Source organism: Sphingomonas sp. P3_C5 (assembly GCF_056402635.1).
Map to the genome: position 1 here is coordinate 55,998 of NZ_JBFUHA010000010.1, position 55,230 is coordinate 111,227.

At 64.6% G+C, this 55,230-nt stretch carries 56 protein-coding genes (1 of these 56 cut by a window edge); 25 read left to right on the forward strand and 31 right to left on the reverse strand.

Annotated features, from left to right (window positions below; genetic code table 11):
- Positions 1-23 precede the first annotated feature (23 nt).
- From ntrX to dusB, 5 genes are all read right to left on the reverse strand, one after another.
- Complete coding sequence (gene ntrX / locus AC1DVS_RS21490; RefSeq protein WP_478026224.1) at positions 24-1,397, reverse strand: nitrogen assimilation response regulator NtrX; 1,374 nt, start codon at positions 1,395-1,397, stop codon at positions 24-26.
- Positions 1,398-1,400: 3 nt separating this feature from the next.
- Complete coding sequence (locus AC1DVS_RS21495) at positions 1,401-3,602, reverse strand: sensor histidine kinase (protein ID WP_478026226.1); 2,202 nt, start codon at positions 3,600-3,602, stop codon at positions 1,401-1,403.
- Positions 3,603-3,675: 73 nt separating this feature from the next.
- A complete protein-coding gene (gene ntrC / locus AC1DVS_RS21500) occupies positions 3,676-5,130 on the reverse strand; it encodes a nitrogen regulation protein NR(I) (protein WP_478026227.1) in 1,455 nt (484 codons plus the stop codon).
- Positions 5,127-6,185, reverse strand: a complete 1,059-nt coding sequence (locus AC1DVS_RS21505; RefSeq protein ID WP_478026394.1) for a two-component system sensor histidine kinase NtrB — start codon at positions 6,183-6,185, stop codon at positions 5,127-5,129. Before AC1DVS_RS21505 ends, ntrC begins: the two co-directional genes overlap by 4 nt.
- Positions 6,186-6,189: 4 nt before the next feature.
- Positions 6,190-7,191 (reverse strand): tRNA dihydrouridine synthase DusB, encoded by a 1,002-nt coding sequence (gene dusB, locus AC1DVS_RS21510; protein ID WP_478026229.1) that lies wholly within the window; start codon positions 7,189-7,191, stop codon positions 6,190-6,192.
- Between the two features lie 86 nt (positions 7,192-7,277).
- On the opposite strand from dusB, the gene AC1DVS_RS21515 reads away from it, so the two are divergent.
- The 3 genes from AC1DVS_RS21515 to AC1DVS_RS21525 are packed head-to-tail and all read left to right on the forward strand — an operon-like array spanning position 7,278 to position 9,557.
- Positions 7,278-8,444: a bifunctional 2-C-methyl-D-erythritol 4-phosphate cytidylyltransferase/2-C-methyl-D-erythritol 2,4-cyclodiphosphate synthase gene (locus AC1DVS_RS21515; RefSeq protein WP_478026231.1), complete on the forward strand. Its 1,167-nt coding sequence runs from the start codon at positions 7,278-7,280 to the stop codon at positions 8,442-8,444.
- Positions 8,444-9,025: a hypothetical protein gene (locus tag AC1DVS_RS21520; protein ID WP_478026233.1), complete on the forward strand. Its 582-nt coding sequence runs from the start codon at positions 8,444-8,446 to the stop codon at positions 9,023-9,025. Before AC1DVS_RS21515 ends, AC1DVS_RS21520 begins: the two co-directional genes overlap by 1 nt.
- Positions 9,026-9,029: 4 nt before the next feature.
- Entirely contained in the window at positions 9,030-9,557 is a 528-nt protein-coding gene (locus tag AC1DVS_RS21525) for a CinA family protein (protein WP_478026235.1), read from the forward strand.
- On the opposite strand, the gene AC1DVS_RS21530 is transcribed toward AC1DVS_RS21525, so the two are convergent.
- Both AC1DVS_RS21530 and lipA read right to left on the reverse strand, forming a co-directional pair.
- Positions 9,491-9,976: a type II toxin-antitoxin system RatA family toxin gene (locus tag AC1DVS_RS21530; RefSeq protein WP_478026237.1), complete on the reverse strand. Its 486-nt coding sequence runs from the start codon at positions 9,974-9,976 to the stop codon at positions 9,491-9,493. The two genes, AC1DVS_RS21525 and AC1DVS_RS21530, sit on opposite strands and share 67 nt — an antisense overlap.
- Positions 9,976-10,908: a lipoyl synthase gene (gene lipA, locus AC1DVS_RS21535; RefSeq protein ID WP_478026239.1), complete on the reverse strand. Its 933-nt coding sequence runs from the start codon at positions 10,906-10,908 to the stop codon at positions 9,976-9,978. Before lipA ends, AC1DVS_RS21530 begins: the two co-directional genes overlap by 1 nt.
- A gap of 65 nt (positions 10,909-10,973) precedes the next feature.
- On the opposite strand from lipA, the gene AC1DVS_RS21540 reads away from it, so the two are divergent.
- Positions 10,974-11,603: a carbonic anhydrase gene (locus AC1DVS_RS21540; RefSeq protein ID WP_478026241.1), complete on the forward strand. Its 630-nt coding sequence runs from the start codon at positions 10,974-10,976 to the stop codon at positions 11,601-11,603.
- A 4-nt stretch (positions 11,604-11,607) separates the two neighbouring features.
- Here the strand turns inward: AC1DVS_RS21540 and AC1DVS_RS21545 are convergent, their stop codons facing one another.
- Together AC1DVS_RS21545 and aspS are read right to left on the reverse strand one after the other, a co-directional pair.
- Positions 11,608-12,384, reverse strand: a complete 777-nt coding sequence (locus AC1DVS_RS21545) for a polyphosphate kinase 2 family protein (protein ID WP_478026242.1) — start codon at positions 12,382-12,384, stop codon at positions 11,608-11,610.
- Between the two features lie 119 nt (positions 12,385-12,503).
- Complete coding sequence (gene aspS, locus AC1DVS_RS21550) at positions 12,504-14,327, reverse strand: aspartate--tRNA ligase (protein ID WP_478026244.1); 1,824 nt, start codon at positions 14,325-14,327, stop codon at positions 12,504-12,506.
- A 101-nt stretch (positions 14,328-14,428) separates the two neighbouring features.
- Here aspS and rnd point away from each other — a divergent pair, with 101 nt between their 5' ends.
- Complete coding sequence (rnd, locus tag AC1DVS_RS21555; RefSeq protein ID WP_478026245.1) at positions 14,429-15,604, forward strand: ribonuclease D; 1,176 nt, start codon at positions 14,429-14,431, stop codon at positions 15,602-15,604.
- Here rnd and AC1DVS_RS21560 read toward each other — a convergent pair whose 3' ends face one another.
- The 5 genes from AC1DVS_RS21560 to AC1DVS_RS21580 all read right to left on the reverse strand — a co-directional run bounded on the left by AC1DVS_RS21560 (position 15,605) and on the right by AC1DVS_RS21580 (position 22,338).
- Positions 15,605-16,687: a serine hydrolase domain-containing protein gene (locus tag AC1DVS_RS21560; protein WP_478026247.1), complete on the reverse strand. Its 1,083-nt coding sequence runs from the start codon at positions 16,685-16,687 to the stop codon at positions 15,605-15,607.
- 86 nt (positions 16,688-16,773) lie between these two features.
- Positions 16,774-18,270 carry a Ppx/GppA phosphatase family protein gene (locus AC1DVS_RS21565; protein WP_478026248.1) on the reverse strand — a complete coding sequence of 499 codons (1,497 nt, stop codon included), beginning with the start codon at positions 18,268-18,270 and terminating at the stop codon, positions 16,774-16,776.
- 5 nt (positions 18,271-18,275) lie between these two features.
- Complete coding sequence (locus tag AC1DVS_RS21570; protein WP_478026250.1) at positions 18,276-20,441, reverse strand: RNA degradosome polyphosphate kinase; 2,166 nt, start codon at positions 20,439-20,441, stop codon at positions 18,276-18,278.
- Positions 20,438-21,073, reverse strand: a complete 636-nt coding sequence (locus tag AC1DVS_RS21575) for an HdaA/DnaA family protein (RefSeq protein WP_478026252.1) — start codon at positions 21,071-21,073, stop codon at positions 20,438-20,440. The genes AC1DVS_RS21570 and AC1DVS_RS21575 overlap by 4 nt, the downstream gene beginning before the upstream one ends.
- Positions 21,070-22,338, reverse strand: a complete 1,269-nt coding sequence (locus AC1DVS_RS21580; protein ID WP_478026253.1) for a heavy-metal-associated domain-containing protein — start codon at positions 22,336-22,338, stop codon at positions 21,070-21,072. Before AC1DVS_RS21580 ends, AC1DVS_RS21575 begins: the two co-directional genes overlap by 4 nt.
- 62 nt (positions 22,339-22,400) lie before the next feature.
- Here AC1DVS_RS21580 and purM point away from each other — a divergent pair, with 62 nt between their 5' ends.
- From purM to AC1DVS_RS21600, 4 genes are all read left to right on the forward strand, one after another.
- A complete protein-coding gene (gene purM / locus AC1DVS_RS21585) occupies positions 22,401-23,507 on the forward strand; it encodes a phosphoribosylformylglycinamidine cyclo-ligase (protein ID WP_478026255.1) in 1,107 nt (368 codons plus the stop codon).
- Between the two features lie 225 nt (positions 23,508-23,732).
- Complete coding sequence (purN, locus tag AC1DVS_RS21590; RefSeq protein ID WP_478026257.1) at positions 23,733-24,254, forward strand: phosphoribosylglycinamide formyltransferase; 522 nt, start codon at positions 23,733-23,735, stop codon at positions 24,252-24,254.
- Entirely contained in the window at positions 24,251-24,628 is a 378-nt protein-coding gene (locus AC1DVS_RS21595) for an MmcQ/YjbR family DNA-binding protein (RefSeq protein ID WP_478026259.1), read from the forward strand. The genes purN and AC1DVS_RS21595 overlap by 4 nt, the downstream gene beginning before the upstream one ends.
- Positions 24,625-25,323: a hypothetical protein gene (locus tag AC1DVS_RS21600; protein WP_478026260.1), complete on the forward strand. Its 699-nt coding sequence runs from the start codon at positions 24,625-24,627 to the stop codon at positions 25,321-25,323. Before AC1DVS_RS21595 ends, AC1DVS_RS21600 begins: the two co-directional genes overlap by 4 nt.
- A 250-nt stretch (positions 25,324-25,573) precedes the next feature.
- On the opposite strand, the gene ndk is transcribed toward AC1DVS_RS21600, so the two are convergent.
- The 3 genes from ndk to AC1DVS_RS21615 form a co-directional block, all read right to left on the reverse strand.
- Entirely contained in the window at positions 25,574-25,996 is a 423-nt protein-coding gene (ndk, locus tag AC1DVS_RS21605) for a nucleoside-diphosphate kinase (RefSeq protein WP_478026262.1), read from the reverse strand.
- Positions 25,997-26,079: 83 nt separating this feature from the next.
- A complete protein-coding gene (locus AC1DVS_RS21610) occupies positions 26,080-26,517 on the reverse strand; it encodes a DNA polymerase III subunit chi (RefSeq protein ID WP_478026264.1) in 438 nt (145 codons plus the stop codon).
- A 167-nt stretch (positions 26,518-26,684) separates the two neighbouring features.
- Entirely contained in the window at positions 26,685-28,151 is a 1,467-nt protein-coding gene (locus AC1DVS_RS21615) for a leucyl aminopeptidase (protein ID WP_478026265.1), read from the reverse strand.
- 198 nt (positions 28,152-28,349) lie between these two features.
- Here AC1DVS_RS21615 and AC1DVS_RS21620 point away from each other — a divergent pair, with 198 nt between their 5' ends.
- From AC1DVS_RS21620 to rsmA, 4 genes are all read left to right on the forward strand, one after another.
- Positions 28,350-30,593: an LPS-assembly protein LptD gene (locus AC1DVS_RS21620; protein WP_478026267.1), complete on the forward strand. Its 2,244-nt coding sequence runs from the start codon at positions 28,350-28,352 to the stop codon at positions 30,591-30,593.
- Positions 30,594-30,791: 198 nt separating this feature from the next.
- Positions 30,792-32,093 carry a peptidylprolyl isomerase gene (locus AC1DVS_RS21625; RefSeq protein WP_478026269.1) on the forward strand — a complete coding sequence of 434 codons (1,302 nt, stop codon included), beginning with the start codon at positions 30,792-30,794 and terminating at the stop codon, positions 32,091-32,093.
- Between the two features lie 15 nt (positions 32,094-32,108).
- Positions 32,109-33,104, forward strand: coding sequence for a 4-hydroxythreonine-4-phosphate dehydrogenase PdxA (pdxA, locus tag AC1DVS_RS21630; RefSeq protein WP_478026270.1), 996 nt, complete (start codon positions 32,109-32,111; stop codon positions 33,102-33,104).
- The gene (gene rsmA / locus AC1DVS_RS21635) at positions 33,101-33,925 is read left to right on the forward strand and encodes a 16S rRNA (adenine(1518)-N(6)/adenine(1519)-N(6))-dimethyltransferase RsmA (protein WP_478026272.1); all 825 of its coding nucleotides are present in this window, start codon (positions 33,101-33,103) and stop codon (positions 33,923-33,925) included. Before pdxA ends, rsmA begins: the two co-directional genes overlap by 4 nt.
- 211 nt (positions 33,926-34,136) lie before the next feature.
- Here the strand turns inward: rsmA and AC1DVS_RS21640 are convergent, their stop codons facing one another.
- From AC1DVS_RS21640 to AC1DVS_RS21660, 5 genes are all read right to left on the reverse strand, one after another.
- The gene (locus AC1DVS_RS21640; RefSeq protein WP_478026273.1) at positions 34,137-34,646 is read right to left on the reverse strand and encodes a tetratricopeptide repeat protein; all 510 of its coding nucleotides are present in this window, start codon (positions 34,644-34,646) and stop codon (positions 34,137-34,139) included.
- Between the two features lie 32 nt (positions 34,647-34,678).
- Positions 34,679-35,854 carry an RsmB/NOP family class I SAM-dependent RNA methyltransferase gene (locus AC1DVS_RS21645; protein WP_478026275.1) on the reverse strand — a complete coding sequence of 392 codons (1,176 nt, stop codon included), beginning with the start codon at positions 35,852-35,854 and terminating at the stop codon, positions 34,679-34,681.
- Complete coding sequence (locus AC1DVS_RS21650) at positions 35,851-36,675, reverse strand: TIGR02452 family protein (RefSeq protein WP_478026277.1); 825 nt, start codon at positions 36,673-36,675, stop codon at positions 35,851-35,853. The genes AC1DVS_RS21645 and AC1DVS_RS21650 overlap by 4 nt, the downstream gene beginning before the upstream one ends.
- Positions 36,676-36,738: 63 nt before the next feature.
- On the reverse strand, positions 36,739-38,196 hold the full coding sequence (gene guaB / locus AC1DVS_RS21655; RefSeq protein ID WP_478026278.1) for an IMP dehydrogenase: 1,458 nt from the start codon (positions 38,194-38,196) through the stop codon (positions 36,739-36,741).
- A 109-nt stretch (positions 38,197-38,305) separates the two neighbouring features.
- Positions 38,306-38,839: a hypothetical protein gene (locus tag AC1DVS_RS21660; protein ID WP_478026279.1), complete on the reverse strand. Its 534-nt coding sequence runs from the start codon at positions 38,837-38,839 to the stop codon at positions 38,306-38,308.
- Between the two features lie 218 nt (positions 38,840-39,057).
- Here AC1DVS_RS21660 and AC1DVS_RS21665 point away from each other — a divergent pair, with 218 nt between their 5' ends.
- The gene (locus AC1DVS_RS21665; protein WP_478026281.1) at positions 39,058-40,029 is read left to right on the forward strand and encodes an SPFH domain-containing protein; all 972 of its coding nucleotides are present in this window, start codon (positions 39,058-39,060) and stop codon (positions 40,027-40,029) included.
- The gene (locus AC1DVS_RS21670; protein WP_478026283.1) at positions 40,026-40,472 is read left to right on the forward strand and encodes an NfeD family protein; all 447 of its coding nucleotides are present in this window, start codon (positions 40,026-40,028) and stop codon (positions 40,470-40,472) included. The genes AC1DVS_RS21665 and AC1DVS_RS21670 overlap by 4 nt, the downstream gene beginning before the upstream one ends.
- A 22-nt stretch (positions 40,473-40,494) precedes the next feature.
- Here AC1DVS_RS21670 and AC1DVS_RS21675 read toward each other — a convergent pair whose 3' ends face one another.
- The 4 genes from AC1DVS_RS21675 to AC1DVS_RS21690 all read right to left on the reverse strand — a co-directional run bounded on the left by AC1DVS_RS21675 (position 40,495) and on the right by AC1DVS_RS21690 (position 43,701).
- A complete protein-coding gene (locus AC1DVS_RS21675) occupies positions 40,495-41,139 on the reverse strand; it encodes a hypothetical protein (RefSeq protein ID WP_478026285.1) in 645 nt (214 codons plus the stop codon).
- A 99-nt stretch (positions 41,140-41,238) separates the two neighbouring features.
- Positions 41,239-41,559 (reverse strand): hypothetical protein, encoded by a 321-nt coding sequence (locus AC1DVS_RS21680; RefSeq protein WP_478026286.1) that lies wholly within the window; start codon positions 41,557-41,559, stop codon positions 41,239-41,241.
- A gap of 39 nt (positions 41,560-41,598) precedes the next feature.
- Positions 41,599-42,051, reverse strand: coding sequence for a hypothetical protein (locus AC1DVS_RS21685; protein WP_478026288.1), 453 nt, complete (start codon positions 42,049-42,051; stop codon positions 41,599-41,601).
- A gap of 42 nt (positions 42,052-42,093) precedes the next feature.
- On the reverse strand, positions 42,094-43,701 hold the full coding sequence (locus AC1DVS_RS21690) for a phosphoenolpyruvate carboxykinase (protein WP_478026290.1): 1,608 nt from the start codon (positions 43,699-43,701) through the stop codon (positions 42,094-42,096).
- A gap of 207 nt (positions 43,702-43,908) precedes the next feature.
- Between AC1DVS_RS21690 and AC1DVS_RS21695 the strand changes: the two genes are divergently transcribed.
- The 8 genes from AC1DVS_RS21695 to AC1DVS_RS21730 all read left to right on the forward strand — a co-directional run bounded on the left by AC1DVS_RS21695 (position 43,909) and on the right by AC1DVS_RS21730 (position 49,920).
- A complete protein-coding gene (locus AC1DVS_RS21695; protein ID WP_478026292.1) occupies positions 43,909-44,616 on the forward strand; it encodes a response regulator transcription factor in 708 nt (235 codons plus the stop codon).
- Positions 44,585-46,153, forward strand: a complete 1,569-nt coding sequence (locus AC1DVS_RS21700) for a sensor histidine kinase (protein WP_478026293.1) — start codon at positions 44,585-44,587, stop codon at positions 46,151-46,153. The genes AC1DVS_RS21695 and AC1DVS_RS21700 overlap by 32 nt, the downstream gene beginning before the upstream one ends.
- Positions 46,150-46,572, forward strand: a complete 423-nt coding sequence (locus tag AC1DVS_RS21705; protein WP_478026295.1) for an HPr kinase/phosphorylase — start codon at positions 46,150-46,152, stop codon at positions 46,570-46,572. The genes AC1DVS_RS21700 and AC1DVS_RS21705 overlap by 4 nt, the downstream gene beginning before the upstream one ends.
- Positions 46,569-47,525: an RNase adapter RapZ gene (gene rapZ / locus AC1DVS_RS21710; protein WP_478026297.1), complete on the forward strand. Its 957-nt coding sequence runs from the start codon at positions 46,569-46,571 to the stop codon at positions 47,523-47,525. Before AC1DVS_RS21705 ends, rapZ begins: the two co-directional genes overlap by 4 nt.
- On the forward strand, positions 47,522-47,929 hold the full coding sequence (locus AC1DVS_RS21715) for a PTS sugar transporter subunit IIA (protein ID WP_478026298.1): 408 nt from the start codon (positions 47,522-47,524) through the stop codon (positions 47,927-47,929). The genes rapZ and AC1DVS_RS21715 overlap by 4 nt, the downstream gene beginning before the upstream one ends.
- Positions 47,929-48,201: an HPr family phosphocarrier protein gene (locus AC1DVS_RS21720; RefSeq protein WP_478026300.1), complete on the forward strand. Its 273-nt coding sequence runs from the start codon at positions 47,929-47,931 to the stop codon at positions 48,199-48,201. Before AC1DVS_RS21715 ends, AC1DVS_RS21720 begins: the two co-directional genes overlap by 1 nt.
- A 135-nt stretch (positions 48,202-48,336) precedes the next feature.
- A complete protein-coding gene (locus AC1DVS_RS21725) occupies positions 48,337-49,143 on the forward strand; it encodes a TrmH family RNA methyltransferase (RefSeq protein ID WP_478026302.1) in 807 nt (268 codons plus the stop codon).
- Between the two features lie 60 nt (positions 49,144-49,203).
- Positions 49,204-49,920, forward strand: coding sequence for an META domain-containing protein (locus tag AC1DVS_RS21730; RefSeq protein WP_478026303.1), 717 nt, complete (start codon positions 49,204-49,206; stop codon positions 49,918-49,920).
- Positions 49,921-49,923: 3 nt separating this feature from the next.
- Here the strand turns inward: AC1DVS_RS21730 and AC1DVS_RS21735 are convergent, their stop codons facing one another.
- The 5 genes from AC1DVS_RS21735 to recR all read right to left on the reverse strand — a co-directional run bounded on the left by AC1DVS_RS21735 (position 49,924) and on the right by recR (position 54,207).
- On the reverse strand, positions 49,924-50,598 hold the full coding sequence (locus AC1DVS_RS21735; protein WP_478026305.1) for a ferritin-like domain-containing protein: 675 nt from the start codon (positions 50,596-50,598) through the stop codon (positions 49,924-49,926).
- Positions 50,599-50,722: 124 nt separating this feature from the next.
- Positions 50,723-51,421 carry a tetratricopeptide repeat protein gene (locus AC1DVS_RS21740; RefSeq protein WP_478026306.1) on the reverse strand — a complete coding sequence of 233 codons (699 nt, stop codon included), beginning with the start codon at positions 51,419-51,421 and terminating at the stop codon, positions 50,723-50,725.
- 31 nt (positions 51,422-51,452) lie between these two features.
- A complete protein-coding gene (locus AC1DVS_RS21745; protein ID WP_478026307.1) occupies positions 51,453-52,847 on the reverse strand; it encodes a DNA recombination protein RmuC in 1,395 nt (464 codons plus the stop codon).
- 176 nt (positions 52,848-53,023) lie between these two features.
- Positions 53,024-53,554, reverse strand: coding sequence for a peptide deformylase (gene def / locus AC1DVS_RS21750; RefSeq protein ID WP_478026309.1), 531 nt, complete (start codon positions 53,552-53,554; stop codon positions 53,024-53,026).
- Positions 53,555-53,610: 56 nt separating this feature from the next.
- Positions 53,611-54,207, reverse strand: a complete 597-nt coding sequence (recR, locus tag AC1DVS_RS21755; protein ID WP_478026310.1) for a recombination mediator RecR — start codon at positions 54,205-54,207, stop codon at positions 53,611-53,613.
- 53 nt (positions 54,208-54,260) lie between these two features.
- Here recR and fmt point away from each other — a divergent pair, with 53 nt between their 5' ends.
- Positions 54,261-55,175 carry a methionyl-tRNA formyltransferase gene (fmt, locus tag AC1DVS_RS21760; protein ID WP_478026312.1) on the forward strand — a complete coding sequence of 305 codons (915 nt, stop codon included), beginning with the start codon at positions 54,261-54,263 and terminating at the stop codon, positions 55,173-55,175.
- A protein-coding gene (gene truA / locus AC1DVS_RS21765) for a tRNA pseudouridine(38-40) synthase TruA (RefSeq protein WP_478026313.1) crosses the window boundary here: on the forward strand, positions 55,172-55,230 show its beginning. Its footprint extends 682 nt past the window's final position; 59 of the gene's 741 nt are visible here — the first part of the coding sequence; it begins with the start codon at positions 55,172-55,174; its stop codon lies beyond the right edge, outside the window. Before fmt ends, truA begins: the two co-directional genes overlap by 4 nt.

A 55,230-nucleotide genomic window follows, 5' to 3' on the forward strand; every position in this document is an offset into this window, starting at 1 on the left:
TAAGCTGGCCTTATCGACCATGCCTATTCGTCGCGCGTTTCGGTGATGCCGAGCAATTTTAGTTTCCGGTGCAACGCCGATCGCTCCATGCCGATAAAGCTCGCGGTGCGCGAGATATTGCCCGAGAAGCGGCGGATCTGGACCCGAAGATATTCGCGCTCGAAGGTCTCACGGGCTTCGCGCAGCGGCGACCCCATGATCGCATTGGTGCTGCCGCCCATTTCGCCCGGATCGCCTAGCACTTCGGCCGGCAGCAGATCGAGGTCGATCCGCCCGATCCGGTCGCCCGGCGCCATGATGATCGTCCGTTCGACGACATTGCGCAGCTGACGGACATTGCCCGGCCACTCATAGCTTTGCAGCGCGACCATTGCGTCAGGCGCGACCTCAGGCGTCGGCACGCGACGCTCCGAGGCGTAATGCGCCATGAAGTGCGCCACCAGCGCGGGAATGTCCTCACGGCGTTCGGCCAGGCCGGGGATAGTCACCGGCACCACGTTCAGCCGGTAATAGAGATCCTCGCGGAAACGGCCCTCGGCGATCTCCTCGGTCAGGTCGCGCGCCGTCGCCGAGACGACCCGCACATCGACCTTGACCACGCGCTGGCCACCAACCCGGGTGAAGCTCTGATCAGTCAGCACGCGCAGGATCCGCGCCTGGGTCGCGATCGGCATGTCCGCGATCTCGTCGAGGAACAGCGTCCCGCCATGCGCCTGCTCGAGCAGGCCGGAGCGGACGAGTTGCCCCTGCTCCTCCACCCCGAACAATTCCTCCTCGACTCGCTCGGGCGTCATCCGCGCCGCGCTCACCACCACGAACGGCGCGTTAGCGCGCTGGCTCCAGCCATGGAGCAGCCGCGCCGCAATCTCCTTGCCGACCCCGGCCGCGCCCATCACCAGCACACGGCTGCCGGTCGACGCTACCCGCTTGAGGGTAGCGCGCACGCCGTTGATCGCGGCCGAGTTGCCGGTGAGATCATTGTTGGTGCCCACCGAAGCGCGCAGCGACGCCACCTCGCGCCGCAACCGCTCGGTCTCCGTGGCGCGGGCGACCATCAGCAGCAGCCGCTCGGCCTCGAACGGCTTTTCGATAAAATCGGCCGCCCCGCGCCGGATCGCCGCGACCGCCGTATCGAGATTGCCGTGCCCCGAGATCACCAGCACTGGGATCGACGGGTCACGGCGCTTCAGCTCGTCGAGCAGCTCGAGCCCATCGAGCCGCGAGCCCTGAAGCCACACATCGAGCAGCACCAGAGAAGGCCGCCGGGCTGAGATCGCATCGAGGGCCGCATCGCTGTCGGCCGCGCCGCGGGTCTCATAGCCCTCGTCCTCGAGCACGCCCGCGACAAGTTCCCGGATATCGCGCTCGTCGTCGACGATGAGGATGTCGAGTGCCATGCTTCAGGTCCGATTCCGTGTGAGTTCAGGGGTGCGCTGGTCTTCCCCCTCTTCATTGCCGTGGTCGCTGCAACCGATCGTCGCCAGCGCGCTGGTGTCGAACGCCATCGTCACCCTCGTGCCGCCGCCTTCCCCATCGGCGAAGGTGATGGTGCCGCAATGTTCCTCGACGATCTTCTTGACGATCGCGAGGCCAAGCCCGGTGCCTCTTGCGCGGGTCGTGACATAGGGCTCGACCAGCCGGTCACGCTGCACCGGCAGGCCAACACCGTTGTCGACCACGCTGACGATCACCTTGCCGCCCTGTTCGGCGAGGGTCATCGTAACCGCGCCCTCAGCCGCCTCCCCCTTCGCGTCGATCGCCTCGACTGCGTTCTTGACGATATTGGTCAGCGCCTGCCCGATCTGGCGGCGATCGCACACCAGCATCGGGCCGGGATCGTCATGGATGAGGCCGAAGTGGATCGCGGGATGCGCCACCTCGTGCAGGAACACTGCCTGACGCGCGATATCGACCAGCGATTCCTCGCGGAACACCGGCTTGGGCATCCGCGCGAAGGACGAGAATTCGTCGACCATCCGCCGCAGATCGCCCACCTGCCGCACGATCGTCTCGGTCAGCCGGGTGAAAGTGCCATCGTCATTGGCGATCTGCTTGGCATAGCGGCGCTGGAGGCGCTCGGCGGCAAGCTGGATCGGGGTCAGCGGGTTCTTGATCTCATGCGCGATCCGCCGGGCGACGTCGGACCATGCGGCGCGGCGCTGGTCGAGCAGCTGGCCGGTGATGTCGTCAAAGGTCAGGATCGGCCCCTCGTCAGAGCGCGCAATCTTCACTGCGAGCGTCCTCGGGTCGCCCTCAACCTCGACTTCGACGATCGCCTCACGGGTATCACCGCCAATCAGCGCACCTAGTTCGGGCGAAATGTCGGCGAGTGGCTTGCCGACGAGATTTTCGTCCCCGGTGTGGAGCAGCATCGCCGCCGAGCGGTTGATCAGCCGGATCCGGCCATCGGCCGCGATCGAGATCACCCCCGCGCTCACCCCCGACATCACCGCCTCGATCAACGCGCGACGACTTTCGAGCGCGCCGGTCTGTTCCTGCAGCCGCCCGGTCATCTGGTTAAAGGCGTTGGCGAGCGTGCCGACCTCATCGTCACTCTTCGGCTCAGGCACCCGCGCCGTCAGGTCACCGGTCGCGACCCGGTGCGCAGCGGCGACCAATTCACCCACCGGCCGCACCAGTCGATCTGCAACGGCAAGCGCGATCCACACCGCAATGCCGACGATCAGCAACGAGATCCCGAGCAGGGCGGCGTTGAACCTGAGCTGGAGCGAGCGTGAGCGGGTCAGCAGCGCCTGGTAATCGGAGATGACCGCTTGGGCGCGGTGCATGCGCGCGGTCATCTGTTCAGCGCCGGTGACGCGGGCTGAATAGAGGAAGAAATTGGTGTTTGGAATCGACGTGATCGAGGTCGTGCGCTGGCTGCTGGTGCTCGCAACGCTCGCCTTGCCCTGGCGCAACTGGTTGATCGCAGCAAGGTCGATGGCGCGGTCGAGATCGCGCTCATAGGGATTCACCAGCGCCTCGGAATGAATCTCACCGGTCTTGGATACCGAGAAGATCACCGATTCAGCGAGACTGCGCTGGAACACGTCCTGTCCGTAAAGCGCCTGGAATTTCTGGTCTTCGATCGTCAGGTGATATTCGTTGAGCCACCGCGACAGATCCTGCGCCATAGCGAGGTTCTCTTTGTCCACGTAGCTCAGCATCTCGCTGTACGATTCTTGCGCGAGAGTCTGCGCGTTCTGGACCACTCCCTGTGCCCGGCCCGTATACCAGAATTCGACTCCGTACTGGAACAGCAGCGAGGCGAAGATTACCACCAGCAAGGTGGGCACGGCGGCGATCACCGAGAACAGGGCGACCAGGCGGACATGGAGCTGCCCACGCCCCCCGATCGGCGAACGTGCCGCGCGCCGCATTGCGATCCTGCGACCGAGCAGCACGAGCAGTGCGATGCCGGGAACGAGATTGGCCACGAGCAGGAGCGCGACCGTCCAGGGCTTCAGCATGGCGGGCTCGGCGCCGCCGCTCGAGATTATAAAATAACTTCCAACCGCGATCGCAACCGCAAAACCAAGCACCGACAGCTCAACGAGCGGGGTTACCGCAAGGCGCACTTTCCGTAGTGGAGGGCTCGGCATAGGTGCCGCATCAGCTATCATCGTGTCTTCAATACAACGACATTGTGGCAAGGAAAACACACAATTTGTCGTGCTACCCCGAATCGGCCCCACCTGACCGTCCTGCGTCGGGGTCGATCCCGAGCGTGTCGAGCCGCTTTCGCAAGGTGTTGCGGTTGATTCCCAGCGCCCTGGCCGCACGCAGCTGGTTCTGACCATGGCGGGCGAGCAGTGCCTCAATCAGCGGCCGTTCGACCTCGCCGATGATGCGATCATAGAGCGTGCCGTCGTCGAGCGCCGCAGGTTCCTCGCGCGCGAGGCGCTCGAGTCGCGCACGGACAGCCGCCTCGATTCCCGGATCGCCCGGCAGGACGCCGGAGGCGATGGCTGCGGCACCGAGTACCGCGCGCACCTCGTCCGCATCGATCCGCTCGTCACGACTCAGCACCGCCATGCGACGCATGATATTCTCGAGTTCGCGGACATTGCCGGGCCAGTCGTAATTTTCGAGCGCCGTGATCGCGAGTGGGTCGAGCTGCTTGCGCGGAAGACCACCCTCGGCCGCGCGATCGAGGAAGTGCCGAGCAAGCAAGGCGATGTCCTGGCGCCGTGCCCGAAGCGCCGGCAGGCTGACCGGCACCACATTCAGCCGGTAGAAGAGATCCTCGCGGAACTGACCATTGGCGACGAGCTGGGAGAGATCGCGGTTGGTCGCGGCAACGATGCGCACATCGGCACGGATCGTCCGCGCGCCGCCAACCGTGGTGAACTCGCCCGATTGCAGCACGCGGAGCAGCCTGGTCTGGGCCTCCATCGGCATATCGCCGATCTCGTCGAGGAACAAAGTCCCGCCCTCGGCCTGCTCGAAACGTCCGGCCGAGCGGGCCTGGGCACCCGTAAAGGCGCCGCGCTCATGTCCGAACAGCTCGGCCTCGATCAGCTCGCGCGGAATCGCAGCCATGTTGAGCGCCACAAAGGGCGAGCGCCGCCGCGGGCCGAGATCATGGATCGCCCGTGCGACCAGCTCCTTGCCAGTCCCCGATTCGCCCGAGATCAGCACGGTAAGGTCATTGGAGACGACCCGCGCGATGATCCGATAGACATCCTGCATCGCCGGCGACCGGCCAATCAGCGGCAGCGCCGGATCGACTTCGTCAGCCAACTCCTCGGTCAGGCCATTGTTGCGGGCGAGCGCTCCCTGCACGGCACGGGTTAGGACGTCGAGGTCGAAGGGCTTGGGCAGATAGTCATAAGCGCCCACCTCGGTCGCGCGCACCGCAGTGGTCAGCGTGTTGCGCGCGGAGAAGACGATCACCGGCAAGCGCGGGTGCTCGAGCACGAGCTTCTGGACCCGGTCGAGACCGTTGCCATCGGGAAGCACGACATCAGTGATCAGCACATCGGGCATGCTCGCGGCGAGCTGGACATCCAACTCGGCGAGGCTCGCGGCGGTCGTCACGCGGTGTCCCTCGCGGCGCAGTGCCTGGGCGACGACGGTGCGAATCGCCGAATCATCATCGACGACCAGGATCGAGCCCTGTTTTTTCATGCGGATCCTCTGGGTAACAGAATGCGGAACACCGACTGGGGCGGCGATCCTTCGCGCGCATATTGCACGATGCCCCCCATGTCGCGCACCAGCTTGTCGACCAAAGCGAGGCCGAGCCCCTGCCCCTCCGGCTTGCCCGAGACGAACGGGTCGAACAGATGCTCGGCGATATCGTTGGGCGCGCCCGGACCATTGTCGATCACGCAGATTTCGATTGGCAGCGGTTGGCGCGGCCGGCCCGGCGCGGGGCTGACTGCCATGCCGTGACGATAAGCGGTGGCGAGCGTGATCCGCGCATCGGCCCGGTCGCGCATCGCCTCGGTCGCGTTCTTGATCAGGTTGAGCACGATCTGGAGGAGCGCATCGCGGTTGGTGAGCACCGGCGGCAGCGACGGATCGAAGCGTTCCTCGATAAGGACATGCCGCGCGAACCCCGCCAGCGCGACGCGCCGGGCATGGCCGAGCAGCGGATAGATATTCTCCGCCTTCAAGCTCAGCGGCCTTGTGTCGGTGAAGTCCTGCATCCGGTCGATCAGCGCCGTGATCCGATCGACCTCGGTGGTGATGAGCGTGGTCAGTTCCTCGCTGCTGTCAGCCGCCAGGAGCTGGGCCGCACCGCGAATGCCTGAAAGCGGGTTCTTGATCTCATGCGCAAGCATCGCCGCCGCGCCGATCGCAGCCCGCGCCGCCGAGGCCCGGTCGACTGACTGACCCATCCGGCGCGAAGTGGCACCTGTGTGGAGCGTGATCGAGCGCCAGCCCGGATKGTCGGGCACCCGCGCCTCGACATAATCGACCATCACCCGCCCACCGCGCACGATCTCGATCTCGGCATCGAAGGCGGCGAAACCCTGATTGTCGCGCCGGCTCGGTTCCCCGGGCGGCTGGAGCACGCTTTCGAGCGGCAGCCCGCGCATCGCTCGCTCGGAGAGGTTGAGCAAAGTCTCGCACTCGGCATTGGCAAAGGCGATCCGCTCCTGCGGATCGATCACCATCACCGCTATCGGCAGGCTGGCAAAGAGCGCGGCGAAGCTTGGCCCCGCCTTTTCGGCCATGAGATCAAGCCGCCGCACGGCTGCGCCAGGGCGCGTAGAACTCAGCGAGCATTGCCTGGACCGTCTTCGGATCCGCGATCTGGTTCACGCGATTACGGAACTCGGCCGAGCCGTGCAGCCCCTTGGTGTACCAGCCGATATGCTTGCGCGCCATGTTGACGCCCACTTCATTGCCGTAATGCGCCAGCATCGCATCATAATGCTCTGTGATCAGATCATATTGCTGCTCGACTGTCGGATCCTCGATGCGCCGGCCGCTGGCGAACCATTCCATCACCTGCGCGAGCAGCCATGGCCGGCCATAAGCGCCGCGGCCGATCATCACGCCGTCGGCGCCCGATTGCTCAAGCGCCTTCTCGGCATCCTCGATCGAGCAGATATCGCCATTGGCGATCACCGGAATCGAGACCGCATCCTTCACCCGGCGGATAAAGGCCCAGTCGGCTGTGTCGCGGTACATCTGGTTGCGGGTGCGGCCATGGACGGCGACCATCTTCACGCCGAGATCCTCGGCGACCCTGGCGAGTTCAGGCGCGTTGAGGCTGGAATGGTCCCAGCCCATCCGCATCTTGAGCGTGACCGGCACGCTGACCGCCGCGACGATCGCCTTGATGATAGCACCGGCAGTGTCGAGGTCGCGCATCAGCGCAGAGCCCGCATCGCCACTCGTCACCTTGCGGACTGGGCAGCCCATATTGATGTCGATGATCGCGGCGCCGCGGTCCTCGCTGAGCTTGGCAGCCTCCCCCATCTCATGCGGCGTGCAGCCGACCAGCTGCATCGACACCGGCTCCTCGACCGGGTCCCAGGCCGCCTTCTGCAGCGATTGTCGCGTCTCGCGGATCGCGGCCTGGCTCGCGACCATCTCGGTAACGTTCAGCCCCGAACCGAAGCGCCGAACAACCGTGCGGAACGGCATATCGGTGACGCCCGTCATCGGCGCGAGAATCACGGGGCGCTCGATCCGGACGGGTCCGATCTGGATGGGGGCGAGGGTCTGGGTCATGTGCCTGAAAAACGGGCAGCCTATAGGGGAGGTCGGCCTATCCGGCAAGGCTGGCGGTCGCTTCGCCGTTCCGCTAGGCGGGCGCGATGACGCGAACCGGCACCGCAGCGCTGATCGTCGCCGCCGGACAAGGCGTGCGGAGCGGCGGGACTCTGCCCAAACAATTCGCGATCCTCGCCGGCAAACCGATGATCGCCCACAGTTTCGCGGCATTGGCCAGGCACCCTGGCATCGACCGGGTCGTCGTCGCGATCGGCCAGGGCCAGCAAGGGGCACTGGCGGCGACTCTCGGCGATGTCGAACATGTCACTGGCGGTGCGACCCGTCGCCTGTCGGTGCTGGCCGGGCTCGAGGCGCTGGCGAGCGGCAACCCCGAGCGCGTGCTGATCCACGATGCCGCTCGCCCTTTTTTGAGCGCGGCTGTTATCGACCGGCTGCTCGCCGCCCTCGACACGAGCGAAGGTGCCGTCCCTGCCCTGCCCGTTGCTGATACGCTTGCGCGTGATGATAGCGGACTGAGCGGCGCGACGCTCGGCGAGGTCATGCCGCGCGACGGATTGCACCGCATCCAGACGCCGCAGGCTTTCCGTTTCGACACCGTGCTTGCCGCACATCGTGGCTGGGCTGGTGAGGAGCCGACCGACGATGCCCAGATGGTACGGAAGGCAGGCGGCAGCGTCGCGCTGATCGAAGGGGACATGATGCTCGAGAAGATTACCTACCCGGCCGATTTCGCCGCCGCCGAGGCGCGCCATGGCGGCGGCATGCGGGTGCGTAGCGCGACTGGTTTCGACGTGCACCGGCTGGTCGAAGGCGAGCAACTATGGCTCGGCGGAGTGCTCATCCCACATGACAAGGGGCTGTCGGGCCATAGCGACGCCGATGTCGCGCTCCATGCGATCACTGACGCCCTGCTCGGCACAATCGCCGAGGGAGATATCGGCACCCATTTCCCACCGACGGACCCGCAATGGCGTGGTGCCGACTCGGCGCAATTCCTCGAACATGCCGCGTCGCTGATCACCGCGCGCGGCGGGATCATCGATTTCATCGACCTGACGCTGATTTGCGAAGCGCCGAAGATCGGCCCGCACCGCACGGCGATGCGCGACCGGATCGCAGGGCTGTTGCGGCTCGCGCCGGGTCAGATTAGCGTCAAGGCGACGACGACCGAGCGGCTGGGCTTCGCCGGTCGCGGCGAAGGGATCGCCGCCCAGGCGATTGCCACCATTCGAATTCCGGGGAAGATGTGATGACGAAACGAATTCCTGCTTCGGCCGCAGCCGCCCTCTGGTTAGCGCTCGGCGCGAACAGCGCGCAGGCAGCCGAGGCCGCGAAGCAACCGTGTGTGACCCATGGCGAAGCCGTGAGCCTGGTGCTGGTGCTTGCGCCCGAAGCGATCAAGGCAGCTGGCACTGCCTGCGCACAGGTCCTTCCGTCAACGGCTTTGGTCCGACAGACGACGGGCTCCTATATCCAAGGTTTTCAGGCAGAAGCCGATCGCGCCTGGCCCCAGGCAAAAACCGGCATCAGCAAGCTTGCCGCGGGTTCCGGAAAAGACGGGGCTGGGTCTGATCAGGACAAGCTGATTGCGGCCATGCTCGACTCCGATCAAATCCGGCCGATGGTGATCGCAATGCTCGCGCCCGAACTCGCCAAGGCGATCAAGCCGAAAGACTGCGCGACGATCGACCATATGTTGACCGAACTGGCACCCCTGCCACCCGTCAATTTTGCCGAGACGATCGTGAGCGTGATCGAGCTGGTAAACAAGGACAATGCCGCCAAGGGCAAGAAGCAGGATCTGCCGATCTGCCCGGTGGCGGGGTCCTGATCCCATGGACACGATTCTCCCAACCGAGCTCGTCACCGCCGCACGGCGGGTGGTTGAGGAGAATCTCGCGATCGGCCGACGCATCAGCGTGGCGGAAAGCTGCACGGGCGGTCTTGTCGCTGCCGCCCTGACTGAAATCGCCGGATCGTCCGAGATTTTCGAATCAGGCTTCGTGACCTATTCGAACGACGCCAAGCTCGACATGCTGAAGGTCAGCTCCGACGTGCTCGAAACCTTCGGCGCCGTGTCGATCGCGACTGCCTGGGCCATGGCGCAGGGCGCGCTCGAGCTGAGCGGTGCCGATGTCGCGGTTGCCATCACCGGGGTCGCCGGACCTGGCGGGGGTACCGAGAAGAAACCCGTCGGAACGGTTGTGTTCGCGCGCGCCGAAAAGGGCGGAGACCCGGGCAACGTCGTGGCTGATCGCAAGGATTTCGGCGACCTGGGCCGCGGCGGCATCCGCCTTCAGGCGGCTCTGTGTGCGCTCGAGCTGTTGTTGCCCCCGGCCGGAGACGCGCCAGCAGCCCCATAAAGCACGGCGGCGCGATCCTCGAACGCGCCGATCATCTTGCGCAATGCCGCTCCGAACACCTGGCCGGCGAGCATCTCGAACACCCGATTCTTGAAGGCGAAATCGACGCTGAAATCGACTGCGCAGCCCGTGCCGTCGGAGCGGAAGACCCAATCGTTGCGCAGATATTTGAGCGGGCCGTCGAGATAATCGACATGGATACGCTCCGGCCGGACTTTCTCGACCTTCGAGGTGAAGGTTTCGCGCAGGCCCTTGAAACCGACAATCATGTCAGCGACCATCTCGGTCTCGCTGTTCGAGCGCACGCGGATCTGGCTGACCCAGGGCAGGAACTCGGTATAGCGGGCCACATCGGCGACGAGATCGAACATCTGTTCGCGGCTATAGGGCAGCCTGCGGGTTTCGGAGTGGCGCGGCATCAGCCCCTCGAAAGCCCCCTCGAAAGCTGGGCCTCGCGCGCGGCACGCATCTTCTCGAAATCATCGCCGGCGTGATAGCTCGACCGCGTCAGCGGCGTAGCGGCAACGAGCAGGAAGCCCTTGGCGCGGGCGATCGCCGCATAGGCGTCGAATGCCTGGGGCGTCACGAAATCCAGGACCTTGGCGTGGCGCGGGGTTGGCTGGAGATATTGGCCCATGGTCAGGAAGTCGATGTCGGCCGAGCGCATATCGTCCATCACCTGATGGACTTCGAGCCGCTCCTCGCCGAGCCCGACCATGACGCCCGACTTGGTGAAGATCGAAGGATCGTGCCGCTTGACCGATTCGAGCAACCGCAGCGACGCATAATAGCGCGCGCCGGGGCGGATCGTCGGGTAGAGCCGCGGCACGGTTTCGAGATTGTGGTTGTAGACGTCAGGCCGCGCCTCAACGATCGACTCGACCGCAGCCTGCGCCTTGTTCCTGAAATCGGGCGTCAGAATCTCGATCGTGGTCTTCGGCGTGGTGCGGCGAAGCGCCTGTATCACCTTCACGAACTGCGACGCACCGCCATCCGGCAGATCGTCGCGATCGACCGAGGTGATAACGATATGCTCGAGGCCGAGCTCAGCGGCCGCATCAGCGGTGTGCTGCGGCTCGAGCGGGTCGACTGCGCGCGGCATGCCCGTCTTCACATTGCAGAAGGCGCAGGCGCGGGTGCAGGTGTCGCCCAGGATCATCACTGTGGCGTGCTTCTTGGTCCAGCACTCGCCGATGTTCGGGCAGGCAGCTTCCTCGCACACGGTATTGAGGTTGAGGCGGCGCATCATCGCCTTGGTCTCGGCGAAACCGACACTGGTCGGGGCCTTGACCCTGATCCAGTCGGGCTTGCGCTGGCGTTCAGGGCGGGCGAGCGGCGTAATCTCGTTCATGGAGGCCAGATAGCGACTGCAGCCCGGCCTTGCCACCCCCTCCTCTCGACGGCAAAGGGAGCGCCATGACCGGCTTTTCAGACTTGCTCAGCGGCTATCACCGCTTCCGTGACACCGACTGGACTCGCCAGCGCTCGCGCTGGGCCGAGCTTCGCGAAGGTCAGAATCCCAGCGTGATGGTGATTGCCTGTTCGGATAGCCGGGTCGATCCCGCCCAGATCTTCGATGTCTCGCCCGGAGAGATCTTTGTCGTGCGCAACATCGCCAATCTGGTGCCGCCGTTCGAGCTCGACGGAAAACGGCACGGCGTTTCGGCTGCACTCGAATTCGCGGTGACCCAGCTAGAAGTCTCCGAGGTGGTGGTGATGGGCCATGGCTCGTGCGGTGGCGTCGCCGCGGCCCTGTCACAGCGCTTTGCCGGCAAGCCACCCGGCGAAGGCGGTTTCATCGATCATTGGGTAGATATGCTCGACGACGCGCGGGACCGGGTCGTCGCCGAATATGGCACCGGACCCGAGGCGGTCCATGAACTGGAACTGGAGACGGTGCGGGTCAGCCTCGCCAATCTGCGGACCTTCCCCTGCATCCCCGAGCGCGAGGCGGCCGGAACGCTGAGGCTCCGCGGCGCCTATTTTGCGATTGCTGACGGTGTGCTGCACGTAATGGACGAAAACGGGGCGTTCGCCCCCGCCTGACCCATTAATCGATGCCAAGCGCCTTGCGCGCCATCTTCTCCAACGCCGGATCGAGCGGCGGCGCATCCATCGGTACGCTGGCTTCTAGCCGCTCGACGATGACCGTGAGGGCTGCAATGCGCGCGGCCTTCTTGTTGTTGCCATCGATCGCGTGCCAGGGAGCCCAGCGCGTGTCCGTGCGACGGAACATCTCGGCCATCGCATCGAGATAGTCGGAGCGCTTCTCCCGATTGCGATAGTCCTCAGCGCCGGTTTTCCAACGCTTCCAGGGATGTTCGAGCCGCGCCTTGAGGCGCTCGTCCTGTTCCTTCTGCGTCGTGTGGATGAACAGCTTGACAATTGTGGTTCCTGAATCCCCCTGCTGAGCTTCGAACTCGTTGATTTCGTCATAGCCGCGGCGCCATTCTGCCTCGGTGGCGAAGCCCTCGACCCGCTCGACCAGAACGCGGCCGTACCAGCTGCGATCGAACACAGCGATATTGCCGTTGGCGGGCAGCTTCTTCCAGAAGCGCCACAGAAAATGATGGCCGAGCTCGATCGGCGTCGGCGCCTTGATCGGCCAGACTTCGAAATTGCGCGGGTCCCATTCGGAGGTGAGGCGCTGGATGATCCCACCCTTCCCCGCCGCATCCCAGCCCTCGAACAGGATCAGCGCGCGGCGTTTATGGACGATATGCGCAACCTGGACATGCGCGAGTCGCTCCTGGAGCTTCGCGAGGTCCTTGTCATAGTCGCCGTCGTATTTTTTGCCGGCTTCATAGTCGGAGAGGTTGATCGTCATTGCCCGCCAATTCCGTCATGCCGGACGTGTTCCGGCATCCACCGCGCCGCACACGCAACGGGCGGAACTCATGCGGCACGATGGACCCCGGAACAAGTCCAGGGTGACGGTAAAGCCAGTTATTCCGGTCGCACTGCCTCCACCGCCGGTTTAGCCGTCGCCGGCTCGAGCGTGCGGATGTTGAGTTCGCGCAGCTGCTTCGCGCTGGCGAAGTTCGGCGCGCCCATCATCAGGTCCTCAGCCTTCTGAGTCATCGGGAAGACGATCACCTCGCGGATGTTCGGCTGGTCGGCGAGCAACATGACGATTCGGTCAATGCCCGGCGCCGAGCCGCCATGCGGAGGGGCGCCAAACTTGAAGGCGTTGATCATGCCCGCGAAATTGGTGTCCACGTCCTGCTGGCTGTACCCGGCGATCTCGAACGCCTTATACATGATCTCGGGCCGGTGGTTCCGGATCGCGCCCGAGGACAGCTCGACGCCGTTGCAGACGATGTCGTACTGATACGCCAGGATATCGAGCGGGTCTTTGGTCTGCAGCGCTTCCATCTCGCCCTGCGGCATCGAGAAGGGGTTGTGGCTGAAATCGACCTTCTTCGAATCCTCGTCATATTCGAACATCGGGAAGTCGACGATCCAGCAGAATTCGAAGCGGCTCTCGTCGATCAGACCGAGTTCCTGGCCGATCCGCGCGCGGGCCGCACCCGCCAGCTTGGCGGCGGCGAGTTCCTTGCCGGCAGCAAAGAAGATGCCATCATTGGGGCCGAGGCCCATTTCGGCAATCAGCTTGCGGGTCGCCTCTTCGCCGTGATTCTTGGCGATCGGACCGCCAAGCTCACCGTCCTTCTGGGTGATATAGCCGAGCCCGGCATGACCCTCGGCACGCGCCCAGTCGTTCATGTCAGTGAAGAATTTGCGGCTCTTGTCGGCTGTGTTCGGTGCCGGAATTGCGCGCACCACATCGCCCGCCGCGACGATGCCTGCGAACAGGCCGAAGCCCGAATCGACAAAATGATGACCGACGTCCGAGACCAGGAGCGGGTTGCGCAGATCCGGCTTGTCGCTGCCATATTTGAGCATCGATTCGCGGTACGGGATGCGCTTGAACGGCAAGGGCGAAACGGTGCGACCCTTGCCCTGCCAGTCGGCGAATTCCTCGAACACGCCGTGCAGCACCGGCTCGATCGCGGCGAAAACATCGTCCTGGGTGACGAAGCTCATCTCGAAATCGAGCTGGTAGAATTCGCCCGGGCTACGATCGGCGCGGGCATCCTCGTCGCGAAAGCAGGGCGCGATCTGGAAATAGCGATCGAAGCCGGCAACCATCAGGAGCTGCTTGAACATCTGGGGCGCCTGCGGAAGCGCGTAGAATTTCCCCGGGTGGACACGGCTCGGCACCAGATAATCGCGCGCGCCCTCGGGGCTCGACGCGGTCAGGATCGGGGTCTGGAATTCAGTGAAGCCCTGGTCGTTCATTCGCCGGCGCAGCGACGTAATCACCTTGGACCGGAGCATGATGTTGGCGTGGAGCCGCTCGCGCCGCAGATCGAGGAAGCGATAACGCAGACGGATATCCTCGGGATATTCGGCATCGCCGAAGACCGGCAACGGCAATTCGTGCGCCGAGGACTGTACCACGACAGCACTCGGCCGAAGCTCGATCTCGCCGGTCGGTAATTTCGGGTTGATTGTTTCGGCCGAGCGCGCGGCGACGATTCCAGTGACGGTCAGCACTGATTCAGCGCGCGCCGTATCGACCGTCGCGTACAGATCGGACGTCGCCTTCTCTACGACCACCTGGGTGATGCCATAATGGTCTCGCAGATCGACGAAGAGAACATTGGCATGTTCGCGCTTGCGATGGATCCAGCCCGAAATGCGGACTTCCTGCCCGACATGCTCGGGGCGAAGCTCGACGCAGGTGTGGGTGCGATAGGCGTGCATGATCGTCTCTTTGTTCAAATGGTCGGCTGTTATGCGAAGCGCCGCGCTTCCCCGTCATACGCGCCTTTGTCAAGGCGCACTCCCCTCGCTATGGGATCAAGATGCATATCCATCCCCTGATCAACGACAGCGCCACCCTCGCCAATCTCTGCACCCGATTGAGCTCAGCCGATTTCGTCTGCGTCGATACCGAGTTCATGCGCGAGAACACTTTCTGGCCTGAACTGTGCCTCATCCAGATCGCCGATGTGAACGAGGCTGCGGCGATTGACCCGATGGCGCCCGGCCTCGACATGAAGCCCCTGCTCGACCTGCTGGTCGAGAATGAGGAGGTGCTGAAGGTCTTCCACGCCGGCGGCCAGGATCTCGAGATCGTCTATAACCTCACCGGCAAGACCCCCTACCCGCTGTTCGACACCCAGATAGCGGCCATGGCGCTCGGCCAGGGCGAGCAGATCGGCTATTCCAACCTGGTCGACGCCTATCTCGGCATCCAGGTCGACAAGGGCGCGCGCTTCACTGACTGGAGCCGGCGGCCGCTCGATGCGCGCCAGATCGAATATGCGATCGGCGACGTCACGCATCTCGCGAAAATCTTTCCCAAGATGCTCGAACGGCTGCGCAAGACCGGCCGCGGCGCCTGGCTCGACCAGGAGATGGAGCGACTCGGCGACCCGAAAAACTATGCCAACGATCCCGAGGAAGCCTGGAAGCGCGTCCGCATCGCGGGACGCAAGCCCGAGGTTCTCGGCCGCCTGAAGGCGCTGGCACGGTGGCGCGAGCTCGAGGCACAGAACAAGGATCTGCCGCGTGGCCGAATCGTCAAGGACGAGACGCTTGCTGATCTCGCCGGCCATTCGCCACGCAAGCAGGCCGATCTCGCCAAGGTCCGCGGTCTGTCGGCGACCTGGGCGGGCAATGATATCGGCGCGCGGCTGATGGCGGCGCTCGAAGCTGCCGTGCCGATGAGCGCGGACGAGATGCCGGCGCGCGACGATCGCAAGCCCGGGCTGGGCAAGGACGGCGCTCTGGTCGCCGACCTGCTCAAGCTGCTGCTCAAGATCCGCTCCAAGGAGATCGACGTCGCTTCGCGGCTGCTGGCGCGGAGCGAGGACCTCGAAGGGCTTGCCGCGGGGCAGCGCGAAGGGCTGTCCATTCTGGAGGGCTGGCGCTTCGAGCAGTTCGGGCGCGACGCGCTCGATCTGGTCGAGGGACGACTGGCCTTCGCGGTGGTCAACGGGAAGCTGAAGATGACACGGACCGAAGACGCCGCCTGATCAGCCAACTCGCGGCTCTGCACCGAACAGACTGTCGGCAAACAGATCGAGCGTCTTTTGGGACATTCCGGTGTTGTTGAGGATCACCACCGTCGAGCGATCATCGAGGCGGTGGCCGAGCACTGAGCGATAGCCGTCGGTATTGCCGGTTTCCCATCCKGCGAGCCGGGTCTGGCCATCGATACGGAGCGTACGGATGCGGCCGCCCAGCGCATAATCGTCCGCCGGCGACCGAATCGTCTCAAGCTGACGGCGCGACTCGGCGTTCAGGAAGCCGGTGTCGAAAATGAGGTGCGCCGCACGCATCAGATCAGCCGCCCTGCTGTAATAGCCACCGCCCGCCGCCATGATCGCCAGGCGCTTTACAGCGAAGCGCGCCAGCGGTGCTCCGCGATAGGATCTGGCAGTGTCAGGCAGGTCGAGGATCACGCTTGCCGCATCGGTATTGACCAGGCCGAGCGGATCGAGCGTAATCGCGTGCACCGCTTCCTGAAAAGGCCGCCCGGTCACCGCCTCGACAATGGCAATGACGATGAACCAGTTGGTCATCGCGTAATCGAACTTGCTGCCGGGTTCGAAGACGAGATCGCCCGACGCATAGAGCCTGACTCCTTCGGCGGTGGGGATTTCGCGGGCCATGATCGTCGGATCGGCCTTGATGGCGGTGATGAATTGATTGGGAATGCCGCTCATGTTGGAAAGCAGGTGCGAGAGCATGACACGGGCGCCGGTGTCCTTCCGATAGGCAGGGAGCCAGGTCGAGATCGATGCATCCAGCGCCAGCCTGCCTTGTTCGACGAGCTTGAGGACCGTTATCGTCGTCAGCCATTTCGAGATCGATGCGATCGCGTAGCGGGTTTCGACCGTCGCCGGCTTGTCCGCCTCGATATCGGCCATCCCGAAGGCCCGGGCGTAGCTCGGCTTGCCGGCCTTGCCGAGCATGATCACGCCCTGGAAACCTTGCGCCTTCACAAAGGCGTCGACCGCCGGATTGTCGCTGCCCAACGGGGTTTTCGCCCAGGCGCTGGCGGGGATCACGCCCAGACACGTTCCGGCGACGAGTAACCTGCGGCGATCGATCAAGAAATTTCTCCCGGCTGGGACGTTACGGCCCCGCCACGATCCTTGCCGCCGGAAGCTGAACGGCGGATGACGTGCCTCGAGAAAGATCAGGCAGTCACGATCGGCTCGCGCCCCAGGGCCAACGCCAGCGCGGCATGACGTCGCTCCACCGCATCCCCATACAGCGCGAGATCATCAGACGAGACGTGGAGTGTCACGACCTCGCCGTCATCGCTGAGATGCGAGCGCTGCAGGGGCCCCGCGAGGCCACCGCTGAGGCGTTGACCGAGACGCATTGCGAGCCCCCAGCTTGTCGCGCGCTTCAGGTCCGCGGGTGACGCGAGCGTATCGAGCGGTGCGGGTATCGTCGTGCCGCCGCCAAGGCTCGTGAACAAAGCCTGGGCGACGACCGCGCGGCCATGCGCATCGATCGCTACCCAATTGCCATGGAGCGCGATCTCGACGCCGCGTTCGGCGCGGAATTCCGGGTTTGCGCGCCAGCCGACATCGGCCAGCAGGCACGCCATGAGCCGGAGCCGCGCGTGGGCCGGCGTATCCCCGGTGAAGAGCGGTGCGATCCACCGGTCGAGCAGATCGCCATGCTCGGCGAAGCGGCCATGGCGCTGGCCCTCGTCGCGGGCTGAGACGATGAGCGGGTCTTCCGCGCGCAGCTCTTCGTCGAGGTCCTCGAACAACAGGCCTTCGCGCAACCCGAAGGCCGAGACGATCGTCGCCTCAGTGCCGAGATGCTTGAGCAGAACCGCGAGCAGCGCGGCGGCATCGCCGAGCGTCGAAGCGCGGCCTGATGAGAGGCCGGGTACGGCGCGCAACCAGCTTTTCGGGACATGGCTGATCGTGCGGCCCATCCGGGCGATCGCGGCGGGCGCCATCGAATATTGGTGGATGACCGGCAAGGGATAGCTGCTGAGGTGCATGTCGAGCCGCGCAAGGCCGCGCCATGAGCCGCCGACCAGATAGAGCGGCAGCCCGCGCCCCTTCCCCGACCATCCGGCTTCCTTGAGTGCCTTGAAGACCAGGCGTTCGAGAGCGCCCTGCCCCTTGGCGCGAATCGCACCGATGCGCAGCACGCCGAGCGGGAAGGATACGCGCTCGCGGACTTTTCCGCCGGAAATGCGCACCAGCTCGAGGCTGCCGCCACCGAGATCGCCGACAATGCCGTCTGCATCGGGGATGGCTGACAGCACGCCGAGGCCAGCCGCGGTCGCCTCCTGCTCGCCTGACAACAGCTCGACCTGCAACCCCAGCGACCGTGCGGTTTCGAGCAGCTGGTGGCCATTGCCTGCTTCCCGCACCGCGGCGGTGGCGACGGTGCGCAGCCGCGTCACCTCCATCTCGTTCGCGACCGCGGCAAAGCGGGCCAGCGCCTCGCTGGCAAGCTCGAGGGCGCTTTCGGCGATCATGCCGGTCTCGGCGAGCCCGCGCCCGAGCCCCGCCATCACCTTTTCGTTGAACAGGACGGCCGGCAGCCGCTCCGGACCCTGATAGACAACGAGGCGAATCGAGTTCGACCCGATATCGATGATGGCGGTGCGTGGCTCAGCGACCGGGTCGGGATTCGGTTTGCGGAACAGGAGCGTGGCCACCCCGTTCAACGCCTGCGCCTGAGCGATAGTTTTGGTACCGAATCACGCGCCGACAGCGCCGCACCGCGGCCTGAAAGCGAGGGGTTGGTCATAAAATAGCGATGCAGGTTGAACGGTGTGTCGCCGGGCTTGGCCCGGACATAGCTGCCGTCCGATTGCAACTCCCAGCTCTGTTCATTGTCGATGAGATTGGCGACCATCACCTGATCGAGGATCTGGTCATGCACCGTCGGATTCTCGATCGGCAGCATATATTCGACCCGACGATCGAAATTGCGCGGCATCCAGTCAGCCGAGGAGATGAACAGCTGAGCGCCGTCATTGGGAAGCGCCGCGCCATTGCCGAACGCCCAGATCCGGCTGTGTTCGAGGAAACGGCCGATCACCGACTTCACCCGAATATTCGCCGACATGCCGGGTATACCGGGCTTCAGGCAGCAGATGCCGCGGATGACGAGATCGATCTTCACCCCCGCCTCGCTCGCCTCGTACAGCTTCTCAATCACGGCTGGATCGACGACTGAATTCATCTTCGCCCAGATCGCGGCTGGCTTGCCGGCCCGGGCGAAGGCTATCTCGGCGTCGATCAGCCCCATCAGGCGCGGCCGCATGTCGCGCGGCGAGAGGCTGACCAGCGTCATGTCGACCGGCTCGACATAGCCGGTCACGTAATTGAACATCTGCGCTGCATCGCGCCCGATGCGAGGATCGGCGGTGAAGAAGCTCAGATCCGTGTAAATTTTTGCCGTCACCGGATGATAATTGCCGGTGCCGAAATGGCAGTAGGTGCGGAACTGCCCCGATTCGCGGCGCACCACCATCGAGACCTTGGCGTGGGTCTTCCATTCCATGAAGCCATAGACGACCTGCACGCCGGCACGCTCCAACGCCGAGGCCCAGAGCAGATTCTGCTCCTCATCGAAGCGCGCCTTCAGCTCAACCACGGCCGTTACCGACTTGCCGGCTTCGGCTGCGGCGATCAGCGCGTTGATGACTGCGGGCTGCTTGCCCGCGCGGTAGAGTGTCTGCTTGATCGCGACGACATCAGGATCTTCGGCTGCCTGGCGCAGAAAGGCGAGCACGACGTCGAACGTCTCGTACGGGTGGTGGACGACGATATCCTTGGCCCGGATCGCCGCGAAGCAATCGCCGCCGAATTCACGGATACGCTCAGGAAAACGCGGGCTGTAGGGCGGGAATTTCAGGTCGGGCCGGTCCTCGTCGACCAGCGATTCCAAGTCGCCGATGCCGAGGAAACCGGCGCTTTCAGTGATGATTGCGTCAGTGCCGGCCAGCTCTTCCTTGAGCTGCGCCTCCAGCTCCTCGCTCATGCCGGTTTCGATTTCGAGCCGGATCACGCGACCGCGGCGGCGGCGCTTGATTGCGTTGGCGAAGTAGCGGACGAGATCCTCGGCCTCTTCCTCGATCTCGATATCGCTGTCGCGCAGCACACGGAAATTGGCGGCACCGTTGACGATATAGCCCGGGAACAGCAGCGGCGCGAAACGCTTGAGGATCGTCTGGATCGTCACATAGCGCGCAACCTCGCCCGGCAGCCGGACGAAACGCGGCATCGATGCCGGCAGCATGACGAGCTCGCGAATCCGCTCCTTGTCCGACTTACGGACCAGATCGAAGATCACGCTCAGCCCCTTGTTCGGGATGAACGGGAAGGGATGCGCCGGATCGAGCGCCTGTGGCGTGAGGATCGGGAAGATCTGCTCGCGGAAATGCGTTTCGAGCCAATCGGCCGCCTCGCCTTCGATCGAATTGCTGTGCAGCATGGCAATGCCCGCGTCCGCGAGCTGGCCGCGAAGGTCCCGCCACACTTCCTGCTGGCTCGCCATCAGCGCATCGGCCTCAGCTATCGTCGCGGCGAGCTGCTGCCCCGGGGTCAGACCGTCGGCGGAGAGGCGATCGACGTCCTGGAGCTGCTGGCCCTTCAATCCGGCAACGCGGACCATGAAGAATTCGTCGAGGTTCGAGCCCGAGATCGACAGGAAGCGGACGCGCTCCAGCAAGGGATGCGCTGCGTTGCACGCCTCTTCCAGCACCCGCCGGTTGAAGGCGAGCCAGGAGAGCTCGCGATTGAAATAGCGATCGCTCCCCTCGCCCGCGAAGAAGGGATCGTCATCGTCATCGAGGCGCACGATATGGGCTGGGCGGGTCATGGGGCCTCTATCGGCAATTCGGGGGCGCGGCCGGCAATCAGCCCCGCTTCCTGCAATGTGGCGCGCGCGAGCGGAATCGACAAGCGTTTGTGGCGGGCAAGCACTGCCTGATCGAGGATATCGACGGTGCGGAGGATCGCGACATGGCTGCGCTCGACCCGAAGCTGCAGCCACTGGATCAGGTCCGGCCGGGCATCGAGCCCGCGACGGAGGAACTGGCGCTCGAACAGGGCCTGCATCAGCGTCTCGTCGGGCGGACCGATTCGCGCGACCGGGCTGGCGGTGAGGCGAGAGCGGAGATCGGGCAACTTCACCGTCCATTCGGGTGGGGCGGCATCGGCGACGATCACCAGCGGGTGATGCTCGGCCTGGGCCCGGTTCCAGGCGTGGAAGATCGCAGTTTCATTCTGGCGCTCGGCGTCATCGATGATCTCGCCGCCGCTTTTCGCCGCGAAGATGCGCGCGAGCAGGCTGCGGCCGGATTTGCGGGGGCCGGTGAGCACCACCGCCATCACCGGCCAGGTGCTCCAGCGTTCGAGCTGCTGGACGGCGCGGGCGTTCGAATCGCTGACGAGGAATTCGTCGTCGCGCGGGTCGGGCGGCCAATCAAATGGCAGCGCGATCTGGCTCATCCGCTGGTCGCGTTGTCCGCGGCGGGCGCTGATGGCCCGCCCTGGGAAGGCGCGCCGGCGCGCCTGATACGCAGCGTAGTGCCGCTGCCAATCACCGTCCAGCCGCGCGATTCGAGCAGCGGACGCAGCGCCGCCGGATCGCCATCGAACGAGACCCGCACCACCGAGACGCCGCCCAGCGCGAGGCTGGTCGTGATCGCGGACCGTACGCCAGGGATGCCGCGCAGGGCCGATTCGGTGGCGATCACCGAGGAAGCACCCGGCGTATCGACCTGGAGGTTGATCGCGGTCCCGCCGGTTACCACAGCCGTATCGCCGGTGTCGGTCGCAGTGTCATCGCCCTCGTCAGTCGTGACCACAGCTGCCGTGGGCGGACGCCAGGAAAGGCTGGGGTCGGCCCTGAGGCCGCCATTCTTCAAGGCCGCCTGATAGGCTTCGTCGATTCGCTTGACGCCGGCGTCCAGCAGCACCCCGAGCCCATCGCTGTTGCCGACGCGTAGCGAGAAACGGGTGACGATGCGGTTGTCCGGCCCATGCCGCGCCTCGAACGCGCCGATGATCGGCCCGCCCGGCCATTCGCGGTAAAGATGGACCACAGGCACGAGCACGTCGCCGGCGCCATATTGATCGAGGATGGTCCGCCACCAGCCGCGGGTCGGGCGGCCGGTCTGGCCAGCGTTGAGCAACAGCGCGTCGGGGCCGGTGCCTGTCGGGCGGACATAATCGACTGTGCTGTTGCCGGTGCGGAAACGGCTCCAGGCCTTTTGCCAGTCAGTCCCTTGTTCGAACACCTGCGCGGTACCGCCCGAATATTGGAGCGGGATCGTGAGCATCGGGCCGGAGCGCTCCGATTCGCCGGCGACACCGAGTAGGGCGCTCGACTTGGCACGGCTGAACAGCACACCGAGCCGCGCAATGTAACGATTGGGGCCGATCTGCTCGTCCTCGACGACGATTCCGGAGACGATCGAATCGAGCGCGCTGTCGGACAAGGTGCCGCCGGCGCCGCCGAGCCGCTGCGACAGCAGCGCCCAGCCCTTGCGCTGCGCGATCCTCCAGCCGCCGTAGCGCGCCTGTTCCGCGGTCTTGCCGGTAACATCGACCTGAATACCGCCGACCTCGTAACTACCCGAACTGTCGGCCGAAGCGGTGCCCTGATCGGTGATCTGGTCGTCCTGCGCGAGGACGACGCCGCCGGTGATGGCGAGCGCCAAAGCGAGCGGGATGAGGATGGCAGCTCGGCTTATGGGGCGGGAAATGGGCATGTCGCCGCCCTTTTGGCGAAGCAGGCGTGGAAATCCAAGCAAGTTATGGCTAGGCGCCGATCATGACCGATACCGAACTGGGCAATACGCCCTACACCTATGCCCAGGCGGGCGTATCGATTGCGGCTGGCAATGCGCTGGTACGGGCGATCGCACCCCTGGCAAAAGCGACCCGCCGGCCGGGGGCCGATGCTGACCTCGGCGGCTTTGGCGGCTTCTTCGACCTGAAGGCAGCGGGGTTCAAGGATCCGCTTCTGGTAGCGGCGAATGACGGGGTCGGCACCAAGCTGAAGCTTGCCATCGACCATGACCGGCATGATGGGGTGGGCATCGATCTTGTCGCGATGTGCGTCAACGACCTGATCGTTCAGGGCGCGGAGCCGCTCTTCTTTCTCGACTATTATGCCAGCGCGAAGCTCGATCCGCCGGTCGCCGAGCGCGTCGTCGCCTCGATCGCCGAGGGTTGCCTCCAGGCCGGGTGCGCGCTGATCGGCGGCGAAACTGCCGAGATGCCGGGCATGTATGCCGAGGGCGATTATGATCTTGCCGGCTTCTGCGTCGGTGCGGTCGAGCGTGATCGGGTGCTGACCGGCGCCGCGATCGCGCCGGGCGACGTCATGATCGGGCTGGCGTCCTCGGGCGTGCACTCGAACGGCTTCTCGCTGGTGCGGCGGCTGGCGGCGGACAAGGGGTGGAAGTTCGATCGCCCTGCCCTGTTCGACCAGGATGTGCTGTTGATCGACGCGCTGATGGCGCCGACCCGGATCTATGTGAAGAGCCTGTTGCCGCTGCTGGCGGAGAAGCGGATCAAAGGGCTGGCGCATATCACTGGCGGTGGGCTGCTGGAGAATGTGCCGCGCGTGTTGCCCGAGGGGGTTCATGCGCGAATCGAGGCGGATGCCTGGCCGCAATCGCGGTTGATGGCGTTCCTGCAGGCGCAGGGGCAGATCGAGCCCGGCGAGATGGCGCGGACCTTCAATTGCGGGATCGGGATGGTCGCGGTGGTTGCCGAGGGTGAGGTTGCCGGGGTTACGGCTGCCCTCGAGGCTGCGGGCGAGACGGTTTTCCGGATCGGGGTGATCGAGGCTGGGGTTCGGGGGTGCACTGTGTTCGGGAGCGATGAGGCCTGGAGCGCTCGTGAGGCCTGGAGCGCGACCTTTGAGGCGTGACGCAGCCAAGTCCCCCTCCCGCCTGCGAGTTTCAGGTCGGTCAGGCTCCCAGCCTGACCTGAACGATGCGGGGCATCGTTCACCTGAAACTGGGTTAGGGGAGGGCCTGCCATCAGATGGGACTTCTCTTTGCGGACACGCCCTCCCCCAGCCCCTCCCGCAAGCGGGAGGGGAGTTGTGAGACGCAAGGTTGGTGTTCTTATTTCGGGCCGTGGTTCGAATATGATGGCGCTGGCCGAGGCAGCGCGAGATCCCGACTGTCCTTACGAGATCGCGATTGTCATGTCCGATCGCCCAGAAGCTGCGGGCCTTGCCTGGGCGCGCGATGCTGGTTTGGCGGTAGTCGACCTGCCGCCGCCGACACCCAAGGATAAATCGTCGTTCTTTCGCGCGCTTGACCACCAGCTGCGCTTGGCAGGCGCGGACTATGTAGCGCTCGCGGGCTTTATGCGGATAATTCCACCCGCTTTTCTGGAAGGCTGGCGCGGCAAGATCGTCAATATCCACCCTTCCCTGCTCCCAAAATACAAAGGCCTCGACACCCATGCCCGCGCGATCGAGGCAGGTGATGCGCTCGCCGGCTGCTCGGTGCATATCGTCACCGAGGAGCTTGATGGCGGCGAAGTGCTTGGTCAGGCCGAGGTGCCCGTCCTGCCTGGCGACACGCCCAACACGCTCGCAGAACGTGTGCTTGCCGAAGAGCATCGCCTTTATCCGCGCTCTCTGGCAGACTTTGTCCTGCGATGAGCCCCGATCCCGAATCCGTCCTCGCCAAGGTGCGTGCCATTTGCATGGCGTTGCCCGCGGCGGCCGAGAAGATCTCGCATGGTGCGCCGACCTTCTTCATCGAGAAGGGCAAGGTGTTCGCCTATTTCTCGCACAACCATCATGGCGACGGCCGCACTGCGGTCCAGGTCAAGACCAGCGGGCGCGAGGAGCAGGCGATGCTCGTCGAGATGGACCCGGAGCATTATTATGTGCCGGCCTATACCGGCCCCGCCGGTTGGATCGGGATGCGGCTCGACACCGGCGATACCGATTGGGACCATATCGGTGACCGGATAGCGACCAGCTGGGAGCTCGTCGCGCCCCGGCGACTGCTCGAGGCAGGTGGACGATGAACGACGATCCGATTGAGCCGCCAATCGAGCCGACAGCGCCCCCAGCCGAACCGATAGCGCCGCCCCCGCCACCCGTGGAAACAGTCGCGCAGCAGGTCGAGCGCGCTGAGGCGGCCGCGACGCGGCGGCGTTGGATCACGCTGGCTGAGCTCGTGGGCGTTGCGGGCTTGCTGATCGCGGCGCTCAGCCTGTGGATGAGCTGGTCCGATCGCCGTGCCGACCAGCAGGAAAAGCAGGCCGAGAAGGCGAGCGAGACGAAGGTGAAGACGCTGGTGCTGCTGACCGCGACGCCCGAAAAGGATGGCAAGCGGCTGGCGCTCAAGGATTCGGCGCATGAGGTGCAAAGCATCGATGTGCGCTTCCCGGCGTCGCTTGGGCTGGCGGCCCAATCGAGCGTGCTCGATCCTCGGATCGAATCGAGCTGGTTCGCCGATGCTATCCTGAAGATGGTCGAGAAAGGGCCGGACAAGCGCGAGGGCCGGTTGCCGGTGCTGATCACCAGCAATTATTGGGATGCGGACCAGCAGCGCAGCGATAGCGCGATCTATGATGTGGTCTGGTTCACCGAGGGCAGCTTTATGGGCGTGAGCGGCCGCTCGCTGCGGCTGAAGGGCATATTGCTGCGGGAACGCACTGCCTCGCCTGCACGGCTCGAGGCGATCTGGGCGAAGGAAAAGCCGAAGCCGGCTGGGTAAATCCCTCTCCAGTGGGAGTTTTGTCTGAGTGCAGGTCAATCATGCCCCCGGCATGATTGAGAAATGCCCGGGGGGCATTTCGACCTGCATCCAGCCAAAACTGATAGTGTAGCTTGGCAGCTTGCTGACTAGCGAAACTTGGTGAGGGGCTCCGGGAGCTATCGATAGCTCCGGGAGCCCCTCACCAACTGCGCCTAATTCGCTTCGCTCATAAGGCTTCGTATCCTCTCCCACTGGAGAGGATTATAGTTCAGCCGACAATCTCTTCCGKCTTGAAGAAATAGGCGATTTCGATCGCTGCGTTCTCGTCCGAATCCGAACCATGGACGGTGTTCGCCTCGATCGATTCGGCGAGTTCCTTGCGGATCGTGCCGGGCTCGGCGTTGGCGGGATTGGTCGCGCCCATGATGTCGCGGTTGCGCTGCATCGCGTTCTCGCCCTCGAGCACCTGAACGACGACCGGGCCCGAGATCATGAACGACACGAGATCGTTGAAGAAGGGGCGCTCGCGATGAACTTCGTAGAAGCCCTCGGCCTGCTCCTTGGTCATCTGGATGCGCTTGGAGGCGACGACGCGCAGGCCGGCCTCCTCAAGCATCTTGGTGACGGCGCCCGTGATGTTGCGGCGGGTGGCATCGGGCTTGATAATCGAAAACGTCCGGGTCGCGGCCATGGCCGTTCGGCTCCTGTCTTGGTGATGATGGAATGTCGCGGTCCCCTAGTCGGGAGGGGCCGAGGATGCAACCCGGATGGTCCCTAGGCGGCCTGTTCCCAGCGGCCTTCGTCATTTTGCTTCCAGTAGCGGCGCTCGATGCCGTCGCGGTCGGCCAGGGCTTTCCAGGCGGCGCGGGCTTCGGTGATGCGGTCGGCGTCGAAGAAGTGGAAGGCGCGGTCGAACGCGAGGGCTTCCTCGCGCCAGATGCCGTCGGCGAGCGCGACGTTGCGCGCGCTATTGGTTGGATCAGGCATCGCTGCGATGAGGATGGGCTGAGCCTCGTCATCGCCACCGGCTTCGGCATGGGGGAGGAAGCTTTCCGGATTGTAGGTCCAGAGCAGCTTGTCGAGCGCGGCGCGCTGGTCTTCGTTCTCGGCGACCACCAACAGCCGGCCGCCGGTCTCGACCACGCGCTCGGCGATGCGCGGCAGGACGCGGTCGAGCGGTTGGGCCGTCAGATGATAGAAGTCGACCTGCATCGATATCGCCTGTTCCCGGCCGGATGTTGGAGAATTATGTCACACCTATCGCCGGGGTTCGCCAGCGGGGCGCAAATAAATTATCAGTATAATCAAATACTTAAATATGACGTCATGACGCCACTTCTGTTGGATGTGTGACATTATTATCCAACAGATGCACMGGTCTAGCTCTCGAAATTGTCGGCCACGAACCGGTCGAGCAGCCGCACGCCATAGCCGGTCGCGCCCTTGTCATAGGTCGGGCCTGGCTTATCCGCCCAGACCATGCCGGCGATATCGAGATGCGCCCAGCGAACGCCGGTATCGACGAAGCGCTGGATGAACTGCGCCGCAGTGATCGAGCCGGCGCCGCGCGGGCCGACATTCTTCATGTCCGCGATCGGGCTGTCGATCAGCTTGTTGTACGCGTCGCTGAGCGGGAAGCGCCACAACAGGTCGCCGCTCGCCTTGCCGGCAGCCAGCAACTGGTCGGCGAGCGAATCGTCATTGGCGAAACAGCCGCCATGCTCGCTGCCGAGGCTGACGATCATCGCGCCCGTCAGGGTCGCGAGATCGACGATCGTCTTGGGGTGAAAATGGCGCTGCACCCAGGTGATCGCGTCGCACAGCACCAGCCGCCCCTCGGCATCGGTGTTGAGGACTTCGATCGTCTGGCCAGACATCGAGGTGAGCACATCGCCCGGGCGGATCGCATTGCCGTCCGGCATATTCTCGACGAGGCCGCATACACCGACCACATTCGCCTTCGCCTTGCGCCCGGCAAGCGACTTCATCGTGCCGACGACGGCGCCGGCGCCGCCCATATCCCATTTCATGTCTTCCATGCCGGGCCCGGGCTTCAACGAGATACCGCCGGTATCGAAGGTGACGCCCTTGCCGACCAGCGCGAGAGCCGGGTCGCCCGGCCCTGCCCCGTTCCATTTGAGCACGAGCAGCCGGGCTTCGCGTGCCGAGCCCTGGCTGACGCCGAGCAATGCGCCCATGCCGGCCTCGCGCATCTCGGTCTCGCCGAGCACCATCACTTCGAGGCCGAGACCGGCGACATCAGCCAGCACCCTGGCAACGAAGGTTTCCGGATAGATGATGTTTGGCGGCTCGGTGACGAGCATGCGGGTCAGTTCGAGGCCCTCGGTCAGCGCCTTTTGCGGAGCCCAGGCCGCCTCGCTGCCGTCTGGCGTGTTGAGCAGGGTGACCGCAGCCAGGGTTGGCTTCGCCTTTTCGGGGAGCCTGGTGCGATAGATATCGTAGCGCCAGCCGCGCTGCGCAGCGCCGGCGGCGAAGCGCGCGACCGCCTTCGGGGTGGGTGCAGCCGCGGAGAAATCGACCGCCACATTTTCGACGCCCGAGGTCAGCAGACGCGCAGTGATTGCGCCGCCGGCACGCTCATAATCGCTTTCGCTGCCGCTGCCGGTCCCGATCAGCAGCACCCGGCGCACAGAGCTACCCTCGGCTACGAATGCCTCGACCATAGCCGCCGCCTCACCGTCGAAACGGCTCGCCCGTGCGGCGCCCAACACCACCTGCAACGCATCCGCCCCGATTTCGCCCGTCGACAGCCGATCAAGCCCGTCCTTCTCGACAGGAAGCGCAAGCGCGGCATTGGGGGCCGAGGTGGAAAAGCTGATCTGCATCGGGATCCTCTGATTATGGTTCTGGACGTGAGTCGCCATCCCTCTAGGACAGCAACACTCTGCTGGCAAAGCAGGTCCATTCAAACGGCCAGTGAAACCGGCATCAAAACCGGCGCGATTGCAGCGCGGCGCATCGGATGCGATAGGGCGGCGTCACCCGCGACCATTGGGGCGCGCTTGGGAGGTGTTTTTTCCAACGTGAAGCGTTCCGATCTTCTTCTCAGCTGTGCGCTGCCGCTGGCCTTGTGCGCCGGCACTGCCGCGCGTGCGCAGGACCTCACCCAGCCGCAGACGCCGCTTCCGCCGCCCTCGGCAGAGGCGAAGCCGGCCGACCCCCAGCAGGTCCAGTTCAGCGCTGCCACGCTTGAATATGACAATGAACAGGATGTGGTGACCGCCACCGGCGATGTACGGATGTACCGCGAGGGCAACCGGCTGCGCGCAGACAAGGTCGTGTGGAACCGCAAGACCGGCAAGGTCGTCGCGACCGGCAGCATCGCCGTGGTCAATCCGGGCGGCGACGTGGCGTATGGCGATTCGATCGAGCTGACCGATTCGCTGAAGGACGGCATGGTCGACAATATGCTGGTCGTGCTCGAGCGCGGCGGGCGCCTTGCCGCCGAGCATGGATCGCGCGCGCTCGACGAGACGGTCACGCTCGAACATGCAGCCTATACGCCCTGTGCCGTCACCACGGCCGAGAATTGCCCCAAGGAGCCGAGCTGGAAGATCACTGCGGTGCGGGTGGTCTATCGGCCTGAAAAGAACCGGATCTATTATACCGGCGCCCGGCTGAGCCTGTTCGGGCTGCCGTCCCTCCCCTTGCCTGCCTTCTCCCACCCGGCGGGCGGCGAAAGCCAGACCGGGCTGCTGAGCTCCGACTTCAAATATAGTCGGGTCAACGGATTCGAATTCGCCCAGCCCTATTATTTCGCGCTCGCCCCCAACCGCGCGCTGACGATCACGCCGCGCGTGTTCAGCAACGCGCTGCCGATGCTCCAGGCGCAATATAGCGCGCTTGGCGAAAAGGGCGCGTTCAGCGTCGCCGGCTATGCGACCGTCAGCCGGCGCAGCGACGATTTGCTGACCCCAGTGCCGACCAGCACTGAAGAGGCGTTTCGCGGCTATATCGACGGCGTCGCCCGCTATCAGCTGAGCCCCAACTGGTCGGTCAGCGGCTCCTTGCGGCTGACGACCGACCCGACTTTCCTGCGCCGTTACGATATTTCGAACGACGACCGGCTGCGCACGACCGCAACCCTCGAGCGGATCGCCCCGGACAGCTATTTCTCGATTTCGGGCTGGTTCGTGCAGACGCTGCGGGTCAATGACCGCCAGGGCCTGCAGCCGATCGCCCTGCCCGAGATCGATTATCGCCGGCGGATCGACGAGGGGGTGCTCGGCGGCAAGATCGATCTCCAGCTCAACACCCTTGCGATCACGCGCACCGCGGGCGAGGACACGCAGCGCGCCTTTGCCAGCGTGAAATGGGACCTGCGCAAGCTGACTCCCTGGGGCCAGGAAGTGACCTTCACCGGCTATGCGCGCGGCGACGTCTATCATGCCAGCGACATCGCCGCCGAACCGATCGTCAATTATCGGGGCAAGTCAGGCGTGCATGCGCGCGGGATCGCAGCGCTTGCGGTCGATGTGAAATGGCCATTCATTGGCGCCTTTCTAGGCGGCACGCAGAGGCTGACGCCGCGCTTCCAGATCGTCGCGACGCCCAAGACCGAGAATCTCTCGATCCCGAATGAGGATGCGCGCGCAGTCGATCTCGAGGATTCGAACCTTTTCGCGCTCAACCGATTCCCCGGTTACGACCGATATGACGATTCGAGCCGGGTGACCTACGGCGCCGACTGGGCGCTCGACCTGCCCGGCTTCTCGCTCGATACCACGATCGGCCAGAGCTATCGGCTCGGCCAGCGGCCAGTGCTGTTCCCGAATGGAACCGGGCTGAGCGACCGGCTTTCCGACATTGTCGGGCGGACCGAGCTTCGCTTCCGCGACTTCGTGTCGGTCACGGCGCGCTACCGGCTCGACAAGAGCAACCTTGCGGTCCGCCGCAACGAGATCGACGCGACGATCGGATCGCGGAGCACCTATGTGCTGCTCGGCTATCTGCGGCTCAACCGCAATATCGACCCGACGCTCGAGGATCTTCAGGATCATGAGGAAGCGCGGATCGCCGGGCGAGTGCAGATCACGCGCTTCTGGTCGGCATTCGGATCGACCGTGATCGACCTGACCGACAAAAGCGAAGACCCGCTTTCGACGACTGACGGTTTCGATCCCGTTCGGCACCGGCTCGGTGTCCAATATGAGGACGACTGCCTGCGGCTGGGCTTCACATGGCGGCGTACCTATCAGGACACCGGCGACGCCAAGGCAGGTAACAGCTTCGTCTTGTCACTGGCGTTCAAAAATCTTGGGCGCTAAACGTCTGCCATAATTGTGCGCCATCCGGCGTGTGAGTGGCAGTGATTGGGCCGCTCAGCACCGGTTCAGCTACAGTGGAAGAATAGCCAGGTGCCAATGGCGCGGGATGGGATTTTGAAAAACGTGATGACTTCGATGAAGAAGGCGGCCCGGATCGGACGCAGGGTCGGTTTTACAGGCACAGGGATGCTCGCGATCATGATCGCTGTCAGCGGCCCCTCGGCGCAGACGGTTGAAGACAATAGCGTGCCGCCCGTCGGGCTGGACATCCCGGCGAACATGCAGATTTTCGGCAAGCTCGACCCCAATGTGCGCAAGCCGACCGCGCTTGTGAACGAGACGGTGATCACCGGGACCGATGTCGACCAGCGCGTGAACCTGATCGTCGCGGTGAACCAGTTGAAGCTGAGTCCGGAAGATCTCGATCGGCTGAAATTGCAAATCCTGCGCGGGCTGATCGACGAGACGCTGCAGATCCAGCAGGCGAAGACGGCCGATATCACGATCAGTGCCGACGAGATCAACCAGAGTTTTGGCCGCGTCGCGCAGCAATTCCAGAAGACCGAGCCTGAGATGCGCGCCTTTCTGCGCAGCGTCGGCTCGTCAGAGCGTACGCTTCGCCGGCAGATCGAGGCCGAGCTTGCCTGGCAGCGCTATCTGCGCCGCAAGGTCGAGTCTCAAGTCAATGTCAGCGATGAAGAGGTCAAGGCGTTCATCGACCGGACCATAAAGGCAAAGGGCACAAGCGAATATCATCTGAAAGAGATTTACCTTTCCGCCGGGCAAGATCGCGCGCAGCAGGTCTTCGACAATATGCGTCAGATGATCCAGAGCATCGAAAAAGGTGAGAAACCTTTCGAATATTATGCGCAGTTCACCGAATCCTCGGCACGCGCGCAGCAAGGCGACCTTGGCTGGATCGGCACCAACCAGCTCGCCTATCTGCCCGACAGCCTCAGCCAGGCAGCGCAGAAACTGGGTGTTGGCGAAGTCGCGGGCCCGATTGAGGTCCCCGGCGGCTTCTCGATCCTCTACCTGGTCGACAAGCGCATCGTGGGCGAGACGAATCCTCGTGACGCAAAGCTGACGCTCAAGCAGCTGACCGTGCATTTCCCTGCGGGCACCACTCAGGCGGGTGCGACAGCGCGGGTTGCCGAGCTTGAAACGGCCACGCGGGCGTTGCGGGGCTGCGGCACCGTCGCCAGCGTCGCGGCTGAGCTGAACGCCGAAGTTGTCGACAATGATTCAGTCGTTGTCAAACAGTTGCCGCCGAAACTTCAGGACATGGTCCTGGCTATGCAAATCGGCCAGGCGACCCCGTGGTTCGGCACCCCCGAGGAGGGCGTCCGCACGCTCGTCCTGTGCGGGCGCGATGATCCGCAAGTTGCAATTCCGCAGCCCGACCAAGTCTCTGAACAGATCACCGCGGGGCGCGTGAACAAGCGCGCGGAAGCAGTGCTGCGCGATCTGCGTCGTGATGCGGTGATCGAATATCGCTGATACCGGGAACCTCGCATGATCGCGCCGCTTGCGGTCTCCATGGGCGATCCGGCCGGGATCGGCCCCGAGATCATCGCCAAAGCCTGGGCCGCGCGTGAGTCAGCGGGGCTGGTGCCGTTTTTCGCGGTGGGCGACGCCCGCGCGATCAGTGCGGTCTGGCAAGGACCGGTCGCCCGGATCTTCGACCCTGCAGAGGCAAGCGCCGCCTTTGCGGGCGCGCTACCGGTGCTGAATGTCGAGGATGGCGGTGAGATCACACCCGGCACGCCCGATGTCGATGGCGCACGCTGTGCGCTCCATGCGTTGGAAATGGCGGCCGGACTGACCCGATCGGGCACGGCTGGTGCGCTGGTGACCGGGCCAGTGTCCAAGGCGCAGCTCTATCAGATCGGCTTCTCCTATCCCGGCCAGACCGAGTTCGTCGCTGAACGCTGCGGCATTGCCGGCGAAAATGCGGTGATGATGCTGGCCGGGCCGACCCTGCGCGTCGTGCCGATCACCACGCATGTGCCGCTTGCCAGCGTCTCGGAGCTGCTCTCGATTGAGCTGATCGTCGCCAAGGGGCGCGCGACGGCGCGCGGGCTGACCCGGAATTTCGGCATATTGGTGCCGCGGCTCGCCTTTGCCGGCTTCAACCCGCATGCCGGCGAAGGCGGGGCGATCGGGCGCGAGGAGATCGAGTTCATAGCGCCGGCGATCGAGATCTTGCGCGAGGAAGGGATCGAGGCGACGGGGCCGTTCGCGTCCGACACCATGTTCCATGCGCGGGCGCGGGCGACCTATGACGCTGCGCTCTGCTGCTATCACGACCAGGCGCTGATACCGCTGAAGACGCTCTTTTTCGACGAAGGCGTCAATATGACGCTCGGCCTACCGATCGTGCGCACCTCACCCGATCATGGCACCGCCTTTGGCATAGCCGGCAAGGATGTGGCCGAGCCCGGAGCGATGATCGCCGCGATCCAGCTTGCCGCGAGCGCGGCCGAGCGCCGCGCCGCCGCGGGGGCGTGACCCCGCTTCATCCCCTGCCCCCGCTGCGCGAAGTGATCGCGCGTCACGGGCTCGCCGCCAGCAAGGCGTTGGGGCAGAATTTCCTGCTTGATGCGCAGCTTCTGGCTCGGATTGCGCGGATTCCGGGGGATCTGACGGACGCCGAGGTGCTGGAGATCGGTCCTGGCCCGGGCGGCCTGACCCGCGCGTTGCTTGGAGCGGGCGCGCGCGTGACGGCTATCGAGCGCGACCGGCGCTGCATTCCGGCACTAGCTGAGCTCGGCGAGGCCTTTCCGGGCCGGTTGCGGGTCATCGAGGATGATGCGCTCGAAATCGACGCGGCGGCTTTGTTTGAGGGCCGGCCGCATATTGCCGCCAACCTGCCGTACAATATCGGAACCGCCTTGCTTGTGCGGTGGCTGTCAGCCGATTGGGCGCCCTGGTGGCAAAGCCTGACACTGATGTTTCAGAAAGAGGTCGCTGAACGCATCGTCGCGCCGACAGATGGTGAAGCCTATGGCCGGCTGGCTGTGCTGGCGCAGTGGCGGAGCAGCGCCAAGCTGGCGATGCCGGTGCACCGGTCAGCGTTTACGCCTGCACCCAAGGTGATGTCGGCCGTTGTTCACATCGTACCTGAAGAAGAGCCGGCCGGCGTCAAGTTCGCTGTGCTGGAACGGCTGACCGCAGCTGCGTTCGGCCAGCGGCGCAAGATGCTGCGGCAGAGTTTGAAATCGGTGCCTGGGGCGCTCGAGGCGCTCGAACGCGTCGGGATCGAGGCGACGCGGCGGGCTGAGACGGTGAGTGTGGTGGAATTTGTGGAGCTGGCGCGAGCGCTGAGCTGAATTCCTTCTCCCCCTGTGGGAGAAGGAGGGAGGAGCGAAGCGACGGAAGGATGAGGGGGAGTGAGGTTCGGCGGCGACCTACAAAGAGTCCCCCTCACCCTTCCCATCGCAGAAGCGATKGGCCCCTTCCCTCTCCCACAGGGGGAGAGGGAGAAGAAGGTGCCGCTACGCTTGGATCAGCTGGTTCTCCCGCCGGGAGAGGGAGATAGGGTTATTCCTTGCCCGTCGGCTTCACCACCGGCACCTGGACGGCAGCCGTCGCGATGGGCGGGCCCTTGGCGATGACTGCGGCAAGTTCAGTTGCCTCGGTGCAGCCGCTCTTGACGCAAAGCGAGCGGATCTTGGTGAGATTGTCCTTGGCGCGCTGGACTGCGCCCTTGGCGACAAGCGCTTCGCCCTGGCCCTTGAGCGCGGCAACGTCGTTCGGCTCGAGCAACAGCGCCTCGCGATAATAGCGGATCGCCTTGCCGGGCAGGCCACGCGCAGTCGCGACCTCGCCGAGCACGACAAAGGCGCTTCGGTTGCGCGGATCGACGGCGAGGGCGCTTTCGAGCGCGTCTGTCGCGGCATCGAGATTGCCGCTGGCCCGCGCCGCCTGCCCCTTGGCGAGCAGCGCCATCGAGCGCGGATCGATCTGGTCGTCGGGGCGCTGGCCGTGAAGCGACGTCGTAACGGTGAGCAACGTCAGCGCAGCGGCAGCGGCGACGGTCGTATAGCGCATGATCAACTCCAGCTTCAGCACAATGGCCAGAGCTAGCATGGGCTTTCAAGTCTTGCGACAAAAAACCCGTCAGTCGCGTCATGCCCCGGCGTGAGGCGGATACCGTCGCCGCGGACCCGCCCGGCGGGGAGCGTGAGTGACGCGGAACGCCAGCCTGGATGGGTGGCCAGGAAATGCGCGACCTGCCCAGCACCTTCCTCGTCCAGCAGCGAACAGACGATATAAACGATCGCGCCACCGGGTTTGACGAGACCGGCACCGATCTCGAGGACATGACGCTGGGTTTCGACGAGGCGCTCGATCCGGTCGGGCGACAGTCGCCAGCGCGCCTCGGGATTGCGGCGCCAGGTGCCGGTGCCCGAACAGGGCGCGTCGATCAGCACGCAATCGGCGGTCCCCGCCCAATCCTCGAGCGCTTCGGTCTCATGGTTGGGATTGAGCAGCCTGGTCTCGACGATCGTGGCCCCTGCCCGCGCCGCGCGCGGCGCGAGCCGCGAGAGGCGGGCGCGATCAGTGTCGGTCGCGAGCAGCACGCCTTCATTGCCCATCAGCGCGGCGAGCGCGAGCGTCTTGCCGCCGGCACCTGCGCAGAGATCGACGATGCGCGTGCCGGGTGCCGCATGCGCCGCGAGGGTGACGATCTGGCTGCCGGCATCCTGCACCTCGATCGCGCCGCCCTTATAGGCGTCGAGCGTCTCGATATTGGTGCCTGACGGGAGCCGGAGCGCATCGGGGAGGCCGGGAATCGGGATTGCGCCCTCGATCGGCGGCGGTGCGGGCTGGAGCCAGTTGATCCGGATATCGAGCGGCGCGCGATCGATCAGCGCCGGCCATTCGCTTTCGGCGACTTCGGACTTTTCGAGCCGGGACAGCATCCATTCGGGTGCGACGCCGGGCTTTGCCGCGACTTCGCTGGCGCCGATTGATGGTGGCCCGTGGCCGATACCGTCGAACAGCGCGGCGATCTCCGGATCCTGCGCGGCGAGGGTCAGCATCGCGGCCCGGCCACTGCGCGGGCGCTCGCCGAGCTGCCGGATGGCGGCGTAGACGAGCTCGCGGACCGCGCGGCGATCCTTGCTGCCGGCATAGCGGCGTTCAGCGAAATAGCGGGCGATCAGCGTATCAGCGGCGGCGCCCTGATCACGTGCGGCGGCGATGATCGCATCAAGCAGCTCGATCGCTGCCTGGACTCGGGATGAGGGGGTCATGCCGGGAAGAACTCCGCAAACGCCCCATACACATCGCGATCGGGCGTCTTGTCATAGATCGCCATGATCACGCGCTCGAAGCTGTTCGCATATTCTCCGGTCAGGAGATCGTGGAACATCCCGGCGATTGCGCGAGGATCGTTCTGGAAAACCCCACATCCCCACGCGCCCAGGATCAACGTGCGATGACCGTGCTGGCTGGCTATCCACAGAATCTTGCGGGCACGCTCGCGATTGACGGTATCGATCAAGCCGACCCGATCGGGCTCGTTGCGCCGGACCGCGCCGGCGTTGACGGCGGGCGACGAAACGAAAGAGGCCATATAAGGCGCGTTGAGCAACGCGCCGTCATCGTCCCTGAAGATCGGCACCTTCGGCGAGTAGATCATCCAATCTGAATAGAGGCAGGAATCGTTCGCACGGTTGAAGTCGTACATCTCGAACTTCGCATTCAGGCAGGAATATAGCGACGACGACCGCGCCAGGGATTCCTCCTGAGCCTGGGAGCCGCTCAAAAAACCTCCGCCGGGATTCTTGGCGGACGCAAAGTTCAGAACCAAAACATCGTCGTCATCATCGCTGAGACGAGAAGCCGCCGCCAGGGTGGTTTCGTCGGTCAGCTCGAACATGGTTGCCACGTCGCGCCGGATCGGATCGATGTGCGACGGAAAATCTTCCGGCTTGAATAATCTTGTATTCGCAACTGCTTCGGATGCCGCGGCTTGTATCGACACGAGATCGCCGGTGCCGTTACGATAGGCGCCTGCCTCGATAATCTGAAGCGTTTCCTGAGAAATCGCGACTCTGGCAGCCCTGTTCATATAATCTCGTTCTGGTTGCTCGCGCAGAACAGGATCGGGCGAGCGCCGCCGCGAGCCCGTCTGTTACTGAGTCGGGTAGTTCGGCGCTTCCCGGGTGATCGTCACGTCATGGACATGGCTTTCGCGCAGGCCCGCGCCGGTGATCTGGATGAAGCGCGCGCGCTTCTGGAGGTCTTCGATCGTCGCCGAGCCGGTATAGCCCATCGCCGCGCGCACGCCGCCGACCAGCTGGTGGATCACCTCGCGCGCCGGGCCCTTATAGGCGACCTGCCCTTCGATCCCCTCGGGGACGAGCTTCAGCTGATCCTTGATGTCCTGCTGGAAATAGCGGTCGGCAGAGCCCCGCGCCATCGCGCCGACCGACCCCATGCCGCGATAGGATTTGTACGAGCGGCCCTGGTAGAGGAAGGTCTCGCCCGGCGCTTCCTCGGTGCCGGCGAGCAGGGAGCCGATCATCACGCACGATGCGCCGGCCGCGATCGCCTTGGCCATGTCACCCGAAGTGCGGATGCCGCCATCGGCGATCACCGGCACGCCTGACTTCGCGGCCTCCTCGGCGCAGTCCATCACTGCGGTGAGCTGCGGAACGCCGACGCCGGCCACGACGCGGGTGGTGCAGATCGAACCCGGACCGATGCCGACCTTGATCCCGTCGGCCCCGGCATCGATCAGCGCGCGCGCCGCCTCAGCGGTGGCGACGTTGCCGGCGATCACCTGGATCGAGTTGGACAGCCGCTTGGCGCGTTCGACCGCGCGCGACACCTCGATATTATGGCCATGCGCGGTATCGATCACGATCAGGTCGAGCTCGGCATCGACCAGTGCCTCGGTGCGCTCGAAACCCTTGTCGCCGACCGTGCTGGCGGCGGCGACGCGCAACCTGCCGGTCTCGTCCTTGGTGGCGTTGGGGTACATCACCGCCTTTTCGATATCCTTGACGGTGATCAGGCCGATGCAGCGATAATCCTCGTCAACGACCAGCAGCTTCTCGATGCGGCGCTGATGAAGCAGGCGCCGCGCCTGTTCCTGGTTGACGCCGGGCGAGACGGTGGCGAGATTTTCGTGGGTCATCAGCTCGGCGACCGGCTGGTGCGGGTTGCCGGCGAAGCGCACGTCGCGGTTGGTGAGAATGCCGACCAGCTTGCCGCTCTTCTCGGTGACGGGAATGCCGCTGATGCGGTGATGCGCCATCAGCGCCTGCGCTTCGGCCAGCGTCGCCTCGGGCGCGATGGTGATGGGGTTGACCACCATGCCCGATTCGTAGCGTTTCACCGCGCGGACGGCCGCGACCTGCTCGTCGATCGTCATGTTGCGGTGGAGGACGCCGATGCCGCCCAGTTGCGCCATCACGATCGCCATATCGGCCTCGGTGACGGTATCCATCGCCGCCGACACCACCGGGATATTGAGCGCGATGCCGCGCGTCAGCCGGGTCGCTGTGTTGGTCTGGCTCGGGACGATATCCGATTCAGCCGGATACAGAAGGACATCGTCGAAAGTGAGGCCGAGGCGAATGTCCATTGGGTGCCAATTCCTGCGCATGGGGGGCGAGTCGTGGCGGTCCATGTAAACAAGGGTCGGGAGATGCGCTAGGGGAAGAAGGGGGCGAGCCAGAAGGCCCGCCCCACGATCACCAAGGCATGCGAAAATCCTTTCGACGTACCTTGGCCATCCGTCCGTCTTCGTGGTGGAAGACCAGACCCTCCTCTTCGTGATCGAGCAGCCATTGCAGGATTGCCTCCCGCGTTCGCTTCACCTCGACCACTGCCGCGCCATGTCGCCAAAGCTCATGACGCTCGAGCCCATAGTGGTTCCGTTGCACCTTCGGACCGACCAGCTCGTATGTTCCGTCATCAAGACCTTCGCGGAACGCCTCCAGATGATGGCGATCGCCTGGTTCGTCGGCGCGGACTGGGACCCAGCCCGGCCAATGACCCGTCACCGGATCCGGCGCCGCCTCGCACGGCTCAAAGCCTTCCGGAGGCGTTCGCCCCCGTTTGGCATCGAGCCGCTTGAACAGCACGCCGTCCCTGACCATGCACGATGTGCCATCATGCTTGATCGTGGCGACACCTTCGCCATCGAGGACCCATCCCGCACGAACCGCATCAGTCGCCTGATGCGTCGTCCGGTCAATCTCGAACACGGTACAGATCTTCTTCATCGAACACTCCTTTTTTGGGCGTTTTCGAATCCAACCCAGGGAGTTTCTCCGAAGAGATCTCGTCGCAGTGCAGTGCCGCGGCATTTTCGTCAATCAGCACGCGGTGGCGCGGCGCCGCTCTATTCGTGTCGCATTTCGCTATAACGCCCCCGCCAATCTGCTATTCTGCGCGCATTGCCGTGGTTCACGCGGCATCGATAATCGGGGGGATTTCGCCCATGACGCTCACCATCTCCGGCCTCGTGCTGCTTGCCGTGATCTTCTATTTCATGACGAGCATAAAGGTGGTCCGCCAGGGCTATCACTACACGATCGAGCATTTCGGGCGGTTCACCACCGTCGCCAGGCCAGGGCTCAATTTCTACCCGGCATTCTTCTACCGCGTCGGCCGGCGGGTGAACATGATGGAGCAGGTGCTCGACATACCGGGCCAGGAGATCATCACCAAGGACAATGCGATGGTCGCGGTCGACGGCGTGGTGTTCTTCCAGGTGCTCGATGCCGCCAAGGCTGCCTATGAGGTGAGCGACCTTTATCTTGCGATCATGCAGCTCTCGACCACCAATCTGCGCACGGTGATGGGATCGATGGACCTCGACGAGACCTTGTCGAAGCGCGACGAGATCAACACGCGGCTGCTCCACGTCGTCGATCAGGCGACCGAAGCCTGGGGCGTGAAGATCACCCGTGTCGAGCTGAAGGACATCCGGCCGCCCGCCGACATCGTCAATGCGATGACCCGGCAGATGAAGGCCGAGCGCGAGAAGCGCGCGACGATCCTCGAATCCGAGGCGGCGCGGCAGAATGAGATCAACCGCGCCGAGGGCCTGAAACAGGCGCAGATCCTGGAGGCGGAGGGCCGCAAGGAAGCTGCCTTCCGCGACGCCGAAGCGCGCGAACGCTCGGCCCAGGCTGAAGCGACCGCGACCAAGATGGTGTCCGACGCGATCGAGGGCGGCAGCACCCAGGCGATCAACTATTTCATCGCGCAGAAATACGTTGAGGCGGTCGGCAAGTTCGCGACCTCGCCCAATGCCAAGACGATCCTGTTCCCGGTCGAGGCGACTCAGCTGATCGGTACGCTTGGCGGGATCGGCGAGCTGGCGCGCGATGCGCTGCGCGAGCGGCCCGCCCCGCCGCCGGCGCGCCCGCAGAAACCGCGCGGCCCGTTTGAAGGAGGTCCGGCATGACTGTGTTCGGGCTGGAATGGAGCCTCGGCGCGCTCTGGCTCGCGGGTGCGCTGCTGCTCGCCATTGCCGAGCTGATTGCGCCCGGGTTCTTCATGATCTTCCTCGCGGCGGGCGCAGTGCTGACGGGCGTGGCCGTGCTCGTCGTGCCGGGCACACCGCTCCTTCTCCAGATGCTGTTGTTCGCGCTGTTCACCGCTGGCGCGGTCGGGCTCGGACGGCACTGGTACAAGCAGGGTCCCGCCACCGCCGATCCCCTGCTCAATGATCGCGCGGCGCGGCTGATCGGGACGACCGCCGAGGTTTGCGAGCCGATCGTCGCGGGTAAAGGCCGGGTGCGCGTGGGTGACGGCGCGTGGATCGCTCAAGGAGCCGATGCCGCGGCCGGCGCGACTGTGCGGATCACCGGCGCGGCGGGGAGTGTTCTGCTGGTCGAGCCCGCCTGAGCCCGCCAGCAGGCAGTGCCGATCAGATTCGGCCGCGCGTACGCTCTATGGTCGGGCGATCGAACGCCTGATCGCGATAGCGGCCATTGGCGTCGATCCAGTGCAGGAAAAGATGCGCCGACCACGGGTTCGGATTGGGATCGATCCGTCCGTGGCGGTGATGGACCCCCTGATACAGGACGCCGTCGCCCGGCTGCATCGCAACCGAGCCATAGGGGCTGCCCCCGAAGTCTTCGTGAGCGACCGGCTTTGGTTCGGGATCGGGGTCTGTGGCGACCGAGAGGGGCCAGGTCTCATCGCCGCCATAGGCGATGGTGAGCGAGAGGCTATGCTCGCATGCCGGCCGATCCGTGTGGACGCGGCAGATATCGCCTTTCTGGTAGAGCCGGAAATACGCGTAGGTCGGCAACAGCTCGCACCCGGTCGCCAGCGCGATGCGCGGGGTCAGTCCCCAGAGGAAGGTCAGCATCGGCGGATATTGCAGCGCATAGACTTCTATGGCGTCCTTGGTCAGCAAGGGCCCACGCGCAATGAATTTCCGGGCGCCCGCCTCGCTAAGGCCGAGATCCGCGCGCATGACCTCATAGAATCCGCCCAGGATCTGCGGAGAGAAAAGCCGGGGCAGCGCGACATAGCCCTGCGCGCGATAATGTTCGGTCTCGGTCATCAGCACGATCTATCCCATCGCCCTGTGCCTCGCCAGCGCGGCTCGCCAGCGCGGCTCGCGGCGAGTGATGGGAGTGCGTCGGTGGCTCGTGCCTGGCCCTCAGTGCTTGCCGAACAGCCCCGATGCGATATCGCCCAGTTGGCCCAGGACGCCCTCGCCGCCTTGGGCGGTGAGCAGGCCGGCGAATTTGCCGAGCGCGCCCTCGCCGCCGATATGGCCGACGATCTGTTGGAGGATATCCGCCGGCAGGCCGGTCGATGCAGCGGCGGTATCGACTGTGTCTCCCGGTGCGGCATGGGCATGGCCGAGCGCGGTCACAGCCGATTCGATCTGTTCGGGCGTCAGCCCCACTTTGGCCGCGAGGTTCTTCACATCGACATTTTCAGTGACCTGGCTGAGCAGTCCGTCGAGCATTCCCATGGCTGATCCTTCGCGGCTGGGGGATAAGGCGCTGCCCTATCACGCCTCTGGCAAAGGTGCGAGGTCGGGGGCCGCGAATTTGCGTCGCGCGGACACGGAAAAGAGCAGATCACGACTGTAGAAGCGGAGCGGCCAGTCGCGCTTCCCCATTGGGCTCGCGAGAAGGCTGTTGACGGCGTCCGCGACCGGTTCGCCGCCTGGGCGCCCGGCCAGATGCAGCCGAATCCCCGCGACGAAAACATGAGTAATGGTGTCGTGATAGCCCTGGTGGTCGTCGTTCACCCCGCCCACGCTCTCATTGTAGCGGGAGATGATGGTCGCGATCCTGGTGTCGACGTCGACATCAGGCCGGTCGCGGATCAGCCATAGCGTTGCCGCGAGGTGTGCCTCGTGGGTCCAGTCGTCGCGTGGGAGCGTGCGCGCCAGCAAGCCTTCGCCGATCCGGTGGATCGCGGCGTCATCTGCGAAGGGGCGGTAAGGAAGGTCGGTCATCGATCGGGCTTTCTCGTCGGGCCCGATCGATGACCGGGCGTTTCAGGCTGCTTCGGCGGTCCTGGGAGCGGCTTGGAGCACCCCCTCGTCCACATCGTCAGCGAATTGGGCGAAGTTATCGACGAACAGATCGACCAGCCTGGCCGCTGTCGCGTCATATTCGGCCTTGTTGGCCCAGGTTTCGCGCGGATCGAGGATTGAGGAATCCACGCCCGGCACGCTCACCGGAACCTTGAAGCCGAAATTCGGATCGGTGCGGAACTCGGCATTGTTCAGGCTGCCGTCGAGCGCTGCGTTGAGCAGCGCGCGGGTCGCCTTGATCGGCATGCGGCGGCCGACACCATATTTGCCGCCGGTCCAGCCGGTGTTGACCAGCCAGCAATCCACCCCGCCCTTGGCGATACGGCTCTTGAGCAGGTTGCCATAGACCGACGGGTGACGCGCCATGAAGGGGGCGCCGAAGCAGGTCGAGAAGGTCGCATCGGGCTCGGTCACGCCGATCTCGGTACCGGCGACGCGCGCGGTATAGCCCGAGAGGAAGTGGTACATGGCCTGATCCGGCGTGAGCTTCGAGATCGGCGGGAGGATGCCATAAGCGTCCGCCGTGAGCATCACGATGTTGCGCGGCACCGGCCCCATATTCTCTGCCGAGGCATTCGGGATGAAGTCGATCGGATAGGCGCCGCGGCTGTTCTCGGCGAGGCTGGCATCGTCGAGATCGAGCTGGCGCGTGACATTGTCCATCACGACATTCTCGAGCACGGTGCCGAAACGCTTGGTCACCGCGAAGATCTCCGGCTCGGCATCGGCCGAAAGACGGATCATCTTGGCGTAGCAGCCGCCCTCGAAGTTGAAGACGGCGGTATCGGACCAGCCATGCTCGTCATCGCCGATCAGCGTGCGGCTTGCATCGGCCGAGAGCGTCGTCTTGCCGGTGCCCGACAGGCCGAAGAACACGGCGGTGTCGCCTTTGGGGCCGATATTGGCCGAGCAGTGCATCGGCATCACGCCAGTCGGCGGCAGCAGATAATTGAGCAGGCTGAACACTGACTTCTTCATCTCGCCCGCATAGCGCGTGCCTCCGATGAGGATCAGCTTGTCGGTGAAGTTGACGGCTATCACCGTCTCCGACCGGCAGCCATGGCGCCCCGGGTCAGCGCGGAAGCTGGGCAGGTCGATGATCGTATATTCGGCCTCGAAGCCACGAAGCTGGCTCTCTTCGGGGCGGACCAGCATCGTGCGGATGAAGCTGTTGTGCCAGGCGAGCTCGGTCACGATGCGGACGCGAACGCGGTGTTCCGGCTGCGAACCGCCGAACAGATCCTGGATGAAAAGGTGCTCTTTGTCCTTAAGGGCAGCGAGGAAGTCGGCCTTGAGCGCGGCGAAATGCTCCGGTGTCATTGCCTTGTTGCTCTTGCCCCACCAGACCGTTTTTTCGGTCTCGGCATCACGGACGATGAACTTGTCCTGCGCGGAGCGACCGGTGTGCGGGCCGGTTTCGACCACCAGCGGGCCATCGGCGGAAAGCTTGCCCTCACCTCGTGCAACCGCGGCTTCGATCAGCCGCGCGGTGACGAGATTCCAGTGCAAGGTTGCCCGGGTTTCAATTCCCTGGGCCTCGAGGCCGGCGTCCGGAATGCGATCGCTCACGGGCTTCTTTCTCCTGAAATATGGCAGTGTGGTTGATGCCGAACACGAATGTTTGGATACGAGTCGCGCATATGTCTGAAATCGAGCAAATGTCCAGTCGAGACAATTTGTCATATCACGTAACAAGGTGGTGCGAGCAGGGAGCGAGTTGAGCGGGCGCCCGCTTTGGACTAACCCGGATGTCTACAACACAAGGGTTGCACGCCGATGACGGCTTCGATCGCGCTCGTCGATGACGACCGCAACATCCTGACTTCAGTCTCGATCGCCCTCCAGGCGGAGGGATTCCTCACCCGCGTCTATTCGGACGGCGAGACGGCGCTGAAGGCGCTGATCGAGAATCCGCCAGACCTCGCGATCTTCGACATCAAGATGCCGCGCATGGACGGACTCGAGCTGCTCCGCCGGCTGCGCGAGAAGAGCACGACACCGGTCATTTTCCTGACCTCGAAGGACGATGAGCTCGACGAAGCGCTCGGGCTGGCGATGGGCGCGGACGATTATATCTCCAAGCCCTTCTCGCAGCGGCTGCTGATCGCGCGCATCCGAGCCATCCTCCGCCGCGCCGAGCTGGCCCAGGCAGGCGCAGGCGGAGAAGAAGAGAGTGCCGGCGTCGCCCTGGAGCGTGGCAGGCTGGCGATGGACACCGCGCGGCACCGCGTCACGTGGAACGGCGAGAATGTGACGCTGACGGTCACTGAGTTTCTGATCCTCGAGACGCTCGCCCAGCGCCCGGGGATCGTGAAGACGCGCAACCAGCTGATGGATGCCGCCTATCATGACGATATCTATGTCGATGACCGCACCATCGACAGCCATATCAAGCGCGTGCGCCGCAAGTTCAGGCAGATCGATCCCGAATTCGATGCCATAGAGACCTTATATGGCGCGGGTTATCGATTCTCCGAGGAGTGACGACCGCGAGCTGACGCTCCGCTGGTCCGGGCAGGTCTCGCTCACGCCGCGCATCCTTGCGGTCAACATCTTCGCGCTTGCGCTGCTCGCGGGCGGCTTCTTCTATCTCGACAGCTATCGCAGCCGGATCGTCGATTTCCGGGTCGCACAGGCAAGCCGCGAGGTGCGACTAATCGCTGAGGCGATCGGCGCTGTGCCGCCCGAGCGGCGCGATGTGCTCACCCTGCGGCTGGCGCGGGACAGCGGCGCGCGGATTCGGTTGTACGACGGCCAGGGCAAGCAGATCGGCGACACCAGAGCGCTGGGGCTACGCAACTTCGTGCTCCAGGATCCGGACAAGGAGGACTGGCAACAAAACGCCGCGAGACTGCTCGACGCGATGATCGATACCGTCGTCCGAGCGCCGCGCGCGCCGCTTTACCGCGAGCAGGTCAATGGCAATGAATGGCCTGACGTCCACACCGCGCGCACGACTGAAAGCGCGCCGGCGACTGTGTGGCGCGCGCCGGACCGGACGCCGGTGATCACCGCAGCCGCCGCCCTGCCCACCGGCGGGGTGGTGATGACGACGCTCAATGCCCGCGACATCACCCAGATCGTCCGGATCGAGCGCTTCCGCCTGAGCGTGGTGCTGGCGATCGTTTCGATCGTTTCGGTGCTGCTGTCGTTGTTCCTGGCGCGGACGATCGTCCGTCCGCTGCGCCGACTCGCCCGTGCAGCCGTACGCGTTCGGCTTGGCCGCGCGCGCGAAGTGGTGGTGCCCCGCCTGCCCTCACGGCGCGACGAAGTCGGCATGCTCGCCCGCGCTTTGTCCGACATGAGCCTCGCGCTCCGTGCCCGGATCGACGCGACTGAAGCGTTCGCAGCCGAGGTGGCACATGAAATGAAGAACCCCCTCGCCTCGCTCCGTTCAGCGGTCGACGGACTGAACTCGGTGCGTGACCCAGAATTGCAGGAGCGACTGCTCGCGATCGTCCGCGACGATGTCCACCGCATGGACCGGCTGATCACCGACATCTCCGAGGCCTCGCGACTCGATGCTCAGTTGAGCCGCGCCAAGTTCGAGTCGGTCGATGTCGGGGCGATGATTGCCGCGCTGCTCGACAGCCGCATCGCCAGAGGCATCGAGCGCGGTATCCAGATAAGATTCGATCACAAGATCGGCGAGCAACTCGTTGTGATGGGCGAAGGCGCGCGGCTTGAACGCGTCTTCGAGAACCTGATCGAGAATGCGATCTCCTTCTCGCCCGACAACGGCCTGATCGTGATTGCCGCCGTGCTGGACGATGACGATCTCGTCGTCCGGGTCGAGGATGAGGGGCCGGGCGTGCCGGAAGAGGCGCGCGAGCAGATTTTCAGGCGCTTCGAGTCGCTCCGCCCCGAGAGCGAGGAGTTCGGCAAGCATTCAGGCCTCGGCCTCGCGATCGCCCGGACGATCGTCGAGGGTCATCAGGGCTATATCGTGGTAGAATCGCGCGAGGACAGGCTCTGCGGCGCGCGCTTCGTCGTCCGGCTGCCGCTGGCTGACCAGAGATGAGTGAGACGCTCCACGCCTCGACAGTGGCGATCGATGGTCGCGGGGTGATGCTCGAAGGGCCTTCGGGTGCGGGGAAATCCGACCTCGCGCTCAGGCTGATCGATCGCGGTGCGGTGCTGGTCAGCGACGATTATACGGTACTGGCAAGGTCCGGCGACACACTGATCGCGAGCGCGCCACCGACGATTGCGGGGCGGATTGAGGTGCGCGGCGTGGGCATTCTCCCCATCGCCAATGTCGCGCAGATTCCCATCTCGCTGCTGGTGCGACTGACCACCGAGGTTGAGCGCCTGCCCGAACCGGCCGTGCGATCGATCGTGGGTGTCCCGATTCCGGAGATCGCGATTGATCCCCATCAACATTCCGCACCGATCAAGGTGGAACTCGCCCTGCGCCACCTGCTAGACGTGACGTCATGAAACGCGATCCGAAGGACATATTGCTCGTCACGGGCATGTCGGGTGCCGGCAAGTCGACTGTGCTGAGGACGCTCGAGGACCTTGGCTGGGAGGTCGTCGACAATCTTCCTCTGCTGCTGCTCGATCGCCTGCTCGACGCACCACTGGCAGAGGGCGCCGAGCGCGTGTCGCAGCCGCTCGCGCTTGGCATCGGCGCCCGCACCCGCGATTTCGATCCCCAGAGGATCCTCAAGCGAATCAGGAAGCTCCGAGGGGATCATGGCCATGACATCGGCATGCTGTTCCTCGATTGCGCAGGCGGCGAACTCGAGCGGCGCTATTCGGAGACGCGGCGCCGCCATCCGCTCGCGCTCGACCGGCCCGCGAGTGACGGCATCGCCCGCGAACGCGAGCTCCTCGCCCCCCTTCGCGACCGGGCGAACCGGCTGATCGATACGACCAACTTGACGGCGAACGAACTGGCGCAGCAAATCCGCTCCACTTTCTCAGGCGAGGGGCTGGGCGAGCCGACCATATCCGTCACTTCGTTCGGATTCGCGCGGGGCGTGCCGCGCAATGCCGATCTCGTTTTCGACATGCGCTTCCTGCGCAACCCGCATTGGGTGGAGAAATTGCGACCCGGGACCGGGCTCGACGCCGATGTCAGCGCCTATATCGCCGATGATACGGCCTATGAGGCGGCGCTGGCGCAGATCGAATCGCTGCTGCTGCTGTTGCTCCCGCGCTACAGGGCGGAGGGCAAATCCTATGTGACGATCGCTTTTGGCTGTACCGGGGGGAGACATCGCTCAGTCCATGTCGCCGAACGCGTCGCGGCACGGTTGCGCGCCGAAGGATTTTCGCCCACGGTCGCGCACCGCGATCTTGCTGCGGCACCCCAGGACTCGCTGGAAGGTGCGGCCGGTGTCGCTCATGACCAGATTAGTCTGGGGGATGGGATTCAGTTGGAATGATCGGCCTCGTTTTGGTGACGCACGGACGCCTCGCCGAGGAGTTTGTGACCGCGATGGAACATGTCGTGGGAAAGCAGGAGCGAATCGCGACGATCGCGATTGGGCCCGAGGACGACATGGAAGCGCGCCGCGCCGACATTGCCACTGCGATCGGCGAGGTCGATTCGGGGCGCGGCGTGATCGTCCTGACGGATCTTTTTGGCGGCACGCCGTCAAATCTCGCCATCTCGCTGATGGAGCGCGGGCGGATCGAGGTGATCGCCGGCATCAACCTGCCGATGCTGATCCGGCTCGAATCGGCGCGCAAGACGATGAAAGTGGTCGACGCGGTCGCCGCCGCGCGCGAGGCGGGGCGGAAATATATCTCGGTCGCCTCCGAGGTTCTCGGCGAGGCTGCTGCCTGATGTCGGTCAGCCGTACCGTGCTCATCACCAACAAGCGTGGCCTGCATGCGCGGGCAAGTGCCAAGTTCGTGACGCTCGCCTCGACCCAGCCGGTCGAGGTCGCTGTGGAGAAGGACGGCGCGGGTTCAGTGACGGGCACTTCGATCATGGGCCTGATGATGCTTGGCGCCGCGATGGGCGATTCGATCGTGATCAGCGCCGAGGGTGACGGGGCTGAACAGGCGGTCGGGGCGCTGTGCGAGCTGGTCGAGGCTAAGTTCGGGGAGGATTGATTCCTTCTTACTCCCCTCCCCGCCTGCGGGAGGGGTTGGGGGTGGGCTCCCGGCCCCCACAAGTGGAACATTCGAGGATAGCGGGAGCCCACCCCCGGCCCCTCCCGCAAGCGGGAGGGGGGAAGAAAGAAGTAGATGCCCCGCGAGATTACCGCTTACTCCAACCCGCTCATCAAGCGTGTCCGCCAGCTTCGTGAGAAGCGGCATCGGCGTGAGGAAGGGCTGTTTCTCGCCGAGGGCCTGCGCATTCTGACCGAGGCGCGGGAAAGCGGGCGGATTCCGGAATATCTCTTCTTCGCCCGCGACAGCGCCGGCCACCCACTCGTCCGTGCCCTTATCGCAGATGTCGAGGCAGCTGGCGGCGAGGCGATCGAGACGGTTCCCGACATCCTTTCGAAGCTCTCGGGCAAGGACAACCCCCAGGCCGTGGTCGGGGTCTTCCCGGAGTTCGCCACCTCGCTCGAGTCGCTCGACCGTAGCAGCGCCGATATCTGGCTGGTCGCCGAACGGCTGCGCGATCCCGGCAATCTCGGCACGATCCTGCGCACCGGCGATGCTGTCGGCGCCGGCGGGCTGATCCTGATCGGCGAATGCGTCGATCCCTTCTCGGTAGAGGCAGTGCGCGCTAGCATGGGCGCGCTGTTCACCGTGCCGATCGTCCAGGCCGATTGGACTGACTTCCTCGCCTGGCTCCGCGCCGGGCCGGGGCAACTGGTCGGGCTCAGCCTCGATACCGAGACAAATTATCGCGCCGCGACCTATCAGGCGCCGGCCTTCCTGCTGACCGGCAACGAAGCGCAGGGCATGCCCGCCGACTACGCCGCCGCCTGCGACCTGCTGGTCAAGATCCCCATGCTGGGCAAGGCCGACAGCCTCAATGCAGCGGTCGCGACTGCGGTGATGGCTTATGAAGTGCTGGCGCAAAATCCTTCCCGCCGCTGAACCGCTGCGTAACGAGCGGTTCAGGCGCGCTCTCCTATCCGACCAGGCAAGGAGACGAAGATGAAGATCGCGCTTGCCCTTGTTGCCCCTGCCCTGTTTCTCGCCGGTTCAGCGATCGCCGCACCACCCGAGGCGCCATATCGTGCGTTGGGCACTGAGCCGGGCTGGACGCTGACGATCCACCATGGCCTGATCCGCTATGTCGGCGATTACGGCCGGACCCGTGTGACGACCACGGCGCCAGAGCCACGGCCGAGCTTCAACGGGCGCCGCTACGTCACACCCCGCATCACCATCGATATCACCCGCGCGCCCTGCAATGACGGCATGAGCGACCGCGAGTTCCCCGAGCGGGTGATGGTGACGGTTGGTCGCCGGACCGTGCGCGGCTGCGGCGGCGACCCGATCTTGGCGCAGGCGCGCGCGCCGGTGATCGACGGGAAATGGCTGATCGAGACAGTGGACGGCCATGCGATCCGCAGCGGACGCCAACCGGCGATCAGCTTTACCGATGGCCGGATCAGCGGGAACGGCGGCTGCAATAGCTTTGGCGGTTCATACCGCTTCGCACGCGGCACGCTGACGGCAGGCCCACTGATCTCGACCAAGATGGCATGCCTTGGGCCGATCATGCTCGAGGAACAGGCGATCTTTCAATTGCTCGGTCGGCCTCTCAGCGTGAGTTCCAATCGCAACGACAAGCTCGTGCTGAGCGCGGGGGGCGCCCGGACGATGGTGCTGGTGCGGGCGGGCCGTGGCTTCCCCGAGCGGGACTAAGCTTCAGGCAGCCAGCAACTGCTCGACCGGCTCGGTGTCGTGGCTGTCCTGCCAGTCAGTTCGGCGCCTCAGCCAGGGATTGAGGTACAACAAGGGCAGCTTGACGAAGATCAGGCTGCGATGGACCCAGGCGTCGGCGATCCGCTCCGAAAGCCTGGGCATGCCGCCATCATGCGCCTTGAGCCAGGCCTTGTAGGGCATCCAGTGTGACGGCTCGTCGCGCTCGACCACCTTGAATATCTTGATCAGCGCATGATCAGATTTGACGATGAAGGACTGGAGCAGGTCATCGACCTGGTTCATGCCTCTGATCTCGGTGATCATCACGATCCGGCACAGGCGATTGAACAGGGTGTCGCTAGCGACCACGGCAGCCGTATCCAGATCGTCGATATGGCAGCCGAAGGTGAGCTTGATCAGCCGGTCGATATGGCCGCAGGTGCGATCGACGAAGAAGGGCTTCATGCCGAGATGCTCGAAATAGCGCCTGAACATCAGATAATGTTTGCGCTCGTCGGCCCGGTGTTTCTCGACCTGGGCAATGAAATCGCCGTCGTCCGGATATTTCGCGCGGACCGCCTCGAGCACCCGGTCGAGGCTCTGATATCCACGATGCTCGTTGTAGATATACACCGAGGCAAGGATATCGAGATAGCGGCGGCGGGCTCTGGCAAACATCGTCTGGTCCTGCAGGCATTCGATGACCCCCGGAACATACAGCATATTCGGGCATGACGCCATTTCGTCACCGGCTCGCCGTCCGCAAATGGAACGGATTCGGACCTGAATGGAATTGGTCGGATCAGGTCTTTGGCCGGCTGCGCGCGATATATTCCAGCTCGGTTTTCGCCTTTTCATAGCCGGGATCCAGCGCGAGGCACTTGTTCAGCAATTCGGTCGCGTCATCCCAGCGGCCAAGCTCGATCTGCGCATAGGCCATGCTGTGCCATGCCTTGCAGAGGAACGCCGTACGATCGGACCCATCGGCCTCTGCCGCCAGGGATGCGGCGTGGCGACCGGCATCGAGCATCTCGGGCCACGCCTTGATCGCCTGATAGGCAAAGGTCAGCTCCGCCCAATATTGGCGTTGAGCGGGCCGCATGGCGGCGGCGCGCACCAGATAGGGGATCGCAGCCGCGGGTTGGCCGCCATCGTCCAGCAGGTATCCCTTGGCCCAGAGCGCCACACACCACCCCTTCCCGATCACGACAGCGGGGCTTGCGGGTTTCTGGGCTCGGACTTCATCCATGTAGCGCCGCGATTCGGCCGCATCGGCCGCGCAATAGATGTGGCGCTTTTCGCCTGCATTGGCCTTTTCAAATTCTTCGAGCAGCGGATCGACGAGCGCTGTCGCATCCGCCACCTGCTTGGCTACGATCAAATCGGCGATGTGGTCGGCACGCCCGTCGAGCGTTTGCGCCGCAGCGCTCGTGGCTTCATGTTGAAGTGCAGGCATCGCCGGAGCGGCTGTCCCAAGCATCAGCGCAAACCAGAAAACCATCCTCGTTACTCCCCACCTAGCTGTCCTGCGTTTACTCCGCCGCTTCGCTCAGCCCCTCGATCAACGCCGGCGTATCGCCATAGCGCGCAAGCGCCTCGACTGGTGGCACATCCTCGATCTCTCGGGCGCCTGGCTCGATATTGAGGTCACGCAGCTTGCGCGCCGTCACCAGGGTGCGAGTTTCGAAGCTGCTGACGAACGCGTTGTAATTATTGACCGCCGACGTCAGTCCGCCGCCCACTTTGCGCAGATCGCCCGCCGCCTTGGCGAGGCGATCATAGAGCTCCTTGCCGAGCTCTCCGATTTGCCGCGCCTCTTTCGCGAGCCGCTCCTGCCGCCAGACCGCCGAGACGGTGCGCGCGATCGCGATCAGATTGGTCGGGGTGGCGAGCAGCACGCGCTTCTCGAAGGCGAAATCCCAGAGCGTCGGATCATGCTCGAGCGCAGCCGACAGGAAATGCTCGCCGGGCACGAACATGATGACATAATCGGGCGCGTCGGCGAACTGGCTCCAATAGGCCTTGTTGCCGAGACCGTTGACATGGGCGCGCATCGAGGCGGCGTGGGCGGCAAGGCCGATCAGCCGCTCAGCCTCATCGACCGCACCGAAGGCGTCCTGATAGGCATTGAGCGAGACCTTGGCGTCAATCACCAGCGCACGGCCGCCGGGGACCCGGATGATCGCGTCCGGGCGCAGCCGGCCGCCATCGTCGCTCACGACATTCACCTCAGTCTGAAAATCCGTATGTTCTGATAAGCCACAGGTTTCCAAGACATTCTTAAGCTGCTGCTCGCCCCAGCGCCCCCGGGACTTCGGCGCATTGCGGAGTGAGTTGACCAGCTTGGCCGCTTCGCTGCTGACCTTTTCCTGGCCGACGCGCAGCCCTTCGAGCTGGCCCTTGAGCTGATCGAACGCGCCCTGGCGCTCGCTTTCGACCTTGGTGACGGTCTCCTCATATTTCAGGAGCCGGTCGCTGACGGGCTGGAGCATCGATTTGAGGTTCTGGCCGGCCGTCTCCTCGGACTGTTTGAAGCGAGCTTCGGCGCGCTCGAGAAATGCTTTCTGGGCTTCGTTGAGCAGCTTGCTGGCGGTTTCGTTGAAATGGCCGGTCATCGCTTCGCGGCTGTTCCTGAACTCCTCGAGCCGTGCCTCAAAGGCCTCGGCATGGGCGCGCAGGCTCGCATTTTCCGTACGGAATCCATCACGTTCGTTGCGAATGACGTCAAGCTCGTCGCGCAGCTGCGTGGCGGCGCGCGCGCGTTCCTCGGCGCCGGCGAGATCAACGATGGCGCGTTTGAACTCCTCGGTCCTGGCATCGCGTTCCGCCAGCGCGGCGGCGGCACCACGGCCACCGAGGAACCACCCGATCACAAGCCCGACAAGCAGGACGGCGATCAGCGCCAGAGGGATCGTCAGGCCGGTCATGATATGCCTCGCTGGAACATTGGGTGAACCTTAGGCCTGCGAGGCGATAAGGTAAATGCTTGCGCGGCACAGGCCGACGCGTTGGGCGGCACGGTGGCTCTTGGCCTCAAAGGCGAGAGTGACGGCTTGCGGAGGGTAAAGAGAGTGCGTCACCCCAGCGCAGGCGAGGTGGCGGATCAGGCTGCCTTGCGGGCCTTGGCCAGCTTCTTGAGCACCATGTCGCGCTTGAGGCGCGAGATATGGTCGATGAACAGCACGCCGTTCAGATGGTCGATCTCGTGCTGGATGCAGGTTGAGAGCAGGCCGTCGAAATCGGCCTCATGCGCGGCACCCTCACCATCTAGCCATTTCACCCGGCAGCGCGCGGGGCGCTCGACCTCGGCATACTGATCGGGGATCGAGAGGCATCCCTCATTGTAGAGCGCCGTCTCCTCGCTGACCGACACCAGCTCGGGATTGACGAACACCAGAGGGGCGCGGATCGGCTTGGCGTCCTCAGCGTCGCTTTCGGGCTCCTGCAGATCGATAACGACGATGCGCTGCTCTATCCCGACCTGAGTCGCGGCGAGACCGATGCCCCGGGCGTCGTACATCGTGTCGAACATGTTGGAGATGATCGCGCGGACAGACTCGTCGATCTGGGCGACAGGCTTCGCCACGGCGCGCAGGCCGGGGTCGGGAACTTCGAGGATATTGAGGACGGACATGATCGCGAGCTAGGAAAGAGGAGGCCMGGCGTCAAGTTTCGGGTGATACACCCATATCAGGAAACCGGCCGGCGCGCCCTGAGCGCCTGAGCGAGCGTGCCCTCATCGAGATAGTCGAGCTCTCCGCCGACCGGCAGGCCGTGCGCGAGCTGGGTGACGCGGATCGGGAAGCGCTCGATCCGCTCGGCGATGTAGTGCGCAGTGGTCTGGCCTTCGAGCGTCGCATTCATCGCCAGCACGACCTCGTCGACACCGCCTGCTTCAATGCGCCGGACGAGCGAATCGATCGCGAGATCCTCGGGCCGCACGCCTTCGAGTGCCGAGAGCCGGCCACCCAGCACATGAAAGCGCCCTGGGAACAGCCGCGAGCGATCAAGCGCCCACAGATCGGCAACCTCCTCGACCACACACAAAGCGCGGGCATCGCGGCGCGGATCGGCGCAGACGCCGCATGGGTTAGTTGTATCGATATTGCCGCAGACAGAGCAGCTTGCCAGTCGTTCTTCCACAGCAGTGAGAGCTGACAGCAACGGCCCAAGCGCTGCCTCACGCTTCTTGAGCAGATGCAGCACCGCACGGCGTGCCGAACGGGGGCCCAGGCCGGGCAGCCGGGCCAGTGCCTGGGTGAGCGCTTCGATCTCGGGAGATGCCATGCAGAACAGATAGGGGGTTGCACTGCCCTCTGCCAAGCGGCCAGAGCAGATCCATGCGGATCGTCTTCATGGGAACCCCCGATTTCTCGGTGCCGGTGCTTCAGGCGCTGGTGGATTCAGGCCATGACGTCGTGGCGGCTTACAGCCAGCCGCCACGTCGCGCCGGGCGTGGCAAGGCGGTGACGCCCTCCCCTGTGCAGACGCGAGCCGAGGTGCTGGGGATCCCCGTCCGTACCCCGCTGACGTTGCGGGACGCCGAAGCGCAGGCCGAATTCGCCACTCTGGACGTGGATGTGGCGGTCGTCGCCGCCTATGGCCTTATCCTGCCCCGTGCGGTGCTGGACGCGCCGCGGCGCGGTTGCCTTAACGTCCATGCCTCGCTGCTACCGCGCTGGCGGGGTGCGGCCCCCATCCAACGCGCTATCCTGGCTGGCGATAGCGAAACCGGCGTTTGCATCATGCAGATGGAGGTGGGGCTGGATACCGGGCCGGTGCGGCTAGAGGGCCGAACGCCGATCGACGACAAGACCGCCGGCACACTGACCGACGAACTGAGTGCGATGGGTGCTAGGCTGATGGTCCAGGTGCTCGGCGATATCGAAGCTTATCCTCCAGTCGCGCAGCCCGAGGATGGCGTCACCTATGCGCCCAAGATCGACAAGGCAGAGGCGCGGATCGACTGGTCGCGAAGCGCGGTTGAGGTCGAGCGGCAGATCCGGGCATTCAATCCGGTGCCAGGCGCATTCTTTGAAGTCGCGGGCGAGCGGGTAAAAGTGCTCGCGGCAGAGATCGATCGTCATCCCGGCGGAGGCCGGGCCGATGGGGAGGTCCTCGACGACACCCTCACCATTGCCTGCGCCGAGGGGAGAATCCGTCCTCTCCTCCTCCAGCGCGCTGGGCGTGGCGTCATGACGTCAGCCGAATTACTGCGCGGTTTCCCCATCCCGCCGGGCACTCAGCTCGCGTGACCCGCTTCGCGCTCACCATCGAATATGACGGCCGCCCCTTCATGGGCTGGCAGCG

Excerpts from the sequence above, each read along its gene's own strand:
- ntrX (WP_478026224.1), bottom strand. The coding sequence starts at position 1,397 with ATGGCACTCGACATCCTCATCGTCGACGACGAGCGCGATATCCGGGAA.
- AC1DVS_RS21495 (WP_478026226.1), bottom strand. The coding sequence starts at position 3,602 with ATGCCGAGCCCTCCACTACGGAAAGTGCGCCTTGCGGTAACCCCGCTC.
- ntrC (WP_478026227.1), bottom strand. The coding sequence starts at position 5,130 with ATGAAAAAACAGGGCTCGATCCTGGTCGTCGATGATGATTCGGCGATT.
- dusB (WP_478026229.1), bottom strand. The coding sequence starts at position 7,191 with ATGACCCAGACCCTCGCCCCCATCCAGATCGGACCCGTCCGGATCGAG.
- AC1DVS_RS21515 (WP_478026231.1), top strand. The coding sequence starts at position 7,278 with ATGACGCGAACCGGCACCGCAGCGCTGATCGTCGCCGCCGGACAAGGC.
- AC1DVS_RS21520 (WP_478026233.1), top strand. The coding sequence starts at position 8,444 with ATGACGAAACGAATTCCTGCTTCGGCCGCAGCCGCCCTCTGGTTAGCG.
- AC1DVS_RS21525 (WP_478026235.1), top strand. The coding sequence starts at position 9,030 with ATGGACACGATTCTCCCAACCGAGCTCGTCACCGCCGCACGGCGGGTG.
- AC1DVS_RS21530 (WP_478026237.1), bottom strand. The coding sequence starts at position 9,976 with ATGCCGCGCCACTCCGAAACCCGCAGGCTGCCCTATAGCCGCGAACAG.
- lipA (WP_478026239.1), bottom strand. The coding sequence starts at position 10,908 with ATGAACGAGATTACGCCGCTCGCCCGCCCTGAACGCCAGCGCAAGCCC.
- AC1DVS_RS21540 (WP_478026241.1), top strand. The coding sequence starts at position 10,974 with ATGACCGGCTTTTCAGACTTGCTCAGCGGCTATCACCGCTTCCGTGAC.
- AC1DVS_RS21545 (WP_478026242.1), bottom strand. The coding sequence starts at position 12,384 with ATGACGATCAACCTCTCCGACTATGAAGCCGGCAAAAAATACGACGGC.
- aspS (WP_478026244.1), bottom strand. The coding sequence starts at position 14,327 with ATGCACGCCTATCGCACCCACACCTGCGTCGAGCTTCGCCCCGAGCAT.
- rnd (WP_478026245.1), top strand. The coding sequence starts at position 14,429 with ATGCATATCCATCCCCTGATCAACGACAGCGCCACCCTCGCCAATCTC.
- AC1DVS_RS21570 (WP_478026250.1), bottom strand. The coding sequence starts at position 20,441 with ATGACCCGCCCAGCCCATATCGTGCGCCTCGATGACGATGACGATCCC.
- AC1DVS_RS21575 (WP_478026252.1), bottom strand. The coding sequence starts at position 21,073 with ATGAGCCAGATCGCGCTGCCATTTGATTGGCCGCCCGACCCGCGCGAC.
- AC1DVS_RS21580 (WP_478026253.1), bottom strand. The coding sequence starts at position 22,338 with ATGCCCATTTCCCGCCCCATAAGCCGAGCTGCCATCCTCATCCCGCTC.
- purM (WP_478026255.1), top strand. The coding sequence starts at position 22,401 with ATGACCGATACCGAACTGGGCAATACGCCCTACACCTATGCCCAGGCG.
- purN (WP_478026257.1), top strand. The coding sequence starts at position 23,733 with ATGGCGCTGGCCGAGGCAGCGCGAGATCCCGACTGTCCTTACGAGATC.
- AC1DVS_RS21595 (WP_478026259.1), top strand. The coding sequence starts at position 24,251 with ATGAGCCCCGATCCCGAATCCGTCCTCGCCAAGGTGCGTGCCATTTGC.
- AC1DVS_RS21600 (WP_478026260.1), top strand. The coding sequence starts at position 24,625 with ATGAACGACGATCCGATTGAGCCGCCAATCGAGCCGACAGCGCCCCCA.
- AC1DVS_RS21610 (WP_478026264.1), bottom strand. The coding sequence starts at position 26,517 with ATGCAGGTCGACTTCTATCATCTGACGGCCCAACCGCTCGACCGCGTC.
- AC1DVS_RS21615 (WP_478026265.1), bottom strand. The coding sequence starts at position 28,151 with ATGCAGATCAGCTTTTCCACCTCGGCCCCCAATGCCGCGCTTGCGCTT.
- AC1DVS_RS21625 (WP_478026269.1), top strand. The coding sequence starts at position 30,792 with ATGATCGCTGTCAGCGGCCCCTCGGCGCAGACGGTTGAAGACAATAGC.
- pdxA (WP_478026270.1), top strand. The coding sequence starts at position 32,109 with ATGATCGCGCCGCTTGCGGTCTCCATGGGCGATCCGGCCGGGATCGGC.
- AC1DVS_RS21640 (WP_478026273.1), bottom strand. The coding sequence starts at position 34,646 with ATGCGCTATACGACCGTCGCCGCTGCCGCTGCGCTGACGTTGCTCACC.
- AC1DVS_RS21645 (WP_478026275.1), bottom strand. The coding sequence starts at position 35,854 with ATGACCCCCTCATCCCGAGTCCAGGCAGCGATCGAGCTGCTTGATGCG.
- AC1DVS_RS21650 (WP_478026277.1), bottom strand. The coding sequence starts at position 36,675 with ATGAACAGGGCTGCCAGAGTCGCGATTTCTCAGGAAACGCTTCAGATT.
- guaB (WP_478026278.1), bottom strand. The coding sequence starts at position 38,196 with ATGGACATTCGCCTCGGCCTCACTTTCGACGATGTCCTTCTGTATCCG.
- AC1DVS_RS21660 (WP_478026279.1), bottom strand. The coding sequence starts at position 38,839 with ATGAAGAAGATCTGTACCGTGTTCGAGATTGACCGGACGACGCATCAG.
- AC1DVS_RS21665 (WP_478026281.1), top strand. The coding sequence starts at position 39,058 with ATGACGCTCACCATCTCCGGCCTCGTGCTGCTTGCCGTGATCTTCTAT.
- AC1DVS_RS21670 (WP_478026283.1), top strand. The coding sequence starts at position 40,026 with ATGACTGTGTTCGGGCTGGAATGGAGCCTCGGCGCGCTCTGGCTCGCG.
- AC1DVS_RS21675 (WP_478026285.1), bottom strand. The coding sequence starts at position 41,139 with ATGACCGAGACCGAACATTATCGCGCGCAGGGCTATGTCGCGCTGCCC.
- AC1DVS_RS21680 (WP_478026286.1), bottom strand. The coding sequence starts at position 41,559 with ATGGGAATGCTCGACGGACTGCTCAGCCAGGTCACTGAAAATGTCGAT.
- AC1DVS_RS21685 (WP_478026288.1), bottom strand. The coding sequence starts at position 42,051 with ATGACCGACCTTCCTTACCGCCCCTTCGCAGATGACGCCGCGATCCAC.
- AC1DVS_RS21695 (WP_478026292.1), top strand. The coding sequence starts at position 43,909 with ATGACGGCTTCGATCGCGCTCGTCGATGACGACCGCAACATCCTGACT.
- AC1DVS_RS21700 (WP_478026293.1), top strand. The coding sequence starts at position 44,585 with ATGGCGCGGGTTATCGATTCTCCGAGGAGTGACGACCGCGAGCTGACG.
- AC1DVS_RS21705 (WP_478026295.1), top strand. The coding sequence starts at position 46,150 with ATGAGTGAGACGCTCCACGCCTCGACAGTGGCGATCGATGGTCGCGGG.
- rapZ (WP_478026297.1), top strand. The coding sequence starts at position 46,569 with ATGAAACGCGATCCGAAGGACATATTGCTCGTCACGGGCATGTCGGGT.
- AC1DVS_RS21715 (WP_478026298.1), top strand. The coding sequence starts at position 47,522 with ATGATCGGCCTCGTTTTGGTGACGCACGGACGCCTCGCCGAGGAGTTT.
- AC1DVS_RS21720 (WP_478026300.1), top strand. The coding sequence starts at position 47,929 with ATGTCGGTCAGCCGTACCGTGCTCATCACCAACAAGCGTGGCCTGCAT.
- AC1DVS_RS21725 (WP_478026302.1), top strand. The coding sequence starts at position 48,337 with ATGCCCCGCGAGATTACCGCTTACTCCAACCCGCTCATCAAGCGTGTC.
- AC1DVS_RS21730 (WP_478026303.1), top strand. The coding sequence starts at position 49,204 with ATGAAGATCGCGCTTGCCCTTGTTGCCCCTGCCCTGTTTCTCGCCGGT.
- AC1DVS_RS21735 (WP_478026305.1), bottom strand. The coding sequence starts at position 50,598 with ATGTTTGCCAGAGCCCGCCGCCGCTATCTCGATATCCTTGCCTCGGTG.
- AC1DVS_RS21740 (WP_478026306.1), bottom strand. The coding sequence starts at position 51,421 with ATGGTTTTCTGGTTTGCGCTGATGCTTGGGACAGCCGCTCCGGCGATG.
- AC1DVS_RS21745 (WP_478026307.1), bottom strand. The coding sequence starts at position 52,847 with ATGACCGGCCTGACGATCCCTCTGGCGCTGATCGCCGTCCTGCTTGTC.
- def (WP_478026309.1), bottom strand. The coding sequence starts at position 53,554 with ATGTCCGTCCTCAATATCCTCGAAGTTCCCGACCCCGGCCTGCGCGCC.
- recR (WP_478026310.1), bottom strand. The coding sequence starts at position 54,207 with ATGGCATCTCCCGAGATCGAAGCGCTCACCCAGGCACTGGCCCGGCTG.
- fmt (WP_478026312.1), top strand. The coding sequence starts at position 54,261 with ATGCGGATCGTCTTCATGGGAACCCCCGATTTCTCGGTGCCGGTGCTT.